Source organism: Devosia sp. P2_G7, from assembly GCF_056403495.1.
On sequence record NZ_JBFUFI010000002.1, the window covers coordinates 1 to 55,565 of the forward strand.

The 55,565-nt window shown below is 64.6% G+C and carries 54 protein-coding genes, 3 pseudogenes and 1 riboswitch (1 of these 58 running past the window's edge); of the genes and pseudogenes, 22 read left to right on the forward strand and 35 right to left on the reverse strand.

The window, feature by feature from the left end; genetic code table 11:
- The 4 genes and pseudogenes from AC1DWU_RS03135 to AC1DWU_RS03150 all read left to right on the forward strand — a co-directional run.
- Positions 1–165 (forward strand): annotated as a pseudogene (locus AC1DWU_RS03135) (sugar phosphate isomerase/epimerase); the annotation flags it as partial.
- A gap of 65 nt (positions 166–230) precedes the next feature.
- The gene (locus AC1DWU_RS03140; RefSeq protein ID WP_477148511.1) at positions 231–1,232 is read left to right on the forward strand and encodes a substrate-binding domain-containing protein; all 1,002 of its coding nucleotides are present in this window, start codon (positions 231–233) and stop codon (positions 1,230–1,232) included.
- Between the two features lie 64 nt (positions 1,233–1,296).
- Entirely contained in the window at positions 1,297–2,079 is a 783-nt protein-coding gene (locus AC1DWU_RS03145) for an ATP-binding cassette domain-containing protein (protein WP_477148512.1), read from the forward strand.
- Entirely contained in the window at positions 2,076–3,131 is a 1,056-nt protein-coding gene (locus AC1DWU_RS03150; RefSeq protein WP_477148513.1) for an ABC transporter permease, read from the forward strand. The genes AC1DWU_RS03145 and AC1DWU_RS03150 overlap by 4 nt, the downstream gene beginning before the upstream one ends.
- Before the next feature lie 74 nt (positions 3,132–3,205).
- Here the strand turns inward: AC1DWU_RS03150 and dgoD are convergent, their stop codons facing one another.
- The 3 genes from dgoD to AC1DWU_RS03165 form a co-directional block, all read right to left on the reverse strand.
- On the reverse strand, positions 3,206–4,381 hold the full coding sequence (gene dgoD, locus AC1DWU_RS03155) for a galactonate dehydratase (RefSeq protein ID WP_477148514.1): 1,176 nt from the start codon (positions 4,379–4,381) through the stop codon (positions 3,206–3,208).
- 95 nt (positions 4,382–4,476) lie between these two features.
- Positions 4,477–5,628 carry a mandelate racemase/muconate lactonizing enzyme family protein gene (locus tag AC1DWU_RS03160; RefSeq protein ID WP_477148515.1) on the reverse strand — a complete coding sequence of 384 codons (1,152 nt, stop codon included), beginning with the start codon at positions 5,626–5,628 and terminating at the stop codon, positions 4,477–4,479.
- Between the two features lie 51 nt (positions 5,629–5,679).
- On the reverse strand, positions 5,680–6,381 hold the full coding sequence (locus AC1DWU_RS03165; protein ID WP_477148516.1) for a GntR family transcriptional regulator: 702 nt from the start codon (positions 6,379–6,381) through the stop codon (positions 5,680–5,682).
- 196 nt (positions 6,382–6,577) lie between these two features.
- Here AC1DWU_RS03165 and AC1DWU_RS03170 point away from each other — a divergent pair, with 196 nt between their 5' ends.
- Positions 6,578–8,056 carry an ABC transporter substrate-binding protein gene (locus AC1DWU_RS03170; RefSeq protein WP_477148517.1) on the forward strand — a complete coding sequence of 493 codons (1,479 nt, stop codon included), beginning with the start codon at positions 6,578–6,580 and terminating at the stop codon, positions 8,054–8,056.
- A gap of 54 nt (positions 8,057–8,110) precedes the next feature.
- Here the strand turns inward: AC1DWU_RS03170 and AC1DWU_RS03175 are convergent, their stop codons facing one another.
- From AC1DWU_RS03175 to AC1DWU_RS03185, 3 genes are read right to left on the reverse strand one after another with little or no spacing between them, the layout of a single operon-like run.
- Complete coding sequence (locus AC1DWU_RS03175) at positions 8,111–9,199, reverse strand: ABC transporter ATP-binding protein (RefSeq protein WP_477148518.1); 1,089 nt, start codon at positions 9,197–9,199, stop codon at positions 8,111–8,113.
- Between the two features lie 31 nt (positions 9,200–9,230).
- A complete protein-coding gene (locus tag AC1DWU_RS03180) occupies positions 9,231–9,875 on the reverse strand; it encodes a ThuA domain-containing protein (RefSeq protein WP_477148519.1) in 645 nt (214 codons plus the stop codon).
- Positions 9,872–11,074 (reverse strand): ROK family transcriptional regulator, encoded by a 1,203-nt coding sequence (locus AC1DWU_RS03185; protein WP_477148520.1) that lies wholly within the window; start codon positions 11,072–11,074, stop codon positions 9,872–9,874. Before AC1DWU_RS03185 ends, AC1DWU_RS03180 begins: the two co-directional genes overlap by 4 nt.
- Positions 11,075–11,394: 320 nt before the next feature.
- Here AC1DWU_RS03185 and AC1DWU_RS03190 point away from each other — a divergent pair, with 320 nt between their 5' ends.
- The 3 genes from AC1DWU_RS03190 (at position 11,395) to AC1DWU_RS03200 (ending at position 14,535) form a co-directional block, all read left to right on the forward strand.
- Positions 11,395–12,651, forward strand: a complete 1,257-nt coding sequence (locus AC1DWU_RS03190; RefSeq protein ID WP_477148521.1) for an extracellular solute-binding protein — start codon at positions 11,395–11,397, stop codon at positions 12,649–12,651.
- Positions 12,652–12,823: 172 nt separating this feature from the next.
- The gene (locus AC1DWU_RS03195) at positions 12,824–13,693 is read left to right on the forward strand and encodes a carbohydrate ABC transporter permease (RefSeq protein ID WP_477149050.1); all 870 of its coding nucleotides are present in this window, start codon (positions 12,824–12,826) and stop codon (positions 13,691–13,693) included.
- Positions 13,693–14,535, forward strand: coding sequence for a carbohydrate ABC transporter permease (locus AC1DWU_RS03200; protein ID WP_477148522.1), 843 nt, complete (start codon positions 13,693–13,695; stop codon positions 14,533–14,535). Before AC1DWU_RS03195 ends, AC1DWU_RS03200 begins: the two co-directional genes overlap by 1 nt.
- 44 nt (positions 14,536–14,579) lie before the next feature.
- On the opposite strand, the gene AC1DWU_RS03205 is transcribed toward AC1DWU_RS03200, so the two are convergent.
- Positions 14,580–15,479 (reverse strand): GntR family transcriptional regulator, encoded by a 900-nt coding sequence (locus tag AC1DWU_RS03205; RefSeq protein WP_477148523.1) that lies wholly within the window; start codon positions 15,477–15,479, stop codon positions 14,580–14,582.
- Positions 15,480–15,524: 45 nt separating this feature from the next.
- Here AC1DWU_RS03205 and AC1DWU_RS03210 point away from each other — a divergent pair, with 45 nt between their 5' ends.
- The 4 genes from AC1DWU_RS03210 to AC1DWU_RS03225 all read left to right on the forward strand — a co-directional run bounded on the left by AC1DWU_RS03210 (position 15,525) and on the right by AC1DWU_RS03225 (position 19,491).
- A complete protein-coding gene (locus AC1DWU_RS03210) occupies positions 15,525–16,628 on the forward strand; it encodes an ABC transporter permease (RefSeq protein ID WP_477148524.1) in 1,104 nt (367 codons plus the stop codon).
- Positions 16,625–17,392 (forward strand): ATP-binding cassette domain-containing protein, encoded by a 768-nt coding sequence (locus AC1DWU_RS03215; protein ID WP_477148525.1) that lies wholly within the window; start codon positions 16,625–16,627, stop codon positions 17,390–17,392. The genes AC1DWU_RS03210 and AC1DWU_RS03215 overlap by 4 nt, the downstream gene beginning before the upstream one ends.
- Positions 17,393–17,460: 68 nt before the next feature.
- Positions 17,461–18,378 (forward strand): sugar ABC transporter substrate-binding protein, encoded by a 918-nt coding sequence (locus AC1DWU_RS03220; RefSeq protein ID WP_477148526.1) that lies wholly within the window; start codon positions 17,461–17,463, stop codon positions 18,376–18,378.
- Positions 18,379–18,462: 84 nt separating this feature from the next.
- The gene (locus tag AC1DWU_RS03225) at positions 18,463–19,491 is read left to right on the forward strand and encodes a zinc-binding alcohol dehydrogenase family protein (RefSeq protein ID WP_477148527.1); all 1,029 of its coding nucleotides are present in this window, start codon (positions 18,463–18,465) and stop codon (positions 19,489–19,491) included.
- A 36-nt stretch (positions 19,492–19,527) separates the two neighbouring features.
- Here AC1DWU_RS03225 and AC1DWU_RS03230 read toward each other — a convergent pair whose 3' ends face one another.
- From AC1DWU_RS03230 to AC1DWU_RS03255, 6 genes are read right to left on the reverse strand one after another with little or no spacing between them, the layout of a single operon-like run.
- Complete coding sequence (locus AC1DWU_RS03230; protein WP_477148528.1) at positions 19,528–20,727, reverse strand: ABC transporter permease; 1,200 nt, start codon at positions 20,725–20,727, stop codon at positions 19,528–19,530.
- Positions 20,714–21,409, reverse strand: a complete 696-nt coding sequence (locus tag AC1DWU_RS03235; RefSeq protein ID WP_477148529.1) for an ABC transporter ATP-binding protein — start codon at positions 21,407–21,409, stop codon at positions 20,714–20,716. The genes AC1DWU_RS03230 and AC1DWU_RS03235 overlap by 14 nt, the downstream gene beginning before the upstream one ends.
- Positions 21,406–22,881, reverse strand: coding sequence for a peptidoglycan-binding protein (locus tag AC1DWU_RS03240; protein WP_477148530.1), 1,476 nt, complete (start codon positions 22,879–22,881; stop codon positions 21,406–21,408). The genes AC1DWU_RS03235 and AC1DWU_RS03240 overlap by 4 nt, the downstream gene beginning before the upstream one ends.
- Complete coding sequence (locus AC1DWU_RS03245; protein WP_477148531.1) at positions 22,878–23,366, reverse strand: hypothetical protein; 489 nt, start codon at positions 23,364–23,366, stop codon at positions 22,878–22,880. The genes AC1DWU_RS03240 and AC1DWU_RS03245 overlap by 4 nt, the downstream gene beginning before the upstream one ends.
- A gap of 39 nt (positions 23,367–23,405) precedes the next feature.
- Complete coding sequence (locus AC1DWU_RS03250; protein WP_477148532.1) at positions 23,406–24,602, reverse strand: sensor histidine kinase; 1,197 nt, start codon at positions 24,600–24,602, stop codon at positions 23,406–23,408.
- A complete protein-coding gene (locus AC1DWU_RS03255; RefSeq protein WP_477148533.1) occupies positions 24,599–25,255 on the reverse strand; it encodes a response regulator transcription factor in 657 nt (218 codons plus the stop codon). Before AC1DWU_RS03255 ends, AC1DWU_RS03250 begins: the two co-directional genes overlap by 4 nt.
- A gap of 272 nt (positions 25,256–25,527) precedes the next feature.
- Between AC1DWU_RS03255 and ytfQ the strand changes: the two genes are divergently transcribed.
- The 5 genes from ytfQ (at position 25,528) to AC1DWU_RS03280 (ending at position 30,818) form a co-directional block, all read left to right on the forward strand.
- Positions 25,528–26,490 carry a galactofuranose ABC transporter, galactofuranose-binding protein YtfQ gene (gene ytfQ, locus AC1DWU_RS03260; RefSeq protein ID WP_477148534.1) on the forward strand — a complete coding sequence of 321 codons (963 nt, stop codon included), beginning with the start codon at positions 25,528–25,530 and terminating at the stop codon, positions 26,488–26,490.
- A gap of 105 nt (positions 26,491–26,595) precedes the next feature.
- Positions 26,596–28,092, forward strand: coding sequence for a sugar ABC transporter ATP-binding protein (locus AC1DWU_RS03265; protein ID WP_477149051.1), 1,497 nt, complete (start codon positions 26,596–26,598; stop codon positions 28,090–28,092).
- Complete coding sequence (locus tag AC1DWU_RS03270; RefSeq protein ID WP_477148535.1) at positions 28,089–29,093, forward strand: ABC transporter permease; 1,005 nt, start codon at positions 28,089–28,091, stop codon at positions 29,091–29,093. Before AC1DWU_RS03265 ends, AC1DWU_RS03270 begins: the two co-directional genes overlap by 4 nt.
- Positions 29,090–30,067, forward strand: a complete 978-nt coding sequence (yjfF, locus tag AC1DWU_RS03275; RefSeq protein ID WP_477148536.1) for a galactofuranose ABC transporter, permease protein YjfF — start codon at positions 29,090–29,092, stop codon at positions 30,065–30,067. The genes AC1DWU_RS03270 and yjfF overlap by 4 nt, the downstream gene beginning before the upstream one ends.
- A 1-nt stretch (position 30,068) precedes the next feature.
- Positions 30,069–30,818, forward strand: coding sequence for a FadR/GntR family transcriptional regulator (locus AC1DWU_RS03280; RefSeq protein ID WP_477148537.1), 750 nt, complete (start codon positions 30,069–30,071; stop codon positions 30,816–30,818).
- A 29-nt stretch (positions 30,819–30,847) separates the two neighbouring features.
- On the opposite strand, the gene AC1DWU_RS03285 is transcribed toward AC1DWU_RS03280, so the two are convergent.
- From AC1DWU_RS03285 to AC1DWU_RS03300, 4 genes are all read right to left on the reverse strand, one after another.
- The gene (locus AC1DWU_RS03285; protein ID WP_477148538.1) at positions 30,848–32,122 is read right to left on the reverse strand and encodes an L-fuconate dehydratase; all 1,275 of its coding nucleotides are present in this window, start codon (positions 32,120–32,122) and stop codon (positions 30,848–30,850) included.
- 66 nt (positions 32,123–32,188) lie between these two features.
- The gene (locus AC1DWU_RS03290; RefSeq protein ID WP_477148539.1) at positions 32,189–33,127 is read right to left on the reverse strand and encodes a substrate-binding domain-containing protein; all 939 of its coding nucleotides are present in this window, start codon (positions 33,125–33,127) and stop codon (positions 32,189–32,191) included.
- Positions 33,128–33,226: 99 nt separating this feature from the next.
- Positions 33,227–34,231, reverse strand: coding sequence for an ABC transporter permease (locus tag AC1DWU_RS03295; protein ID WP_477148540.1), 1,005 nt, complete (start codon positions 34,229–34,231; stop codon positions 33,227–33,229).
- Positions 34,231–35,736: a sugar ABC transporter ATP-binding protein gene (locus AC1DWU_RS03300; protein ID WP_477149052.1), complete on the reverse strand. Its 1,506-nt coding sequence runs from the start codon at positions 35,734–35,736 to the stop codon at positions 34,231–34,233. The genes AC1DWU_RS03295 and AC1DWU_RS03300 overlap by 1 nt, the downstream gene beginning before the upstream one ends.
- Before the next feature lie 227 nt (positions 35,737–35,963).
- Between AC1DWU_RS03300 and AC1DWU_RS03305 the strand changes: the two genes are divergently transcribed.
- Entirely contained in the window at positions 35,964–36,659 is a 696-nt protein-coding gene (locus AC1DWU_RS03305; RefSeq protein WP_477148541.1) for a FadR/GntR family transcriptional regulator, read from the forward strand.
- Between the two features lie 117 nt (positions 36,660–36,776).
- Here AC1DWU_RS03305 and AC1DWU_RS03310 read toward each other — a convergent pair whose 3' ends face one another.
- Positions 36,777–37,622 carry a LytTR family DNA-binding domain-containing protein gene (locus AC1DWU_RS03310; protein ID WP_477148542.1) on the reverse strand — a complete coding sequence of 282 codons (846 nt, stop codon included), beginning with the start codon at positions 37,620–37,622 and terminating at the stop codon, positions 36,777–36,779.
- A gap of 131 nt (positions 37,623–37,753) precedes the next feature.
- Between AC1DWU_RS03310 and AC1DWU_RS03315 the strand changes: the two genes are divergently transcribed.
- Positions 37,754–38,956, forward strand: a complete 1,203-nt coding sequence (locus AC1DWU_RS03315) for an acyltransferase family protein (protein WP_477148543.1) — start codon at positions 37,754–37,756, stop codon at positions 38,954–38,956.
- Between the two features lie 182 nt (positions 38,957–39,138).
- A complete protein-coding gene (locus AC1DWU_RS03320; RefSeq protein ID WP_477148544.1) occupies positions 39,139–39,621 on the forward strand; it encodes a nuclear transport factor 2 family protein in 483 nt (160 codons plus the stop codon).
- A 121-nt stretch (positions 39,622–39,742) separates the two neighbouring features.
- On the opposite strand, the gene AC1DWU_RS03325 is transcribed toward AC1DWU_RS03320, so the two are convergent.
- A complete protein-coding gene (locus AC1DWU_RS03325) occupies positions 39,743–40,318 on the reverse strand; it encodes a zinc-binding dehydrogenase (RefSeq protein ID WP_477148545.1) in 576 nt (191 codons plus the stop codon).
- 4 nt (positions 40,319–40,322) lie between these two features.
- Here AC1DWU_RS03325 and AC1DWU_RS03330 point away from each other — a divergent pair, with 4 nt between their 5' ends.
- A complete protein-coding gene (locus tag AC1DWU_RS03330; protein WP_477148546.1) occupies positions 40,323–40,574 on the forward strand; it encodes a hypothetical protein in 252 nt (83 codons plus the stop codon).
- 77 nt (positions 40,575–40,651) lie between these two features.
- On the opposite strand, the gene AC1DWU_RS03335 is transcribed toward AC1DWU_RS03330, so the two are convergent.
- From AC1DWU_RS03335 to AC1DWU_RS03355, 5 genes and pseudogenes are all read right to left on the reverse strand, one after another.
- Positions 40,652–41,164: a DUF2867 domain-containing protein gene (locus AC1DWU_RS03335; RefSeq protein ID WP_477148547.1), complete on the reverse strand. Its 513-nt coding sequence runs from the start codon at positions 41,162–41,164 to the stop codon at positions 40,652–40,654.
- A 132-nt stretch (positions 41,165–41,296) separates the two neighbouring features.
- Positions 41,297–41,887 carry a zinc-dependent alcohol dehydrogenase family protein gene (locus AC1DWU_RS03340; RefSeq protein ID WP_477148548.1) on the reverse strand — a complete coding sequence of 197 codons (591 nt, stop codon included), beginning with the start codon at positions 41,885–41,887 and terminating at the stop codon, positions 41,297–41,299.
- Between the two features lie 74 nt (positions 41,888–41,961).
- Positions 41,962–42,228 (reverse strand): annotated as a pseudogene (locus tag AC1DWU_RS03345) (alcohol dehydrogenase catalytic domain-containing protein); the annotation flags it as partial.
- Complete coding sequence (locus AC1DWU_RS03350) at positions 42,114–43,010, reverse strand: phosphotransferase (RefSeq protein WP_477148549.1); 897 nt, start codon at positions 43,008–43,010, stop codon at positions 42,114–42,116. The pseudogene AC1DWU_RS03345 and the gene AC1DWU_RS03350, both read right to left, overlap by 115 nt.
- Positions 43,011–43,067: 57 nt before the next feature.
- A complete protein-coding gene (locus AC1DWU_RS03355) occupies positions 43,068–43,661 on the reverse strand; it encodes a TetR/AcrR family transcriptional regulator (RefSeq protein WP_477148550.1) in 594 nt (197 codons plus the stop codon).
- An 87-nt stretch (positions 43,662–43,748) separates the two neighbouring features.
- On the opposite strand from AC1DWU_RS03355, the gene AC1DWU_RS03360 reads away from it, so the two are divergent.
- The gene (locus tag AC1DWU_RS03360; protein ID WP_477148551.1) at positions 43,749–44,033 is read left to right on the forward strand and encodes a SelT/SelW/SelH family protein; all 285 of its coding nucleotides are present in this window, start codon (positions 43,749–43,751) and stop codon (positions 44,031–44,033) included.
- 57 nt (positions 44,034–44,090) lie between these two features.
- Here the strand turns inward: AC1DWU_RS03360 and AC1DWU_RS03365 are convergent, their stop codons facing one another.
- The 11 genes and pseudogenes from AC1DWU_RS03365 to AC1DWU_RS03415 form a co-directional block, all read right to left on the reverse strand.
- Positions 44,091–44,492 (reverse strand): RidA family protein, encoded by a 402-nt coding sequence (locus tag AC1DWU_RS03365; protein ID WP_477148552.1) that lies wholly within the window; start codon positions 44,490–44,492, stop codon positions 44,091–44,093.
- A gap of 51 nt (positions 44,493–44,543) precedes the next feature.
- Positions 44,544–45,506 carry an alpha/beta fold hydrolase gene (locus AC1DWU_RS03370; RefSeq protein ID WP_477148553.1) on the reverse strand — a complete coding sequence of 321 codons (963 nt, stop codon included), beginning with the start codon at positions 45,504–45,506 and terminating at the stop codon, positions 44,544–44,546.
- A 147-nt stretch (positions 45,507–45,653) separates the two neighbouring features.
- Entirely contained in the window at positions 45,654–46,496 is an 843-nt protein-coding gene (locus tag AC1DWU_RS03375; RefSeq protein WP_477148554.1) for a helix-turn-helix domain-containing protein, read from the reverse strand.
- Between the two features lie 278 nt (positions 46,497–46,774).
- Positions 46,775–47,158: pseudogene (locus AC1DWU_RS03380) on the reverse strand (allophanate hydrolase-related protein); the annotation flags it as partial.
- 27 nt (positions 47,159–47,185) lie between these two features.
- Positions 47,186–50,722: an urea carboxylase gene (gene uca, locus AC1DWU_RS03385; protein ID WP_477148555.1), complete on the reverse strand. Its 3,537-nt coding sequence runs from the start codon at positions 50,720–50,722 to the stop codon at positions 47,186–47,188.
- A complete protein-coding gene (locus AC1DWU_RS03390) occupies positions 50,722–51,342 on the reverse strand; it encodes an urea amidolyase associated protein UAAP2 (RefSeq protein WP_477148556.1) in 621 nt (206 codons plus the stop codon). The genes uca and AC1DWU_RS03390 overlap by 1 nt, the downstream gene beginning before the upstream one ends.
- Before the next feature lie 3 nt (positions 51,343–51,345).
- On the reverse strand, positions 51,346–52,161 hold the full coding sequence (locus AC1DWU_RS03395; protein ID WP_477148557.1) for an urea amidolyase associated protein UAAP1: 816 nt from the start codon (positions 52,159–52,161) through the stop codon (positions 51,346–51,348).
- Complete coding sequence (locus AC1DWU_RS03400; RefSeq protein WP_477148558.1) at positions 52,158–52,982, reverse strand: ABC transporter ATP-binding protein; 825 nt, start codon at positions 52,980–52,982, stop codon at positions 52,158–52,160. Before AC1DWU_RS03400 ends, AC1DWU_RS03395 begins: the two co-directional genes overlap by 4 nt.
- The gene (locus AC1DWU_RS03405) at positions 52,979–53,797 is read right to left on the reverse strand and encodes an ABC transporter permease (protein ID WP_477148559.1); all 819 of its coding nucleotides are present in this window, start codon (positions 53,795–53,797) and stop codon (positions 52,979–52,981) included. Before AC1DWU_RS03405 ends, AC1DWU_RS03400 begins: the two co-directional genes overlap by 4 nt.
- A 30-nt stretch (positions 53,798–53,827) precedes the next feature.
- Positions 53,828–54,895: a putative urea ABC transporter substrate-binding protein gene (locus AC1DWU_RS03410; RefSeq protein ID WP_477148560.1), complete on the reverse strand. Its 1,068-nt coding sequence runs from the start codon at positions 54,893–54,895 to the stop codon at positions 53,828–53,830.
- A 76-nt stretch (positions 54,896–54,971) separates the two neighbouring features.
- Positions 54,972–55,094, reverse strand: a riboswitch (guanidine-I (ykkC/yxkD leader).
- Positions 55,095–55,351: 257 nt separating this feature from the next.
- Positions 55,352–55,565 carry the 3' end of a GyrI-like domain-containing protein gene (locus AC1DWU_RS03415; RefSeq protein ID WP_477148561.1) on the reverse strand. 290 nt of this gene lie beyond the right edge of the window, so the window shows 214 of its 504 coding nt (coding positions 291–504); the start codon falls outside the window, past its right edge; the stop codon is at positions 55,352–55,354.

Below are 55,565 nucleotides of genomic sequence, written 5' to 3' on the forward strand. Positions count from 1 at the left end.
TCGATCGACATCGAAGGCTGGCATGACCCGGTCTATCGCGACGCGCTCGAAATGACCGGACAGGTCAGGGCGCTCAACTATCTCAAGCATAGCCGCGGCGGCGATTTCGTCGACGTCACCGCCCAATACGAGGGCGGAGATCCCTCGCTTCGACGCGCCAGCTGATGAGTGGTGCCGGCGGGGGAGCCGGCACGCAAAACCGTGCACAGCACGAAAGGGAGGACGTGACTATGACTAGGATTGTTCTGAAGACACTGACCGCAGCAGCCTTTGCAACGGTCACCATCGCCAGCCTGACGAGCGTCGCCATGGCGGAAACGCTGCGCGACAACTGGTGCAGCGACGTCAAGATCCGGTTCTTTGCCGGTGGCGCCGAGGGCGATGCGTTTGCATCGATCGTCTACAACGGCGCCGTCCAGGCGGCTAAGGATACGGGCGCTCAGGTCGACTACGTGTTCTCGGGCTGGAGCTCGGAAAAGATGATCCAGCAGCTCCGCGAGGCCATCGGCGCTGCCCCGAACGGCATCGCCATGATGGGCCACCCGGGCAATGCCGCGATCATGCCGCTGGCCGAAGAAGCTTCCGCCGCGGGCATCAAGATGATGTACCAGAACGTGCCGGTCGACGCGGTCACCGCAAAGTTCGGCGGCGGCTATGTCGGGGCCCAGCAGAAGCCGCAGGGCAAGGCCCTGGGTGAGGAAGCCATCCGCCGCTTCGGCCTCAAGGCCGGCGATGTTGCCATCGTGATGAGCGACTGGTCGCAGATCGAACGCGCCGAACGCGAACTCGGAACACTCGAGGCATTCGAGGCGGCTGGGTTGAAGGTCGTGAAGCTGCAAAGTCCGGAAGGCCTGGGCACGGATCCAAACGTGGGCATTCCAGTCATCACGGCGGCTGTCACGGCCAACCCCGATGTGAAGATCATCGCCTATCCGGGTGGCCAGCCGCTCGGTAACGCCGCCACCTACATGCAGGCGGCAGGCAAGAATGCCGGCGACATCATCAACATCGGCTTCGACACCAGCCCGCAGATCGTCGAGGCGTTCAAGGACGGCTGGGTGCAGTTGACCTCGGACCAGCAGCCGTTCCTGCAGGGCTACATGCCGATCCTGTCGCTCTGCCAGCAGGTCGTCTACGGCCTCGGCTCAATCAATGTGGATACCGGTGCCGGCTTCGTGACCCCCGACAATTACGGAGCTGTTGCGGACCTGGCCAAGGAAGGTCTTCGCTAAGGGCTCCCGGCGGCGGGGTCCGGTTCCGGCCGGGCCCCGGCCCATCATTTGCAGCGAGGGCATCGTGCAAAATCGCATTATCGAGCTCAAGGACATCAAGAAGTCCTATGGGCAGGTCTACGCCCTTGGCGGAGTTGACCTTCACGTGGACCAGGGCGAGGTCGTCGGCCTCGTCGGCGACAATGGCGCCGGCAAGTCCACTCTCATCAAGATCCTTGCAGGCGCGGTTCGACCGACGACGGGCGAGATCCTCGTGCGCGGCGAGCCGGTTTCGAACTGGAACGCGGCACGCTCGCGCGAGGCGGGCATCGAGACGGTGTTCCAGGACCGCGCGCTGGCCGTGCAGCAGACCATCATCTGGAACGTCTTCATGGGCCGCGAACTGGTGGGCCCGCTCGGCTTTCTCAAGGTCCGGAAGCAGCGCGAAGAGGCCGAGCGCCTGATGCGCGAGATCGGCTTCACCTCGAAGGTCTTCGGCCCGAGTTCCATTGTCGGCCAGTTGTCCGGTGGCGAGCGCCAGGGCGTGGCCATCGCCCGGGCAATGTACAACCAAAGCGACCTGATCATCCTGGACGAGCCGACGACGGCGCTCTCGCTCACCGAGACGGCCAAGGTTTTCCATTTCGTCCGGCAGGCCCGGGCAGCGGGCCGCTCGATCCTGTTCATCGGCCACAACATCCACCACGTGTTCGATATTTCCGATCGCTTCGTCGTGCTCGATCGCGGGCGCGTGGCGCTGCAGGCCACCAAGGCCGAACTCGGCTCGGCGGAAGCCCTTGTCCGCTTCATGGAGGAGCTTGCCCATCCGGGTGGCGCCGGCGTTGAGTCCACAGGAGGGACAGTATGACTGATACAGCCAACCGTGACGGTCAGTCGCTGGCCAAAGCCCTCGATGCGGACAAGGTCCGTCGCGTTGCCGAGGGCAAGCACGCCGACCGGTCCAGAATTCGCCGCTTCCTGATCGACCACCGGCCGGCCATCGGTTCGTTCGTCGTGCTGGTGGTCATGCTTGCCTGCTTCTTCGTCGGCAACCCGGAAGTGTTCTCGCAGTGGAACATGTACCGCGCCGTCCTCATAGGCCTTCCCGTCGTCCTCTTCGTCGTCGTGCCACTGGTCTATGTGGTGACGGTGGGCGAAATCGACCTCTCCTTTCCGGCGACCATCGGCATGGCCGGGTGGGTTTTCGCGCTGGTGGTGCAGGCGGGGTACGATCCGTTTCTCGGCATCATCGCGGCCGTACTGACGGGCCTCGTGCTTGGGCTCTGCGTTGGCTGGCTCGTCGTCTATTGCAACCTCTCGTCGCTTATCGCCACACTGGGCATGAATTTCATGCTGCGGGGGCTGATCCAGATCAACACCGAGGGCAAGTCGATCGCCCTGGTGGGCCTGCCCAAGACCCTGACCTTCCAGATCTTCGGCGGCCAGTTCTTCGGCATTCCCGTGCAGGTACTCTGGGCCCTGCTGTTCGTGGTGATCTGCTCGCTCATCTACAACAGGCACCGCTTCGGCGTGCATGTGCACATGGTTGGCGACAACCCTGACGCGGCGCAGCAGATGGGCATCAACATCAAGCTGGTGCGGCTGAAGACCTTCGCGTTCGTCGGCCTTGGCGCGGCCTTGGCTGGCGTCGCCGCCGTGATGATCAACTACACCTGGTGGCCGACTTCCGGTGACGGGTATCTGCTCCCCGCGCTCGCCTCGGTGTTCGTCGGCGGCACGGCGCCATGGGGCGGCATCGGCACGATTATCGGCAGCGCCATCGGCAGCTTCACGGTGTCGTTCATCCAGTCAGGAGTCGTGGGTGCCGGACTGTCGGGCTTCTACGTGCAGTTCTTCTACGGGCTGATCATCATCCTCTCGCTGCTCGGTCATCGCTGGAACCAGGTGAGGTACCGCTAGCCCGGGGCGATGTGATGCGCCAGGTATGCAGGAGGGGCGGTGTCCCGCCTTGCATACCTGGCATCTGATCAAACTCACCAATTGGCGATGCGGCCATCCGCGAGGACGGATTCGGTAGCGGGTATGATCTCCTGCGCGAACGGGTGGCGCGCGGCAGCCTTCTCGTCGATTTCGATGCCGAGGCCCGGACCCTCCGGTATGGCCCATGCGCCATCGACGAGGTTCAGCGGGTAGGTCGAGCAGATTTCCTCGAACCACGGCACGATGCCGACCGCCTCTTCCTGGATGACGAAGTTGGTCGTGGCAGCGTCGAACTGCAGTGCAACGGCGCCGGCCACCGGGCCCATCGGGTTGTGGGGGCAGACGCCCATATGCGCTGCCTCGGCAATGGCCGCGATCTTGCGTCCGCCGGTGAAACCGATGCAGTGCGCAAGGTCCGGCTGAATGTATGCGACTGCCCGGGTGTGGGCGACCTCGGCGAACTCGCGTGGCGTGAATAGCCGTTCACCGGTCGCCAGCGGGCAGTCGACGCGGCGCGCGATGTCGGCCATCCCGGCGGTGTCGTCCGGCTGGATCACTTCCTCGCAGAACAGCGGCTTGATCGGCTCGATCGCCTTGATGTAGGCGATCGCCGCATCCAGCGAGTCCGGCCGGCCATGGAAGTCGGTCATGATTTCAACGCCGTCACCAACCCGTTCACGCACCGCCGAGGCGAGCTTTTCGACATGCCTGACAGCGGGGAGGGGGGCGTCATAGCCGGTGTAGGGGACGAAGCCGAGCTTGATGGCGTTGTAGCCCATCTCCACCGTCTCCTGCACCGCGTCGCAGAAGCGGCTGATATCGGTATTGCGCACTCGCGCTGTGGAGTCGCCGCGTCTGAGATGGGTATAGACGCGGACGCTGTCCCGCACCCTGCCGCCGAGCAACTGCCACACGGGCACACCCAGCGCCTTGCCCTTGATGTCCCACAGCGCGTGCTCGATGCCCGAGACGGCGGTGAGGCCGATCGAGCCCAGCGGCCAGAAGCTGAAGCGTGTCATGGTGTTGACCAGATGCTCTATCCGCATCGGATCCTGGCCGATGAGAAACGGTGACAGGTCTTCGATCGTGCCTTTCACCGCCCGGGTCTTCCACTCCAGGGTCGCTTCGCCCCAGCCCCAGAGGCCCGGCTGGTCGGTCAGCACTTTGACGAAGATCCAGTTGCGGTGCACGGCGTTGACGACGACGGTCTCGATGCCGGTGATCTTCATATCGGTCCCTCCCCAGGACGCTGCATCGATCCCGGTCGATGCTTGCTTGGCTCGCCTCGCGCCGAAGTGCCGTGCGAAGCTTGTTGGTCCGGCTGTCAGGCCAGCTCGATCTTGTTCGCTTCGAGATAGTCCCGGTCGAGTTCGATGCCGAGCCCGGGCACGCGAGGCAGCTTGAGGGCGCCGTTCGAGTTGTCGAGCCGGGTGTGCATGAGCTCGTTGTATCCGGACAGATCCCAGCGCGAGGTCTCGAGCCGGTAGAAGTTCGGCACCGTCATCATCACGTGCGCGCCGGCCAGCACATTGATCGGGCCACCGGCGTCGTGCGGCGAGATCGGGACGTAGAAGGCCTCGGCCAGCGTCGCGATCTTCTTCATCTCGGTGATGCCACCGGTCCAGGTGACGTCGGGCATGATGTAGTCGGCGAGCTTGTTTTCGAGGATCGCCACGAAGTCCCACTTGGTGTGGGCCCGCTCGCCCACCGAGATCGCGGCGTTCACCTTCTCGCGCACCTGCTGCAACGCCCCATAGCTTTCAGGTGGCACCGGCTCCTCGAACCAGTCGATCTGGCCGGCTTCCTCGAGCGAGCGGCAGAGCCGGATCGCGGTCGGCACGTCGAAGCGGCCATGCGCATCGATCAGGATCTCGATATCAGGCCCGGCGGTCTTGCGGATCAGCGCGGTGAGGTCGGCGGCCTTGCGCTCGTCCGCGCGGGTCATCATGCCGTCGAGATAGCCGTCGCGCTGCTCGTTGCCCCCACGCTGGTGAGGGTATGGGTCGAACTTCAACGCTTTGTGGCCCGATTTCACGATGTCAGTGATCTCGGCCACCACGGCTTCGTCGGAGGTGAACTTGCTCTGGTCGGGGTGGGTGTAGAGCGAGATCTCGTCGCGCACCGCACCGCCCAGCAGCTCGTAGACCGGCAGTCCGAGCACCTTGCCGCGGATGTCCCAGAGCGCGATGTCGATGGCGCTCACGCATTCGCAGGCGGCGCCGCGGCTGCCCATGTAGGTGAAGCTGCGGAACAGCTTGTGCCACAGTCGCTCGATCTTGCTGGGGTCCTCACCGGCGATCTGCCCGCCGATCTGCCGGAGGATGGCGCACAGTGCCCGGTTGGCGATCTTGGTGGTCGAGGTGATCTCGCCCCAGCCGGAAATGCCCTCGTCGGTCGTCACTTCGACGAACAGGTACTCGCCCCAATACGAGGTGCTGGCCTTGACCAGCCAGGGCTGGACGCCCGTGATCTTCATTATCGTTCCCTCAAAAACCTGTGCATGCCCCTCGCATGCGAAGAATTGGCCTCAGCCAGCGCGCGCCGAGGTGGCCGCCCGCATCTGCTCGAGAACATGTCGGCCCGCGCCATCCACATGCAGGGCGATCAAGTCCGCAGCCCTCGCGGCGTCACCTTCCTTGACCAGCCTGATGAGCTCGCGGTGATCGCGGATCACCTGGGCGCGGCGGGAAAGGGTGAAGCTGTAGCGCCGTCCCAAGGCGCGCAGTACCTCGCGGTGCTTCCACCAGAGCTCGGCAGCGAGGTGGTTGTAGTGGCGCTCATACATGACCGTATGAAACTGCGTATCGAGCTCGCTGTGCAGGATCGGGTCGGCGAAGTTGTTGGCCTCGATGAGGTGCTGGATGCGTTCCAGTTCCGCGATATCGGCCGGGGTGGCCATATCCACGAACCATCGAACCATCGAGGGCTCGATCAGCACGCCGATCTCGTAGACGTCCCGCACGAAGTCCTGGTCGATCGGGCGGACGCGCGCGCTCTTGTTGTGGACGATCAGCACGAAGCCTTGCGAGCGCAGCAGCTGCAGCGCCTCTCGCACCGCATTTGCCGGTGATTTGTGCCGTTCCGACAGCTCCGCCACCACCAGCCGCGAGTTGGCTTCCAGGCGGCCGGAGATGATGTCATCGCGGATCAGTCCGTAGACCAGAGCCCCTTCTTCCGACACGCCGGTCGGGTCGATGCCAACGGGGGGGCGGGCCTTGAACTCTCTCATCAATGTCGATCCGTGCGTTCGGTAGCGGCTCAGCTTTGCCGGTTTCTTGCCAAATTTCTAGAGAGATGGATGAAATTTTGCAAAATCCTTGTTGCCTGTCCCAAAAACGAGGCGTTAATTGCGTAGCCGGCAGGTTGCCGGACAGTCATTCTCGATCTGCGCGAGGGGCGCAGGCCGCGGGTGGAGGAGGAAATTCATGTCAGAACACGGAATTGGCCGCGCGCTTGCGCACGGCGTGGCAGCGGCTGGCCTGGCGGCAAGCCTTACCTCGACGGCCTTCGCCGGGGGAATCGACATCAGCAAATGGTCGCCGGAATACGTGCGATCGATCGCAGGCACCGAGACGTTCGATACCGTCGGTCACTGCAACTCGGTCACCCCGACCGACTACAAGGGCAAGCTGACCTTCTGGTACCAGGGCATCTTCGAAGCCGATCCGCAGATCATGCGCGACAACTACCGCGATTTCTTCGCGGCGTTCCGCGCGACATACCCCAACATCGAGCTTACCGAGCAGGGCATCACCTATAACGAGCTGCTCGACAAGTTCCGCACCGCGCTCCTCGGTAATTCCGCTCCAATGGCCATCCGCCTGCAGATCCTGGGCGGCACCGAGTTTGCGGCCAAGGGCTATCTCGAAGAGCTGAAGCCCGAAGACGTTGGCTACAAGCCCGAAGACTTCTGGCCCGGCGCGATGAAGGCGGTAACCTGGGACGGCAAGGTCTACGGCATTCCCACCAACAACGAGACGATGGCGTTCATCTGGAACGCCGACATCTTCAAGCGCGCGGGCCTGGATCCGGAGAACCCGCCCCCCACGTGGGACGACGTCGTCGCCTATTCCAAGCAGATCCACGACAAGCTCGGCATCGCCGGCTACGGTCTCGTCGCCAAGCAGAACGCCGGCAATACGCCCTATCGCTACATGCCGCAGCTCTGGGGCTATGGCGGCGGCGTCTTCGACGAAGCCGACCCCAACCCCACCTACGGCGAAGTCCGCCTCGACAGCCCGGCCTCCATCCGCTCGCTGCAGGCCTCCTATGACATGTACGTCAAGGACAAGTCGGTGCCCGTTTCGGCGCTCACCAACACCCAGGGTGAAAACCAGGCGCCGTTCATCTCCGGCCAGCTCGGGATGATGATCTCGCACCCGTCCGAGTACGCCAAGATGGTCGAACTCGCCGGCAAAGCGACCGGCAGCGACGTGGCGGTGGCCCAGACCGTGCTCGACAACATGCGCTACGGCCTGATCCCCACCGGCCCCGATGGCAAGCGCGCCGTGGTGTTCGGCGGCTCCAACATCCACATCGTCAAATCCCAATACGTCGAGGGCGGCAAGGTCGATGAGCCTGCGGCCAAGGCGTTGATCTGCATGTGGACCAGCCCCGAATGGTCGCTGAAGCTGGCCTGGGCGGGGTCAAACCCCGGCAACGTCAACGGCTTCAAGACGCAGTGGATGAAGGAACGCCTCGACACCATCAAGTTCCTCGACGTCACCACATCGATGCTGCCCAACGGCATCCCGTTCCCGGCCCTGCCGGAGGCGCCTGAGATCATGAACATCATTGTTCCGGACATGATGCAAAATGCTCTCACCGGCACCATGACCGTCGAGGCGGCCGCAAAGGACGCTGCGGAGAAGGTCCGAAAGCTGCACGGTGGTGGCGGTCTCTAAGCCATCAAGATGCAGGGCCGGGCGAGATGCTCGGCCCTGCGACTATTCAGGTGGCTACAGCCGCAACCCTGCCTTGTCGAAGGCCATTGCCGCGCCGGGTTCGATGCCCACCTCAATCAGCGCACCGCTGCTGATGCGGGAGTGGCCCTTTTGCTGGATCGTTACCTTGGTCTGGTCGTCCTTACCCGCGGCATAGACGTAGGAGACGCCGCCCAACTGCTCGACCACCTGAGCCTTGGCCGTCAGCGTCGGCCCGCCGAGACTAACGTCGGCGAAATGCTCAGGCCGAATGCCGACGCTGATCGCGTCGCCCACCGCACCACCGCCGCCGCGTCGCCTTACCTTGAGGGCAGGGGCATCGAACGCGGTTAGCGAGACGGTCAACTCCTGCCCGTCGATGGCCGCTATGGTCCCATCTAGGAAGTTCATCCGCGGCGACCCGATAAAACCGGCCACGAAGGTGTTGTCGGGGTTGTCATAGAGCTCGATCGGGCTTCCCTGCTGTTCCACCCGGCCGGCGCGCAGCACGACGATCCTGTCCGCCAAGGTCATGGCCTCGACCTGGTCGTGGGTCACATAGACCATGGTGGCGCCGAGCTGCTGGTGCAGCTTGGCGATTTCGATGCGCATCTGCACCCGGAGCTCTGCGTCGAGGTTGCTGAGCGGCTCGTCGAAGAGGAAGGCCTTTGGCTGCCGGACGATGGCGCGGCCGATGGCGACGCGCTGGCGCTGGCCGCCCGAGAGCTGGCGCGGTTTGCGCTCCAGAAGCTCGGTCAGTTCAAGGACGCGGGCGGCTTCATTCACCCGCGTCGAGACCTGATCCTTGGGCGTGCCCCCCATGCGCAACCCGAAGCCGAGATTCTCCTCGACAGTCATGTGCGGGTAGAGCGCGTAGGACTGAAAGACCATGGCGACGCCGCGCTCGGAAGGATCGTAGTCGGTGACGTCTTCGCCGCCGATCAGAACCTGTCCGGCAGTCGGTTCCTCGAGTCCGGAGATAGTGCGCAACAGCGTCGATTTCCCGCAGCCTGACGGGCCCACGAAGACGACGAACTCACCGTTGCCGATATCGAGACTGACATCGTGAATCACCTGTACTGCGCCGAAGCTCTTGTTGATGCTCCGCAGCTGAAGTTCAGCCATCGTCTCCTCCTTGCGATGGTTAGCGTGGTGTTCAGCGCGCGGCCCAGAGGGCCCCGCGCTCGAAGATCGTCCGCATCTGCGGGACCTGGAACTCGTCGGCGACATGGCCCAGCGACGAATAGAAGACGCGGCCCTTGCCGTAGCGGCGCTTCCAGACCACCGGCATCACCACTCCGTCGATCTCGTCGAAATGCTCGCCGGAGAACGTGGTGGTGGCGAGCACTTCGACGCTCGGGTCGAAGTGCATGTAGTACTGCTCCGAGCGGTAGGGGAAATCGCCGACGCCGGTCATGATCGGGTCGTCTGACTTCGCAACGTTCACGACGTAGTCGATGATGTTGCCCGGGTGCGCCACCCACTGTCCGCCGGTCATGAACTGATAGTCGGGCTCGTTGCGGAAGCTGTCGCACATGAGGCCATGGAAGCCAGCGAGGCCGGTGCCGCTGCGTACCGCAGCGAGGAGGTTGGTGAGTTCCTCGCGCTCGATCCGCGACATGGTGATGGCCGGAACGATCAGGTCGTACTGGCTGAGGGACTCGTCGGCAAAAGCCTCGGTGGTGGGTTCTATGTCGACGGCAAAGCCATGTGATTCAAGCATCGAGCCAACGAGGCGCGAACTCTGCTCAGGCGTGTGCCCATCCCATCCTCCCCACACGATCAGCGCAGACTTCGTCATTTTCTTTCCTCCTGATAGGCAGATGTCCATGGGGCGCTATAGATGTCCCGCAGCATGAGGGCGGCAGCGCCGCGCGCCCAAAGCTGGTCGTCGAGCGTGTGAAAGATGAGCTGCGTCGTTGCGAGATGCGCACGGAAGCTATTGGCCGCGACGGCTGTCTCGAGCGCCGGCGCAACGAGTTCGCCATAACGCGAGGACGCGAACGCGACGATGATCTTCTCGGGGTTAATGAGGTTGACGACGTAGGAAATTCCGAGGCCGAGCCGTGCACCCTGTGCGTCGATCACCGACTGTGCCGCCTCGACGCCGGCATCGCTCGCCTCGGCCAGCGCCCCCATGATGTCCGTCCGCGCCAGCGGTCTATCGAGGAAACCTTCGCCGAGTCGCGCAGCCGCCTCTCGCCGCATGGCGGCATCGCTCACATAGGCGTTCAGGCAGTCGACCTGACCGCATTCGCAGGGCTGGCCAGCGCCGCCCACCTTGATATGGCCAAACGTCGGGCCGAGCGTGCTGGCGCCGCGGTGCAGATCGGATTCGATCCACAGGCCCAGGCTCGCCGTCTGGTCGAGGGAGATGACTGCGAAGGTTCGTTCGGCTTGCGCATAGCCGAACCAGCTTTCGGCCAGCGCCAGCAGATTTGCGGGCTTTTCAAGCTTCACCGGCAATCCGGTGCGCTCGCTGAGCAGCGACCCAATGGGGATTTCACGCTCGCCGAAAACCGAACTCGAGTAGCTCTTGCCTGAGCGCGGATCGACCAGTCCCGGCACGCCGATGCCGATGCCCTTGATCCGGCTGCGATCGATGCCCGACTTGTTGACGCAGTCGGTGAGCGCATCCTCGATGATGTCAGTGATCACGTCTGCCGGCTGGCGGGCCATTCGGATCGGCAGCTGCGACGAGGCGACGAGCTCACCGCGGAAGTCGACCAGCGTTACGGTGGTGACGCTCTCCGAAATCTTGATACCGAGAACATAGGCAGCATCAGGCACGAGGCCGAGCAGCACGCGCGGCCGGCCTCGCTGCGCCTCGTTGTGCGGTTGGGTGTGGATGGCGTCGATCAAGCCTTCTTCGATCAGTGCGCCGGTGATCGCCGACACCGTGGTGCCGCTCAGCAGCGTGCGTTCGGAGATCTCGACGCGCGAAATCTGTCCATGGCACCGGATGGTCTCCAGCACATGGTACTTGTTGATCTCACGCATCAGCAGCGGGTCTGCGATTTTGACGACCAGGTGACTCTCCAACGGCGAAAGTGAATTAGTGCGCATACCATATCAAAATGTCTGGCGAAGTGCACGGTGTACTGGCGAAAAGACGTCCAGATGTGCCGTGTTTGCCAATCATTTCAATTAGTTAGCTGCCGCGTTCACCGCGCTCGCTCATTTCTGAGGTACGTTCCTCTTGCGCCTTTAATAAGGGATGCGTAGAAAGTATCAAGTGGTGATGGCGGGAACGCCTCACTGCCGCGGCTCGAAAAGACCGATGAGGGTAGGGGGCCGCCGCGAGGACAGGAGGAGAAACCATGAAGCGTATTGCGCTTGCCGCGATGCTGGCTATGGCCGCCATTTTGCCAGCTCAGGCCCAGACCGTCGTCAAACACTTGCACATCACATCCATCCCGGCCGAGGTGGAGCTGTTGAACCAGATCGCAGCCGACTTCATGGCTGCCAATCCGGACATCAAGGTCGAGCTCCCGTTCCTCGAGAACGAAGCGTTCAAGGCCAAGCTGACCACACTGTTGCAGTCGGCCGATGCGCCCGACGTGTTCCACTCGTGGGGCGGCGGCGTGTTCTACGAGCAGGCCAAGGCCGGCTTCCTGCGCCCGGTCGAGGACGTGCTGTCCCAGGAGGCCAAGGACAATCAGGGCCAGGCCGGTGTTTCCGCTTTCACCGCGCCCGATGGCCACATTTACGGCGTCGCGCGCGATGTGAGCGAGGTCGTACTCTGGTACAACAAGCCCCTGTTCGCGCAGGCCGGCGTCGATCCCGCCAGCATGCAGACCTGGGAGGGTTTCCTCGCAGGGGTGCAGAAGTTCAAGGATGCCGGCATCACTCCGATTGCCGTCGGCGCCAAGGACAAGTGGCCGGCCCACTTCTGGTGGTCCAAGCTCGTCGTGCGGCTGGCCGGCAAGGACGGCTTCGAGGCAGCTGCCCGTGGTGAGGGCGACGGCTTCGCCGGCGAGGATTTCGTCAAGGCGGGCGAGTACTTCCTGCAGTTGGCCCAGCTCGACCCCTGGCAGCAGGGGTTCCTGGCCGCCAGCTATGGCGACGCCTCGGGCTTGTTTGGTGACGGCAAGGCCGCGATGCACCTGATGGGTGACTGGGACTACGGCGCCATGAAGGACAACTCGGCGAACAAGCAGGGCATTCCGGACGACCAGCTCGGCATCCTGCCGTTCCCGACCATCGAAGGCGGCAAGGGTGATCCCACCGACACGCTTGGCGGCCTGGGCGGCATCCTCTTCTCGAAGAACGCCTCGGACGCCGCGGTGAAGTGGGTGGAGTACTTCAACTCTCCCGAAGTGCAGAAGAAATACGCCGAAGCCGCCTACTACATCCCGATCGCCAAGGGCGCGGCCGATGGCATGACCAACCCGTTCAAGGTGCAGATCGCCAAAGACATCGGCAGCGCCCATTGGCATGCCCTGTTCTTCGATCAGGCCCTGGGCCCGAATGTGGGCGGTGTGGTGAACGACGTCTCGGCCGAGCTCGCCGGCAACTCGATCAGCGCCCAGGAAGCGGCTGAGCTGATCAAGGAAGCCGTGGACGAGTCGCTCTAGGCGGCAGGCCTTTTCCGGCTCGCCCCGCGCGAGCTTCAGATCGAATGCGCCGCCGGCGTTTGTCTCCTCGCCTTGGACCACAAGGCGGACTTCGAGGGAGGATCATCCAGTGACCAGCATAGCCGACGCGGCGACCTCGACCCTGCCCGTAGTGCAACGTCGCCGTCGCTACATGGAACGCAAGAGCCTCGTGCCGCTGCTGTTGTTCCTGCCGCCGGCGCTCATCCTCTTCACGCTGTTCGTCGTGCTGCCGATGGTGGACGCGGCGACCTTCTCGTTCTTCGACTGGAACGGCTACGGCCCGATCACCGACTTCGTCGGTTTCGATAACTACGTCGACGTGCTCAAGCACCGGAACTTCGGCACCGCGGTCCGCAACAGCCTGATCGTCGTTGCCGTTTCCCTGCTGGTCCAACTGCCGCTCGCCATGTGGTGCGCCATCGCGCTGGCCGAGCGCGCCGTCAGCATCAACGTGATGCGCACGCTGTTCTTCCTGCCCTTCATGCTGGCCGAAGTCGCCGCGGGGCTCATCTGGAAGTTCGTTTACGACGGCAATTACGGCCTGCTGCCGGCCATCGGCAACGCCATTGGCATCGAGATGCCGTTCGTGCTCGGCGACAAGACCTGGGTCATCCCGGCCATCATGCTGGTGATCACCTGGAAGTATTTCGGCTTCCACATGATGATCTATATCGCCGGGCTGCAGTCCATTCCGTCCGAGGTCATCGAGGCGGCGCGGCTGGACGGCGTCAAGCGCTGGCAGATCGTGCGGCACATCAAGATCCCGATGATCCGCTCGGCCATCGTTATCTCGGTGTTCTTCGCCGTTACCGGTGCGCTGCAGCTGTTCGACCTGATCATTCCGCTGTCGAACGGCGGCCCATCCCATTCCAGCCACACCATCGTGACGTTCCTCTACCAGTTCGGCATCCTGCGCATGAAGCTCGGGTTCGGGGGCGCGGTGAGCGTGCTGCTCTTCATCGCCTGCGTGGTCGTGGCGCTCGCCTATCGTCGCATTCTCTTCAAGGTGGAGCAGAACTGATGGCCGCCGCAAACCGGAAACGCCGCCCCGTCATCTCCGCGGTCCAGTGGATCTCGCTGCTGGTCGTCGCGGCCTTCGTGATCGTGCCGTTCTACACCACCGCGTTGGGCGGCTTCAAAGAGATCGGGGAGCTCCGGGTAAACCCGTTCGGCCTGCCGGCGAGCTGGGATCCGGTGCGCTTCGTCGAGATTCTCGGCGGTCCGCGCTACTTCTCGTCGCTGTGGAACTCGTTCCTGATCGCAGCCGGCACGGTGGTGCTCTCAACGCTTGTGGCCTCGATGACGGCCTTCGCGCTGGCCCACATCAAGTTCTTCGGCCGCAAGTTCGTCATGGGCTATCTGATGCTGGGCCTGCTGTTTCCGTCGGCGACCGGCATCCTGCCGCTGTTCATCAAGATGCGCGACCTGGGGATGCTCGACAGCCACTGGGGCATCATCACCGTGCAGGTGGCTTTCAGCGTCTCCTTTGCCGTGCTGCTCTTTCATAACTTCTTCAAGGAACTGCCCAAGGAGCTGATCGACGCGGCTCGCATGGACAATTGCGGCTATATCCGCATCTACTGGTACGTCACGCTGCCGCTGTGCCTGCCGATCATCGCAACGGTGAGCGTCTTCAATTTCGTGAGCAGCTGGAACAGCTTCCTTCTGCCGCTGATCGTCCTCAACTCCGAGGACAAGTACACCTGGCCGCTCGGCATCATGCAGTTCCAGGGCCAATTCGGCTCGGATTGGCCGCGCATCCTCGCTTTCCTCACGCTGTCCATCATGCCGGCAATCGCCTTCTTCCTGCTGGCGCAGCGCTACGTCATCTCGGGCCTGACCGGTGGGGCCGTGAAGGGCTGACTTCTCCGTCTAGCGGGCGAATTCCAGCCCGCTGGCCGCCAGCACTAGGCCGTCGCCGCGTCGGAGGTCGAACGGATCAAGGTCTGTTTGGCTGAGGTCATGTGGGCGCGGCAGGCGGAGACAATGGTCGCGCGCGACCGGCTCAGCAGCGCGTCAATGTAGTTGAGGTGCTCGCGGATGGCGACCTCGTTGCGCTCGCGCTCGTCCTTCTTGTTCCACTGATAATGGTAGTGAAAGATCAGCGTGATGATGTCGTAGAACCCATCGATGAAGCGGTTGGGAAGGGCCGCGTTGACCAGGCGATGGAACCGACTGTCGAGACTGGAGAAGTCGTGGAAGCGGGTGTCGATTTCTCCAAGCAGCGCAACATGCTCCTCACGCAGCTGCCGCAGCTCGCGCCAAAGCGGCGAGGCCTCCGGTAGCCCGGCGAAGGCTTTTGCCGAACGCAGCTCGAACATTTCTCGTATCTCGAACAACTCCAGCGCAAAGCCGCCGGTGAACCCCTGCAGAACCCAACCGCCGCTCGGCCGCCGCTCGATCAGGCCGAAGCGCTGAAAGCTGTTCAGGAACTCACGGATGACCGTTGTGGCGACGCCGAATTGCCGCGCCAACTCGAGCTCGTTGATCAACGATCCGGGCCTCGCATCGCCGCGTACCATCCATTCCATGAACTGCTTTTCGACCTGGACGGAGGTGGGAACAGTTTCAGCCTCGGGAAACGGGGAGGCCTGGCGTCCCACCCTGCGGACGAAGCGTAGTCGTCCAGTGCCGCGCACCATCCCCTGATCGCCCAGCGCGGCGAGGACCTTGCGCACCGTTGTACGGCTGACCCCAAGCCTGGCGGCCAGCACCGGCTCCGAAGGGATCGGATCGCCTTCCCTCAGCTCAGCCATCAACACCAGGGCGTCGTTGAACGTACGCTTGAACAGAGTATCGGTCTTCACGTTCCCCAGCCCCCAGCAGTTGTTCTGCAACCTATAAAAAACAATTTGACGATCTCTGTAAATGGAAGTTTTTTGTACATAATGAACATATGGGAGGGGACTGTGCTCGTGGAAGAGGGACCGCGCGCAGATACCGCTGAGGTACGTACCCGGTCGGCGGCTGAAGGTTCAGCTCTCGCCGTCGCGCTGAAGCTGCTGGGTTTTGGCCCGGTGCTTATTCTTGCGGTTCTCGTGGTTGTCATCAGCTTGGCGACCCCCAACTTCCTGAAGCCGGTGAACATTGGGAACATCGTTGCCCAGACCGCCGTAATCGCGATCGTCGCCATCGGGCAGCATCTCGTCGTGCTCACACGCGGTATCGATCTTTCGGTGGGCGCCAACCTCGCGCTGGCAACGGTGATCGGCGGGCTCGCTTTCCGAGTTGCCGACTCTGCGCCCTTGGTCATGGCGGCGATGCTTCTGAGCGGGGCGCTCGTGGGGGCCGTGAATGGGCTCGTCTATGTCTTCGGCCGGCTGCCCCATCCCTTCATCATTACCCTGGCGACGCTGAGCATCGCGCGTGGCCTCGCGCTGGAACTGGCGATCGGCCACACCACCATGCGCGGCATGCCGGCGGCGATCGCGGCGATCGGCGGCGGCTCGACCCTGGGCATCCCCAATTCCTTCTTTGTGGTCCTCGGCGTCGCTGCTGCCGCACTCTTCATAGCCCGGGCCATGGTCTGGGGGCGCTGGATCTACGCGGTGGGCGGCAAGCCCGAAGCGGCCGTGCAGATGGGCATCCCGGTCAAATGGGTGCTCGTCTCTGTCTATGTCATCTCGGGTATATGCGCGGGTATCGGCGCCATAGTTCTTGCCGGCCGTACCGAGGCGGGCTCGCCGCTTTACGGCAACCTGCTCGAGCTCGACACCATCGCCGCAGTGATCATTGGAGGCGCAAGTTTTCTCGGAGGACGCGGCCATATTGGTCACGCCCTTGTCGGCGCGGTGATGATCGGCGTCATCCGCAACGCCCTCAACCTGCTCAATGTCGACGTGTTCTTCCAGATGATCGCAATCGGGGCGATCATCGTGGTGGCGGTCGAGGCGGACGTGCTGCGCAACCACCTGGAAGCGCGGGTGCGCGTCATGCAGTCGGGGAGGGCGTCATGAGCGCCGCCACGTCCGCCTCGCCGGTTCTTTCCGTGAACCATGCCGAGAAACGCTTCGGCGCCGTGCACGCACTCAAGAGCGTGAGCATCGAGGCCTACCGCGGCGAAGTGCTGGCGCTCCTCGGCGACAATGGGGCGGGCAAGTCCACCTTGGTGAAATGCATCAGCGGTGTGCACGCGCTGGATGGGGGCGCGATCCTGCTCGATGGCGAGCCGACCGCGATCCGCAACCCGGCGGCGGCCCGCCGGGCGGGCATCGAGACCGTCTACCAGGACCTCGCGCTGTTCGACAACCTGACCCCGGCGCAGAACTTCTACTGCGGACGGGAACTCTCGTTCCCGAGCTGGCTGCCGCGCGGCCTGAGGCTCCTGAGCACGCGGGAGATGGATCGCCAGGCGGCGTCGGTGATCGACCGGCTCAAGGTGCGGCTGCCGAGGTTCGACGCGCCGGTAGCGCTCATGTCCGGTGGCCAGCGCCAGGCGATCGCGGTGGCAAGGGCGACGGTGTTCGCCCGCAAGGTCGTGATCCTCGACGAGCCGACCGCCGCGCTCGGCCTCAGGGAAGCGCGCAAGGTTCTCGACCTGATCGCGCAACTCCGCGACGAGGGTAACGCCGTGATCCTCATCACCCACAACATGGAACATGTCATCGAGCTTGCCGACCGCGCCGTCGTGCTGCGGCAGGGGCGCAAGGTCGGGGAGCTCAAGCCCAGCAAAGCCAATCAGCACGAACTGGTCTCACTCATCGTCGGAGCCGAGGCCTAGGGGATCGATCCGAGGGGATCGAGTGGAGGGAGCGCTTCAACCGAGGCGGTCCGAAGGGAGGAAGACCAATGAAGCTCAAACTACTACTGGGAGGATTGGCGATCGCTGCCGCGACCTGCGGACCGGTCGCAGCGGCGGATAACGTGAAGATCGGGTTCATCACCAAGTTCCCGGTGCCGTTCTTCGCCACCATGGAGAATGCAGCCAAGGCCTACGCCGAGGCCAATCCAGGCGTCGAGATCATCTACGGCCAAGGAACATCGGCCACCGACATCGAGGGCCAGATCGCCCAGATCGAGTCGATGGTGACGCAGGGCGTGCAGGGCATCGCCCTGACCCCAGTCGATCCCACGGTGGCACCGGCGCTCGACAAGGCCATCGCCCAGGGCGTGAAGATTGTTCTGATGGACAACAACATCCCGGACTGGAAGGGCCGCACGTCGCTTGCCACCACCGACAACTACGCCGCGGGCGTGATCGCCGGCCAGTACCTGAAGACAGTGCTCAAGAACGGCGACACACTGGGCATCCTGGAGGGCGTTCCCGGGGTCCCGGCCCTGGACGATCGTGTCAACGGCATGCTCGAGGGCCTCAAGGGCGTCGAGGTCAATATCGTCGGGCGTGGCGGCACCAACTGCACGGAAGAGCTGGGGATCAACGTCGCCCAGGATCTGCTGACCGCCAATCCGGATCTGAAGGCGATTTATGCTGCCTGTGGCCCTCCAGCCGCAGGAGCCGCGCAGGCAATCAAGAACGCCGGCATCGCAAGCGACGCGATCGTGCTGGTGGGCTTCGACTTCTGCTGCGGAGAGGCGGAAGCCCTGACGGCGGATATCGAGGACGCGACGGTCGCGCAGTTCCCGACCAAGATGGCCGAACTCGGCGTCGATGCCCTCGTCAAGGCTATCCGCGGCGGTGAGGTCCCATCCCTCATCGACTCGGGTGCGGCACTGGTAACCAAGGACAACATGGCCCAGTTCCAGTGACCCGCGGCGAGGGTCGGAACCTGGTTCTCCCCAGTTCCGACCCTCGCTGTTCCAGCCGATCTTCTACAAACGGAAGCAGTTGATATGCAGGCGCTGGTCTGTCGCGAACCCGGAGTGCTGGAGCTCGAGAGCCGGCCGGCGCCGCCGCGCGGCGAGGGGGACGTGATGGTTCGACCGCTCAGGGTCGGCATTTGCGGCACGGACTATCACATCTACGAAGGCAAGCACCCGTTTCTGGAGTATCCGCGGGTCATGGGACACGAACTCGCGGTGGAGGTGCTGGAGGCGCCGCCGGGGTCGGGTTTTCGCGCCGGCCAAGTCTGCGTCGTCAATCCATACCTTTCGTGCGGCATCTGTGTCGCCTGCCGAGCCGGCAAGCCCAATTGCTGCGTGCGCATCTCGGTGCTTGGCGTCCACCGGGACGGCGGAATGGCGTCGCTGCTATCGCTGCCGGCGGCTAACCTGATTGCTACCGAAGGGTTGAGCATCGATGCCTGTGCGGCGGTCGAGTTCCTGGCCATCGGCGCACATGCCGTCCGTCGTTCGGGAGCGAAGGCCGGTCAGCGTGGATTGGTGATTGGGGCTGGTCCGATCGGCCTCGGTCTCAGCCTGTTCGCGGCAATCTCGGGTGTCGCTGTCACGGTCATGGACCTCGATCCTTCACGGCTGGCAGTAGCACGGGAGATCGCCGGCGCATCACCGCTCCAGGGAGGGGAGGGGGCACTCGAGGCAGCGGCATCGCTGACCGCCGGGGAAGGCTACGACCTTGTCTTCGACGCCACCGGAAACGCGGCCTCGATGCAAAAGGGCTTCGACTTCGTCGCCCAGGGCGGGACCTACGTGCTGGTCAGCGTAGTCCGGGAGACCATCACGTTTGCCGACCCCGACTTTCACCGCAAGGAAATGTCTCTCCTGGGCAGCCGCAACGCCACGTCGGAGGATTTCGAGCGGGTCATGCGTGCCATTCGGAACGGCCGGATACCGGTCGAGCGGTTGATCACCCATCGGACGACGCTCGCAGATGCGGCCCGCAACATCCCGACCTGGGCAACGCAGAAGCACGGGCTGATAAAGGGAGTAATCGAGATGGATGGGGTGAGTTCGGGAACGTGAGAGCTCGATGGCTTGGCCTCAACGTCCGCTCTGGTGCTAACCCGCGCTCAGCGCCTCGGTCGGGGCAAGGCGGGCGGCTCGGATGGCGGGGTAGAGGCCGGCGATGCCGCCGATGAGCAGCGTTGCGCCGATGCCGCCGGCGGCGACCCAGAGGGGGATGTCGACTGGCCAGCCTTGTAGCTGCGCATAGCCAACCGTCACCAGCCAGCCGATCACGATGCCGCTGCCGCCGCCGAGCAGCGCCAGCAGCAGCGCCTCACCGAAGAACTGGATGCGGATGTGACCCCGCGTTGCCCCCTGCGAGCGCCGGAGGCCAATCTCGGCGCGCCGCTCGAGCACGGAGATCACCATCGTATTGGCGACGCCAATGCCGCCGACGAGCAGCGCCACCGCGCCGAGGCCGAGGAGAAGGCCGGTGAAAGCGATGTCCGCCGCGGCCTCTGCTGCGAGGGCATCGGAGGGGCGAGACACGTCGACTTCGTTCGGCTGCTCGGGATTGGCGGTGCTCGCGAGGAGATCGCGTACCGCCTCGACTGCTGCAGGGTCGGTACGAACATACAGGGTGGTAATGTCGCCCTCGAAGTCGAGGTAACGCTCACCGGCCGGCCAGCCGATCAGCGCGCAAAGGTCAAGTGACGGCACGAGCGACACCGGCTCGAGGATCCCGACCACGGTGAACCAGCGGCCGCCGAGCCAGATCGGCTGGCCGATGAGATTGTTGCCGATGCCGAGGCGCGTGGCAGCGCGGGCCCCGAGGACAACGGTCGGGTACTCTGCAGTAGCCTCGTTGAGCCACGCACCACCGGCGATCCGTGCGCCAACCGTCTCGAGCAGGTCGAGGCGGGCGGCAAACACGGCCATCCCGCCTGACTGCGTCTCGGGGATGCGGTCGCTCCGATAGACCTTTGCATCCGCAAGTTGACCGATGGCGCTCACGGCCTCGACCTCAGCGATGCGTCCGATCATCGCAATCGACTCCGATGGCATCGTCGCGGCTTCGCCGAACATCGAGGTGCCCGGGCCGGCGTTCAGGAGATTGGTGCCAAGCTCCGAAAGCAGCTGGTTGAGCTGGGCGCGGCTCGAGGTGGAGATTCCGACCACCGCGATCATCGCTGCGATGCCGATGGCGATACCAAGCGCCGAGAGTACGACCCGGAGCGGTCGAGCCCGCAGCCCGTACACTGCGAGCCGTACGACATCGAGGGCCAGCAGCTTTGCCGGCTCAACAGTGGTCACGTCGCACCCGGTTTCGGTCGTCCGCCAACTGCCCATCATGCATCGATGCCTGCCGGTCGAAGCGCGCCGCGAGCTCACGGTCATGGGTGATCACGATCACTGCGGTGCCCTCCCGGTGCAGATCGAGCAGCAACTGCACCACACCGTCACCCGAGGCGCTGTCGAGCGCGCCCGTCGGCTCGTCGGCAAGCAGCAGCATCGGGCGGCGCACCAGCGCGCGTGCGATTGCCGTCCGCTGCTTTTCCCCTCCGGACAGCTGGTGGGGGCGATGGTCGAGCCGATGACCGAGGCCGACCTGGCGCAAGGCCGCCTCTGCCCGCTCGCGACGCTCGCTCAGCCCAACGCCGGTGTAGAGGAGGCCGTCCGCGACATTGTCGAGCGCCGAAACGCCGGGTGACAGGTGGAAGTGTTGGAACACGAAGCCGATGCGGCGCGCACGCAATGCAGACAGGTCGTCGTCTCCGTGCTCTGACACATCGAGCCCGTCGATCTCGACCTGGCCCACGCTAGCACGGTCGAGCGTGCCGATGATGTTGAGCATCGTCGACTTGCCCGAGCCTGAGGGACCGACAATGGCGACAAGCTCGCCGCGGCCGATCTCGAGGCTGACATCGCGCAGGGCGAAGACGCCGCCGGCGAATGCCCGCGAGACGTTGCGCAGCGAGACGATGGGGTCCTTCATCCGGGCACTCCAACCCGCATGCCTTCGGCGATGCCCTCTCCGGTCACCTCGACCCTCCCGGCCGCGAAGAGCCCGGTATCGACGGGGACGAGGGCGCTGGCTCTATCGGTCACCAGTTCGATGGCAAAGCCGCCTTCCGGACGCGCGAGGAGCGCTGCGATCGGCACCGAGAGCACATCGTTGCGGCTGTCGCTCACGAACTCGACGTCGACAGAGGCAACTTCGAGCCCGCCGAGCGCGGCCTGATCGGCGATCGCGATGGTCACCTCGATGGCACCGTCCGTCACCACCGACCCGACCTCCGAGATAATCCCGTCGACCTCGGTGTCGTCGGGCAACGTTACGGTGACGGCCCGGCCGACGGCAGCCAGCGCCTGGTCACCCACCGCGAGCGGGACGGCAACCAGCTTCTCGGTGCTGGAATAGGTGACGAGGGAGCCGCGGTCGGCTGAGGACTCGATCAGTGTCTCGCCGATGCCGGCGGTGTGCGCGGCGATGTGCACGGGACCTTCGGCGACCACCAGTTGGCCGGGGCCCACGATGCCGGTGACAGGAAGACCGGCCGACTTCTGCCACGCGCGAACCCGCTCGGGGAGCGCTCCCGTATAGCCCAGGGCTGCGAGATTTTCAGCAAGCTGCTCGACGTCGGCATTGTCAGATGCACGGGCGACGAGCGCCGCAAGTTCGCTTTGCAGATCGTCGCGCTTCACTTTGGCTTCGGCGATGGCCACGCGGGCTGTCACCGCATCGAGGCCGGCGGTGGCGAGGTCCCTGCGAAGCGTGCGAATGGCTGCGTCGAAGCTGGCGCGGGCGGTGGCGAATTCGGCTTCGGCGGTCGCGATTTCCGCGGTGGGTGCAAGCTCCGCGGCGGAAAGTTCGCGGATGCGACCGAGCTTGGCCTCCGCGGCGCTGACGGCCCCGGCGAGCTGGATGAACTCGGGCGTGGCGGGGGTGGACGAGAGGGCGTCTTGAAGCCGTGTGTCGACGTCCGCCGCACGAGCCTCGGCGTCGGCGAGCCGCGCTTCTTCGAGGCGGAGGGTCAGCTCGGCCGCCTCGACTGCCATCTTGCCCTCTTCAAGTTCGACCCAGACAGGAGAGGGGGTGTCCGGGTCGAAACGGAGCGTCCGATGCTGGGGCGCCGAGCCGTAAAAGAGGATCGCGGGCTGGCCGTCGAGCGCGTAGAGCGGCTTGCCCCGCTCGATGCTCGAGCCGACGGGCGCGATCCAGGTGACCATGGCGGAGGCACCGGCGAGACTGGGCCGCAGCGAGCTTAGATCGCCATAGCCCAGGGTGCCGGTCACGGTCTTGGTGTCGAGGAGCGTTCCGCGCATTACTTCAGCCGTCGCAGCCGGAACTGCCGAGGGTGCTGCAGATGGTGGCGGCTGCTGCGTCCACAAGAGGCCGGTGACCGCGACGGCACCGGCGGCGAGAACCACCACGCCGCCGGTGAGTATGGCACGGGCGCGCATCATCCCCCGATCATGATCCGGGCGCCGCCGGCAGCGTCGCGGCAAGCTTCCATCGCGGCCTTGAGCCGAGGATCGTCCGGACCGGCGCTGACGCCTTTGGGGTCGATCCGCCCTTCGGAGTCCGGATCGGGGAAGTCCGGCAGGCCGTTCTCCCGCACGCATTGGGACAGTTTCAGCAGAGCGTCGAGATCCGCCGGTGTGATGCCTTGATCGCGAAGACCTTCGGGAGCGAGATCGCGACAGGCGGCCGCCGCGGCCTTGAAGCGCGGTGCACTTTCCGGGTTGATCAGGAACCGCATGTTTCCGTCGGCGGTCGGGTCGGGAAATTCGGTATAGCCGTTGTCGCGCATGCATTGGGAATAGGCGAGCGCCACATCCTCGCGGTCAGCCGGCGGCTGCTGCGCCGCAATGGCCGCAGAGGTTGCGATGGCCGCGACCGTGAGGCCCGCGCGCAGGATGAGAAGGAGTCTTGGGGCAATCATCGTCACGTCTCCGTCTTGGGGAGTGACGAGATACAAAACGGCGCATTAGCTGGCCGTTAGGGCCGCCTCGCGAGCTGCCGGAATGCGCACGCGGACGATAAGCCCGCCGCCTTCGCGCGGCGTCGCCTGTACTTCGCCGCCATGCGTATGGGCGACCGAGCGCACAATGGAGAGACCGAGCCCGGCCCCGCGGACGATCGTGCCACGGGCAGCGCCCGCCAACCGCTCGGTCGCGGCTAGCCGGCGGAATGGCTCGAAGAGGTTTGGGACTTCGTAGGCCGGCACGATCGGGCCGGTGTTCTCGATGACGAGGTCGGCGCCGTCCCCGGCTGTCGCCGTCGCGACGCGGACCCAGCCGTTCGCGGGCAGGTTATACTGGATGCCGTTTTCGATGAGGTTCTGGATCAGCCGCTCGAGGAGGAAAGCGTCGCCCATGATGATCCCCGGCCGAAGGTCGGTTTGGAGAACGACGCTGGCCTTGTCAGCGATGGGGCGCAGCTCCGAGACGGTGTGTTCAGCGATCTCTCCGAGATCGACCGGATGGAAATCCGCGGCCCGGTGTTCGCTGCTCGCGAGGGTCAGGAGGCCGTCGGTCAGTTTCTCATGACGCTGGTTCACGGCGAGGAGGGTGGTGCCGAGCTGCTTGACCTTGGCGTCGGCGTCCGCATCGAGCAAGGCGACCTCGATCAGCGTGCGGGTGATGGTGAGCGGCGTGCGGAGTTCGTGCGAGGCATTGGCGACGAAGCGACGCTGACCATCGAAGGATCGATCGAGCCGCTCGAGCATCTCGTCGAGCGTGTCGGCGAGATCCTTGATTTCGTCCTTGGGGCCGGTGAGGGCGATGCGCTCATGGAGGCTCCGGTCGGCGACGCGGCGTGCGGTGGCGGTGATCTCGCGGAGGGGCCGAAGCGCCTGTCCCGCCACCAGCCAGCCGATAATATCGGCGACGATCGTCATGATGCCCACCAATCCGAGAGAGACCACCAGCATCGTATCGAGCGTATTGAACCGCCCCTGCTGGACCAGTACCCGCAGCCGATTGGTTTCTTCCATGATATCGGGCGGCGGCAGTTCTCCCGGCGCGCCCAGATCCCTGAGCCGCACGATGAACTGTCGGTCGAGCACCTGCCCCAGATAGAGGTAGATGACAACGATGAGCGCCACGCCCGCAACCAAGAACGCGCCGGCGTAGAGGAGGCTCAGCCGCGTGCGGATGGTCCAAGGGAAGCCGAGGATCTTCATTTGAGGCGGTATCCTACGCCCTGGACGGTTTCGATCACGGCGGGATCGCCGAGTTTGCGCCGGACGTTCATCATCGTGAAACGGACAACGTTGGTGAAGGCATCGATCTGTTCGTCCCAGGCCTTCTCCAAAAGCTGCTCGGCGGAGACGACACCGCCATCGGCCCGCATCAGTTCCTCGAGCACCGCGAATTCCTTGCGCGACAGGTCGACCGGCCGATCGCCGCGCTGCACTGTGCGGCGGTGCGTATCCAGGCGGATGCCAGCCCGTTCGAGGACCGGCGGAATGGCGGGGCGCGCCCGCCGCCCAAGCGCCTGGACGCGCGCGACAAGCTCGGCAAATGCAAACGGCTTGGTCAGGTAGTCGTCAGCCCCCAGCCCGAGACCTGCAACGCGCTCCGCGATGGCAGTCGCCGCCGTGAGCATCAGGATACGGGTCTGTGACTCGGATCGAACCAGCGCCGCGCAGACTTCGTCGCCTGAAATGAGCGGAATATCGCGGTCGAGGACGAGGACGTCATACGCGTTGACCTCAGCCCGCTCGAGGCCGGCCTCGCCATCATAGGCGACATCCACCGCCATGGCGTGGAGCCGCAGCCCCTCGGCAATCGTGTCCGCGAGCTGCCGTTCGTCCTCAACAACCAGTACGCGCACCCGGTCCACCACCTCAAGCCGATCGGCTTCCCTAGCCAATGCCGTGTTAGGGCCGCGTTAGGCCAGAAGAGGGAACGCGAAGAACCCGGCTGCGGGTAGCGTCCACGATTGTGGCTACGATAGCGGCCAAAATGGTGGGAGAGTCTAGGGCAGCCTGAGGTTGCCATACCTGCCAACGAGGGTTCGAACAGCATCTTTACATATAATAGTACTAATGGTACCGACTCTCCTGCCGCGAAGGTGAAAGCACCTCGCCGCAAAGGGAGGACATCGTGACATTCATTACCCGGCTCGCCGTCGCGGCGAGCATCGCTACCGCTTTGACCTCGGGCGTCCTGGCGGCCGACCTGACGGTCGGTTTCTCGCAGATCGGCTCGGAATCCGGCTGGCGCGCTGCCGAGACCTCGGTGACCAAGCTCGAGGCCGAAAAGCGCGGAATCGACCTGAAGTTTGCCGACGCCCAGCAGAAGCAGGAAAACCAGATCAAGGCGATCCGCGGCTTCATCGCACAGGGCGTGAACGCCATCCTCGTCGCTCCGGTGGTCGCCACCGGCTGGGACGAAGTGCTGGCCGAAGCCAAGGAAGCCAACATCCCGGTCGTGCTGCTCGATCGCGGCGTTGATGCGCCCGAAGACCTGTACCTGACCTCGGTTGCGTCCGATCAGGTGAAGGAAGGTCGCGTTGCCGGCCAGTGGCTGGTCGACAAGGTCGCCGACAAGGACTGCAAGGTCGTCGAGCTCCAGGGCACCGTCGGCTCGACCCCGGCCATCAACCGCAAGAAGGGCTTCGAGGAAGCCATTGCGGGCCATGCCAACATCTCGATCGTCCGCAGCCAGACCGGCGACTTCACCCGTTCCAAGGGCAAGGAAGTCATGGAAGGCTTCCTGAAGGCCGAGAACGGCGGCAAGGGCATCTGCGCGCTCTATGCCCACAATGACGACATGGCCGTCGGCGCCATCCAGGCGATCAAGGACGCAGGGCTGAAGCCGGGCACCGACATCCTCGTCGTCTCGATCGACGCGGTTCCGGATATCTTCGCGGCGATGGTCGCCGGTGAGGCCAACGCTACGGTCGAACTGACCCCGAACATGGCCGGCCCGGCCTTCGACGCCCTCACCGCCTATCTGGGCGAAGGCACGACGCCGGAGAAGTTCATCATCACCGAATCCAAGCTCTACACGCCCGCGGACAACCCGCAGGCCGAGTATGACAGCCGCAAGGGTTTGGGTTACTAAGCAAAGATCGCGCCTCGCCGGCTCCGGCCGGCGAGGCGTCGCCCATGTCGGGAGCACGGGTGGCACGCGACCTCGGGGGGTGAAGTGCAGCAGACGGCCTTCAGAATGGAGGCGCGCGCGGTTTCCAAGATTTTCGGGAACCACACGGCGCTCGACGCAGTCGATTTCGGCCTCCTGCCAGGCGAGGTGCATGCGCTGCTGGGCGAGAACGGCGCTGGCAAGTCGACGCTCATCAAGATCCTGACCGGCGCGCACAAGCCGGACGGTGGCGAAGTACTGGTCGACGGCGCCCCGGTGACGCTTCACAGCCCGCTGCATTCCCAATCCTTTGGCATCGGCACGGTGTACCAGGAAGTGAACCTGCTGCCGAACCGATCGGTGGCGGAGAACCTTTTCCTCGGCCATCAGCCGATCCGCTTCGGGCTTGTCGACCGCCGCAAGATGCTGCGCGACGCGCGCACCCTGCTCAAGCGCTACGACCTCAATATCGACCCGGCGACGGAGCTTGGCAGCCATTCGGTGGCGGTGCAGCAGATCGTCGCCATCGCCCGCGCCGTGCAGCTTTCGGGCAAGGTCCTCATTCTCGACGAACCCACCGCCAGCCTCGACCGCAACGAGGTCGAGCGGCTGTTCGAAGTCATCACGAGCCTCAAGAAAGACGGGCTCGCCATCGTCTTCATCACCCACTTCCTCGACCAGGTCTTTGCCGTCGCTGATCGCGTGACGATCCTGCGTAACGGCCGGCTGGTCGAGACGCGCCCGCTCAACGAGCTAACCCGTACCGACGTCGTTCGCAAGATGCTGGGCAAGGACGTGGCGTTCTCCGGTTCGACCAGCATCGAAGCCGAGCGCCCCGCGACCGAGGTCCTCATCCAGTATGAGGGCTACGGCAGGAAGCGCAGCGTGCAGCCGTTTTCGCTGACCATCCACAAGGGCGAAGTGATCGGCGTTGCTGGGCTGCTCGGATCGGGCCGCACCGAGATGGCGCGCGCCATGTTCGGCATCGACGCCGCCGACGAAGGCTCGGTCTCGATCAACGGCAAGCGGGTCGATATCCGCAACCCCGGCGACGCCATCGCCAAGGGGTTCGGCTTCTGCCCCGAGGATCGTAAGGCGCAGGGCATTTTCGGCGATTTGAGCGTGCGCGAGAATATCGCCATTGCGCTGCAGGGCAAGCTGGGCTGGTTCAGCGCCCTCAGCCGTGACGAGCAGTTCGAGCTCGCCGGCAAGTTCGGCGAAGCCATGGACATCCGTGCTGCCTCGCTCGAAATGCCGGTGAAGCTGCTTTCGGGTGGCAACCAGCAGAAGGTGATCCTCGCCCGCTGGCTCGCCACCGACCCGGCGTTCCTGATCCTTGACGAGCCTACTCGCGGCATCGACGTGGGCGCCCACGCCGAGATCGTCCGCACCATCAACCGGCTGCGCGACGACGGGCTGGCGCTGGTGGTGATCTCGTCCGAACTCGACGAAGTGGTGGCCTATTCGTCGCGCATCGTGGTGATGCGGGACCGGGAAATGGTGGCAGAACTTCGCGGCGCGAACATCAATCCCGGCGTCATCGTCCAGGCGATCGCGGCGCACAACGACGAGGCCGCAGCATGAAGAGCCTGGCGCTTGGCCGATTCATCAACGCCCAGACCCTCGCACTCGCGGGCGTGCTGATCCTCAACTGGCTGCTCTTCCCCGGTTTCTTCCGCATCGACTGGCAGGACGGGCGCCTGTTCGGCAGCCTGATCGACGTGCTCAACCGCGGCGCCCCGGTTGCCATTCTCGCCATCGGCATGACAGCGGTGATTGCGACCAAAGGCGTCGACCTGTCCGTGGGCGCAGTGATGGCGATGACCGGCGCCGTGGCCGCGACGCTCGTCGTCAATGGTTACCCGGCCCCCATTGCCATCGGCGCCGCACTTGGTGTTGGCCTGCTGTGCGGGCTCTGGAACGGCGTGCTCGTCGCCTTGCTCGACATCCAGCCGATCATCGCCACCCTCGTGCTGATGGTTGCCGGCCGCGGCCTCGCGCAGCTCATCACCGAAGGCTCGATCGTCACCTTTTCCGATCCGGCGCTGATCTTCGTCGGCACTGGTTCCTTTGTTGGGCTGCCGATGCCGGTCGTGATCGCCTTGGCGCTGCTGGTTATCGTCACCTTCGCGGTGCGCAAGACTGCCATCGGACTGTTCATCGAGGCGGTCGGCGTCAACCGTTCGGCGGCGACTCTCGCCGGTATCCGCAGCCGGTTGCTGCTGCTGATGGTCTATGGGCTCAGCGGCTTCTGCGCTGGCATCGCTGGCATCATCGTTGCGGCCGATATCCGTGGCGCCGACGCCAACAATGCCGGGCTCTGGCTCGAGCTCGACGCCATCCTTGCCGTGGTCATCGGCGGCACTTCGCTGCTCGGTGGGCGGTTCTCGCTCGTCATGTCGGTGATCGGAGCGCTGATCATCCAGGCGATGAACACCGGCATCCTCGTTTCGGGCTTCCCGCCAGAGTTCAACCTCGTGGTGAAGGCCGGGATGATCAGCCTGATCCTCGTCATCCAGTCGCCCTTGGCCGGGCGCGCCGTCGGCTGGTACCGGCAGCGCATTTCCAAGGGATCGGCCCGATGAACCGCAGCCTCCGACCGCTACTTGCGACGGTCATCATCTTCGCCATCGCCTACGCTCTCGCGGTCGCCCAGTTCCCGGGTATGTTGTCGACCCGCGTGCTCGGTAATTTCCTGACCGACAATGCCTTCCTCGGTATCACCGCGGTCGGCATGACCTTCGTCATCCTCTCGGGCGGCATCGACCTCTCGGTCGGCGCGGTGATCGGCTTCACCGGCGTGCTCGTTGCAGTGCTGATCAGCTGGTTCGGTGTGCATCCGTTGGTCGCCTTCGCCATCGCCATAGCGGTGGCCGCGGCTTTCGGGGCGCTGATGGGGCTTGCGGTGCATTACCTGCAGGTCCCGGCCTTCATCGTGACGCTCGCCGGCATGTTCCTCGCGCGCGGTGGCGCCTCGGTGATCACGCAGGACTCCGTGCCGATCAACCACGAGTTCTACGACCTGCTCTCGTCGCTCTATTTCAAGCTGCCGGGTGGCGGGCGGTTGAGTTTCATCGGGCTGCTGATGGTCGCTGTTTTTGCGATCGGCGCGATCCTCGCGCACCGGACTCGGTTCGGCTCCTACGTCTTCGCGCTGGGCGGCAACACCACCTCGGCCTCGCTGATGGGCGTGCCGGTCGCCCGCACGACGGTGCAGATCTACATGCTGTCGAGCGTGCTCGCGAGTTTGGCGGGAATCGTATTCTCGCTATATACCTCCGCGGGTTATCCGCTGGCTGCGGCGGGGGTCGAGCTCGATGCGATCGGGGCGGTGGTTATCGGCGGCACGCTGTTGACCGGCGGCTATGGCTTCGTGCTCGGCACGTTCGTAGGTGTGATGCTGCTGGGCCTGGTCCAGACCTACATCATCTTCGACGGCACCCTTTCGAGCTGGTGGACCAAGATCGTCATCGGCGCGCTGCTGTTCCTCTTCATCGTGCTGCAGCGCCTCGTATTCGCCGCCTCGGCACGGGGAGATAAGTCGCCCCAGAAAGCGTAGCATGAGCGAACCAGGCAGCCTCATTCGCTCGATCGGTGGGCGGCTGGCTGCGCGGAACTACCATACGTTCGTCATCAACGAGATCGGTCTGGGCATCGTTACGGGCCGGTTTCCGGTGGGTTCCATCCTACCGAGCGACGCTGCGATGATGGAGCGCTACGGTGTGTCCCGAACGGTGCTGCGTGAGGCGCTGCGAACGCTCGAGGCCAAGGGCCTCGTGGAAGCACGGCCCAAGGTGGGCACTCGCGTCACGCCTCAGACGCATTGGAATTTCTTCGATCAGCAAGTCCTCGCGTGGCACTTCGAGGCGGAGCCGGCCCCTGGGTTCCATAAGGGGCTGTTCGACATCAGGCTCGCCCTCGAGAGCAGGGCGGCTGAGCTTGCCTGTCAGAAGCGCACCGCCGAGCACGTCCGTCTCATGAAATACTGGGTGCATCAGATGGAGATCGCAGCCGACAGCGTCGAGTCTCACGCGCTGGCCAACCTCGAAATCCACCGGATCATCGCCGAAGCATCCGGCAACCAGTTGCTCCGTTCGGCGCTCGGGCTCGTGGAGCTGACAGTGGCCCTTGCCGCGGCGATCGGCGACGACGACACCCGCGCGGCGGTTACCGCCGTTCACGCCGAGCTGGTCTATGCAATTGAGGCCGGCGACGCTGCTCGGTCGGCTGACAGCATGCGGCAAGTGGTCGGCACCGAACTGACGCTGGTAGAGGGCAGGGGGCTCGCAGCATCCGCCACAAGCGCCTGACTTCGGAAGGCCGCCCAATGCGCGCGCGTTCACTTCGAGAATGAGTTTTCCGCGATCGAGGCGGGTTTCATCTCGATGGAGAAGCCCGGCAGCTTCGGCGGCATGTAGGCAGCTTTCTCGATCACGCAGGGATCGATGAAGTGCTCGTGCAGGTGGTCGACATACTCGATCACCCGGCCTGTCTTGGTGCCCGAGACGGCCAGGTAGTCGATCATCGACAGGTGCTGGACATATTCGCAGAGGCCGACACCGCCGGCGTGGGGCCAGACCGGGAGGCCGTATTTGGCGGCCATCAGCAGGACCGACAGTACCTCGTTGAGGCCGCCGATGCGGCAGGCGTCGATCTGGACGATGTCGATGGCGCCGCGGGTGATGAACTGCTTGAACAGGATGCGGTTCTGGCACATCTCGCCGGTCGCCACCTTCACCGGCGCCACGGCTTCGCGGATCTTGCGGTGACCCTCGACGTCGTCGGGGCTGGTCGGTTCCTCGATGAAATAGGGGCTGAAGCGCTTGAGCTGGGTCACCCAGTCGATCGCCTGATCGACCTCCCACACCTGGTTGGCGTCGATCATCAGGAAACGGTCAGGGCCCATTATACGGCGGACGATCTCGAGCCGGCGGATGTCGTCGGCGAGGTCGCGGCCGACCTTCATCTTGATGTGGGAGAAGCCGGCTTCCACAGCTTCGGTGGCAAGCCGCGTCAGCTTCTCGTTCGAATAGCCGAGCCAGCCCGCTGAGGTGGTGTAGCAGGGGTAGCCATTCGCCTCGAGCTCGGCGATCCGCTCGACCTTGCCGGCTTCGGCGTTCCTGAAGATGGCGAGGGCTTCGTCGGGGGTGATGGCGTCGGTCAGATAGCGGAAGTCGATGATCGAGACGAGCTGTTCGGGCGTCATGTCGGCGACGTAGCGCCAGACGGGTTTGTTGGCGCGCTTGGCGAGGAGGTCCCACACCGCGTTGACCACGGCGCCGGTCGCGAGGTGCATCGCGCCCTTGTCGGGGCCGATCCAGCGCAGCTGGCTGTCGCCGGTGACTTGGCGCCAGAAGCGGCCGGGGTTCTCTGCGATCCAGTCGAGTTCGAGGCCGATGACGCGGTCGCGTAGTGCCTCGATCGCTGCCACCACCACCTCGTTGCCGCGGCCGATAGTGAAGGTGAGGCCGTGACCTTCGAGCGGCCCGTCGGTACCCAGCACCACATAGGCCGCGGAGTAATCGGGATCGGGGTTCATCGCATCCGAGCCGTCGAGCGAGGCCGACGTCGGAAAGCGGAGGTCGTGGGTGCTGAGCGTGGTGATCTTGGTCATGGCAGCAAGCCGGAAAGTGATAAATGAAAGGGGTGCCGGGCAGGCGAGCCTGCCCGGCGGGAGAGATCAGTCGTAGAGAACTGCGGCGATTTCCGGCGCGTCCATGTTGGTCTTGTCGTACCAGAAGAAGCCGGTGTCGATGACCTTGGGCAGGGTCTCGCCCTTCAGGGCCGCGATGGCAGCCTTGACGGTCTCGTAACCGATGCCGACCGGGTTCTGGGTGATGGCGCCGGCCATCGAACCATCGAGGATGGCGGCTTTCTGGGCAGCGCCCGAGTCATAGCCGATCACGACGATGTTGGAGCTGAGCTCCTTCTTGCCGTTGAGCACACCGAGAGCCGAACCTTCATTGGCGCCGAAGATGCCCTTGAGGTCCGGGTTGGCCAGCAGGATCGACTTGGTGATTTCGGTCGACTGCAGCTGGTCGCCGGCACCGTACTGCACCGAGACGACTTCGATCTTGGGGTACTTTGCCTTGATCTGCTCGGTGAAGCCCTTGACGCGGTCGATACCAGTGCGGCTGGTCTGGTCGTGGGCAACCACGGCAACCTTGCCTTCGCCGCCGATCAGTTCAGCCATCTTGTCGGCAGCCAGCGCGGCCGCGGCGACGTTGTCAGTGGTGGCAGTGGTCAGCGGGATGTCGCTATCGACGCCGGAGTCGAAGGCGATGACCGGAATGCCGGCATCCTTGGCCTGCTGCAGCAGCGGGGTCGCTGCCTGGCTGTCGAGCGCGGCAAAGCCGATCGCCGAGGGCTTGCGGGCGATGGCCGCGGACAGCATGTCCATCTGCTTGTCGACCTGGGCTTCGGTATCGGGACCTTCGAAGGTCACCTTGGCGTTGAATTCAGCGCCGGCCTTGTCGGCACCGGCCTTCACGGCCTGCCAGAACTGATGCTGGAAGCCCTTGGAGATCAGGGCAATGTCATATTCCTGCGCCTGCGCCGGAACAGCGGTGGCGAGAAGTGCAAGAGCGCCGACGGCGCCGAGCAGAGTACGTCTAAGCATATGGGTGTCCTCCCGGTTTGACTTCGTTGTCGTGGCGGCGTTGTTCGCCGTCTTCGCTATTGGCACCGACCCTGGCGTCGGTGCAGGCAAAGCCGGCGCCTAAAGTTTGCGGCGCCGCAGAATGTCGGCATACACGGCCAGAATGATGATCGAGCCGGTAACCACGGTCTGCCATTCCTGCGCCACCGACAGGATGCGGAGGCCATTGGCGAGAACCGAGATGATGAGCGCGCCGATCAGCGTGCCGAGCACCGTGCCGCGGCCGCCCGAGAGCGACGTGCCGCCAATCACCACGGCGGCGATGGCATCGAGTTCGTAGCCTTGCCCCAGCGCCGGCTGCGCCGAGTTGAGGCGCGAGGCGATGAGGAGGCCGGCGATGCCGCAGACGGCGCCGGCGGAGGCGTAGACGGCGATCTTCCAGCGATCGACATTGACGCCTGAGAGGCGCACTGCCTCTTCGTTAGAACCGAGCGCGAAGGTGTAGCGGCCGAGCGCGGTGCGGGTGAGGACGAAGCTCGCGATGACCGCCACGACAAAGAGGATCAAGACGCCGTTCGGGATGGGAATCACCGGCACGACAGAACCAACGATCGACCCGAGCGAGATCTGGTTGAAGCCGGGCGTTGAGTTGAAATAGATCGGCTTGGTGCCCGAGATCACCAGCGACAGGCCCTTGAGGATGAGCATCATGCCGAGCGTGGTGATGAAGGGCGGCACCTTGAGCTTGGCGATCACCGTGCCCGAGACGAGGCCGCTGAAGGTGCCGGCGAGGATGGCTCCGAGGACGCCCAGTGGCAGCGGCAGGCTCCAATAGGTGAGGACGACGCCGGCGACGACCGCGCAGAAGGTCATCAGCGTGCCGACGCTCAGGTCGATACCGCCAGTGATGATCACCAGCGTCGCGGCAATGGCGAGCACGCCGTTGACCGAGGTCGCCTGCAGGATGGCAAGGATGTTGGCGGTCTGCAGGAAATTGGGCGAGGCCAGCGAGAAGACGACCAGCAGCGCCAGCAGGCCGGAGAAGGCCAGCAGCTTATGATAAGCGCCTGAGCCACGAATGCTGGCGAGAAGTCCGGGTTTGGCTGCCGTTTCGGTCATAGCCATTATGCCACCTTGCTGTTCGGTTCGGGCGCCATCGCGCTTTCGCGCTGCGTGGCGAGCCGCATGATCTCTTCCTGACTGGCGCCGCCGGGCAGGACGCCGGTGAGCCGGCCCTCGCACATCACCGCAATGCGGTGGCTGAGACGCAGGATTTCGGGCAGTTCGGACGAGATGACGATGATCGCACGGCCCTGCGCGGCAAGCGAGTTCAGGAGCTTGTAAATCTCGGATTTAGCGCCGACATCGATGCCGCGCGTCGGCTCGTCGAAGATCAGGATTTCGCAGTCGCGCAGCAGCCACTTGGCGATCACCACCTTCTGCTGGTTGCCGCCCGAGAGCAGGCGCGCCTCCTGCGTGTCCGAAGGGGTCTTGATGGACAGTTGCTTGATGAAGCGCTCGGCCACCTGCCGCATCTCGCCATCGCGCACGATGCCGCCGGGGCCGATGAAGCGCGACAGCGAGGCCAGTGCGATATTGTTGCGGACGTCGAGCCCGGTGGCGAGGCCGAACTGCTTGCGGTCCTCGGAGAGATAGCCGATGCCGGCTCGCACCGCGTCCTGCGGGCGCCGGATCTCGACCTTGTTGCCGTGCACGAGGACTTCGCCGGCCTCGATCGGGTCGGCGCCAAAGATGGCGCGGGCGACTTCGGTGCGGCCGGCGCCCATCAAGCCGGCGAGACCGAGGATTTCACCCTTCCGCACCGAAAAGCCGACGTCGCGGATTTCCTTGCCGCGGCGCAGGCCACGGACCTCGAGCGCGATCTCGGCCTTGCTGGTGTCGGGGATGACCAGCGCCTCGTCGGTCAGCTTGCGCCCCACCATCATCGAGATGATGGTTTCGATCGGCGTATCGGCGGCGGGAACTGTGCCCACGTGCTCGCCGTCGCGCATCACCGTCACCCGGTCCGAGATGCGTTTGATCTCGTCCATCTTGTGCGAGATGTAGATGATGCCGACGCCGTCGGCCTTCAGCCGGGCAATGATGGTGAAGAGCTCGGCGATTTCGCTGTCGGTCAGCGCCGCGGTCGGCTCGTCCATGATGAGGACGCGCGAGCGGTAGGAGAGCGCCTTGGCGATCTCGACCATCTGCTGCTTGGCGATGGTGAGGCTTTCGACCGGCACGCGCGGATCGAGCGCCAGGTTCATCGACTTGAAGATGGCTGCAGCATCGGCATTGAGCTTTTGCTCGTCGAGCAGCAGGCCCTTGCGCGGCTCTCGGCCGATGAAGATGTTCTGCGCCGCCGTCAGGTCGCGCATCAGCGCCAGTTCCTGATGGATGATGCCGATGCCGAGCTTTTGCGCCTCGCGCGGCCCGGCGATCTCCACCGGCTTGCCATCGACGCGGATCTCGCCGGCATCGCGCTGGTAAATGCCCGACAGGATCTTCATCAGCGTCGACTTGCCGGCGCCGTTCTCGCCCATCAGGGCGTGCACTTCGCCCGCAAAGACCGAAAACTGGGCATCCGACAACGCTCGCACGCCCGGGAACGACTTGTCGATCCCGCTCATCTCGACGAGCGGAACCGAGGGGTCGTCATTGGTGGGGAGGCGTCGAGACGCCTGCTCCTCAGTACGCAACTGTCCCCTCCCAGGCGGCGCGTTTCCGTGTTAGGCGTATCAGATGGCAAGGCAGACTAGCTGTCAAGTGGCTAGACCAGTGACCACCTTGGGATGAGTTGCTATGCATGACGAGTTCGCTAGCATCAGAGGCCAGGGGCGACGGCGGTAGGGGTGATATGATCAGGCTTGAGGCTGTCTCAAATCGCAAACTGTACATCCAGATCGCTGATCAGATTCGCGACCAGATTCTGGCTGGCGAGGTTAAACCGGGAGAGCAGCTCCCCTCAGAGCGCGACTTGGCCGCGAACCTCGGGGTCTCGCGGCCGACGGTGCGCGAAGCGCTGATCGCGTTGGAGGTGGCCGGCCTGGTCGAAATACGGGTGGGAGTTGGCGCCTTCGTCCGCAAGTTGAAAAAGAGCCAGAAAGGCTTGCCGGAACAGAGCCGCTCTCCGATAGAGATCATGACCGTTCGACGGCTGCTGGAGCCCGAGGCAACGACGCTCGCCTGCCAGAATATCGATGTGGCGGGAAAAGAGCGGTTGCAGGCAGTCATAGCTCGGATGAGGTCCGAAGCGAGCGACGGCGTGTGGTCGACGGAAACCGACCGCGCCTTGCATATGACCATCGCGGACTACGCCCAAAACTCCGTACTCCGAGAAGTGCTCGATCAGCTCTGGTCGATGAGAGCGGAAGCTGTCGACAGCCGTTTCCACCAGCATCTCGCCGATATCGAGGAGGTACGGGAGCACATCCTTACCGATCACGAACGCATCGTGGATTGCATCGTCAAAGCGGATTCAAAGGGCGCACGCGCGGCGATGAACGAGCACCTCGACTTCGTGTCCAAGACGATGCTCGATTCATGGGAATAGCCTGCCCCGGCGCGGCGCCGGCGCTCTACCGTCAGAGACAAGCCTCAGCTGCTGCCCACGCAGCAGGTAGACTCGTGTCCAGTCGCGCGAGCCGATGGTCGTGACCGGCGACGGCTGCTATTTCAGCGCGTCCCGATATCTGCGCGAGCCGCGCAACTCCGTTCCGTCCAGCATGCGGATGATGACATCGCCGTCCCCGGTAGGAACCACCTCGCGAACCTTCTCGCGGTTGATCAGGCGCGAGCGGTGCACACGTGCCACCGGCGCCCTCGCTTCGGCCAATTGCTGTTCCAGCGCGGCAAGGCTGGTACGTACGAGGTGGGTGACGCCCTTGGCACGAATCTCGACATAGTTGCCGGCCGCCTCGGCCCAATCCAGCGACGTCGCATGAAGGAAAACCGTACGCCCACCGGACTTCAGCGTCAGCTGGCCAGTGTCACGGGCATCGCGGCGCGCCATCGCAGTCTCCCGCCTCGCCAGTTCTAGCCCGCGGGTGAGCGACAGGAAGAGGATGATGACCGCGTAGGGCAACAGGTCTTTGCGATACTCGTAGAGCATGTCGGTCAGCGGCTCGCCCAGAAAGGTGTAGGGCTGGCCAAGAGCGCCGAAGACCAGCGTCCGGAGCAGCCACAGGCCTGCGATATGCGCCGCGGCAAACATGATGCTTCCGAGCAGGTGCCAACCCAGCACACGCTGCCAGCTGTCGGCCGCGAACGGGAAGCGCCGCTCGAACCAAGCCACTGCCGGCACGAGCAGAAACAGGACGATGATACTGCTGCCCTCGAGTATCCAAGGCTCATGCGCGTCATATGGGACGCCGGCCCGCTCGGCTTCGGTAATCAGCGTCAGCGCGTTGATCACGGCCACTGCCGTGAAGAAAAGTGACGCGATGGCCCAGACGCGCATCAATACCCGGCGGTCGATCGCTTGTTCGTCGGCGCGCTCTGCCGAAAGCTCCGTCATTGCTCCCCCATCGCCGCCGCGCGTCCCCGGTGCCCGCCACTCGTCCCGCCGGGCCGGCACTCGTCCCTCGGCGATTGGCGGGTCTGACTTACCCACCTAGCCCTACTGGTCTCGCTCACAAGGAGACCGGCATGACCCCCGCCCACTCGCCCGACATGCGCCGCTACGACATCGATTGGCTGCGCATCATCGCCTTCGGCTTTCTCATCTTCTACCACATCGGAATGTTCTACGTGACCTGGGACTGGCACGTGAAGAGCCCCTTCGTCTCGCACGCCCTGGAGCCGCTCATGCGGCTCGTCGCGCCCTGGCGCTTACCGCTGCTGTTCTTCATCTCGGGGGTGGCTTTGAAGTTCGTTATGGACAAGCTGCCGGCCCGCCGACTGCTGCCGCAGCGGCTCGCAAGGCTGGGGATCCCGATCCTCTTCGGCTTTTTTGTCTTCGTGACACCGCAGGCTTACTACGAACTCCTCGCCAAGGGGGAAGTCGGGCCGGACTACCTCGCATTCTGGTGGCAGTACCTTGATTTCGACTTCGAGTTCTCGATCATCACCCCGACATACAACCACCTTTGGTACGTCGTTTATATCCTGCTCTACACGCTGCTCCTCGCGCCGCTCAGGCCAGTACTGGAGTGGCTGCGCCGCCCATTCGACCGCCTCTATGCAGGCCGGACCGGCGTGCCCCTTCTGCTGCTGCCGGTCGTCCCTTTCGTCGCCTACGATGCGCTTCTGAGCGATGCCTTTCCGGTGACCGATGCGATCGTGGACGATTGGTTCAACCACGCCAACTCGCTGACCATGCTGGTATTCGGCTATCTCGCAGCCAAGAGCCCGCCCTTCTGGCAGGCCATCGATCGGGCACGGCACCAGGCCCTCGCACTCGCGCTGACACTCGGCGCGGTGCGACTGGCAGCGTCGCTATCAACTCCGGCGATCGGCCTTTGGGAGGGGGTTCAGAGCTTGGTGAGGATCGCCTATTGCTGGGCCACGATCGCGGCCCTGCTCGGGTACGCCCAGCGCCATCTCAATCGGACTAGCCCGGCTTTGCGCTACCTGAGCGAGGCGGTCTTTCCCTACTACATCCTGCACCAGACCCTGATTGTCTGTCTCGGCGTCTGGGCCGCGGGCCTGCCACTCTGGGGGGAGGCCTCAGTCATCGTGCTGGGCACGATCGCCGGATGTGCCATCGGGTACGAGGTCGTGCGCCGTGTCGCTGTATTGAGGCCGCTCTTCGGCCTGTCGCTGCGGCATCGACCTGCTGCTACCCCAACCTTGCCGCCGCCTGCCGCGGTGCCATTGGCGGGCGTCCAAGTGCTGCAGGAAGAGAGCTGACGAGGCGGGCTGCGATGGCTCAGGCACAATTCGCTTGCGGGGCGCGGTAGGGTGAGCCAACCTACTCTTGGTCGATGCCGCTTGCCGGCCCCGCTGATCTCAGATCGACCATTCCCCCAACATCGCAATCGAACCGCATCTGGCGCACGCCATGGCGGCAGTTCACCCTTGAGGAGAGCTTTATGGCCATTCGTTCCGATTCCGACGTCTCCATTCGCCTCCAACGGCTCGAGGATTTGCAGGCGATCAACCGCCTCTTCACCGACTACGGACATTACCTAGATGAACGGGACTGGCCGAAGCTTGCGGCACTCTTCGCCGAGGACGGCGAAGTGATCCTTGAGCCGTTAGGGCGCGCGACGGGACCGAGTGCTATTCGCAGCCTGCTTGAAGGGGGGCTCAGCAGCGAGCGGGGCCGAACGTTCCATATCATTTCCAACCCGCTGGTCACGCTCACTGGCGAGAGCGCCGAAACCAATGTCAGTTGGGCAATGATCGTTCGCCATGCGGACGACCGCCCGACGCTCGCTGCCTTCGGGCGGCATCGCGACAGGCTGGTCAAAGTCGGTGGCAGGTGGAAATTCCAGCGGCGCGAGGGTCTGACGGAGATACCCACGACCATGCCGACCTCGCTCGCGAACCACCGGGCTGCGGAACGGCAATAGCGCCGGCTTTTGCCGCGATGCAGATGGCGTGATCGGAGGGGCGCTCTACGGAATGGGCGGCGAGAGCCAGCCTGTGATCAAGGCGGCCAGGCTTTGCGCCGCGCGAACGAGCGACGCCAGTTCAGAGCTTCAACCCCAACTTGCCGACGCTGGAGCGGCCGGCCAACTCCGCGAGGGCTTTCGGCCCCTCAGCGAGTTCGTAGATGGTTGGCTGGACGGGCGATAACACGCCAGTTGCGATGAGCCTGAACAGCTCGCCCATGACCTCGCCGAACATCTGCGGAGCGGCCCGGATCAGCATACCCATGTTGAAGCCGACGACCTGGACCTGATGCTTGTAGACGAGGTCCCAATTGCTGAGCGATGCCTCGCCGGCGAGCAGGCCCGTGACGATGACGCGTCCGGTGACGCGCCGCGCCGACCTCAGGCTCGCTTCGAGGGTGTCACCGCCTACGGACTCGATGACCAGGTCGACGCCGGCATCTCCGGTGAGGCGGAGCACCTCGGCTGCGATATCGGCGCTGCGGGAGTCGAGCACGTGATCGGCGCCCAATGACCGAACGATGTCGTGCTTGCCCTGGGAGGCGGTGGCGATCACCGTAGCGCCGTAGTGTTTTGCGATCTTGACCGCCGCCTGGCCGGTGGCGCCGGCTGCTGCGTGAATGAGCACCGTCTGGCCGGAGGCGAGTTGTCCCAATGGCTTGAGCACCGCTACGGCGGTCGGCAGGTTCACCACCAGGCCCAAGGCCTGCTCATCGGTCCACCCAGACGGCGACCTTGCCGTCTCGACTGACAGCCTCGACGCCATCGCCCGCTACTACACCACTGTGATGCACGGCCTATCGATGCAGGCTCGCGACGGTGCCAGCCGGGCCGAACTCGAGCCCGTCATCACCCTCGCCATGGGCGCATGGACGACTCTGGCGTCAGCTGCTGCCCCCGTCGGGTCATGACCGACTGGGCTGCGTCCCTCGGTTGGCGACAAGAAGCAGGATGCCGGCGATCACGCCCAGGATTCCGGAAGAGTAGGTCAGGCCGCCGCGATGCCTGCTCGTGCCGCGTTGGCCAGGCAGCGCGCCACGATGATGCGGTGGAATGGATAGACCACCGCAAGGTAGGCGCGACCCAAACCATTGTGCGGTCGCACCCAGGTGCTGATGGCGACGAGGTCGTCATGCACCGACCGCAGGATCGAGACGCGAAAGTCGAGATGCTTGTCGTTGGCCCCCAGGACTACCTCATCTGGTGTCGCCGAGTGCACCGCAAAAATGCCGGCATAGTTGCAGCTGACGATTTCCTCGCGGGTAGGAGGACGCAAATCCTCGGGTCCGCCGGTCTTGAGACCCAACGGCGCAACCAGTGCGTTGCGGAGCCCCAGTAAGGCCACGACCCATCCGGGCATATGAAAGAACGTGGCGATGGTCAGATCGGCGGCGTCGGGGGCGGGATGCGGCAGCGGCACCGACTGCCCATCGAGGAAATCGCCCTCGGCAAAATAGCGGCGCAGCGCGCCGTCGCTGGGATAAGCAAAGTCCTGGGCCATGGCGTCGTCCTCGCTTGGAGAGCCTCAGGATAGGCGTTGGGCAAGCCGAAACCCTGCGCGACGGTGTCGCACGGGCGAGCGGATTGACGCAGTTGGTGCGGCCCGCCAGCGGAGGTTCGTCGATCGGGTCCTTCAGGCGACGCCGATCACAACCTTGCCAAATGGTCCGCGCCGCTGGTGCTCGAACGCCTCGTGTACTGCTTCGAACGGGTAGACGGCATCGATCACCGGCCTGATGCCCAGCGCCTCGATTACCGTGTTCATGCGCTCGAACTGCCGCCGCGAGCCTGTGGCGATCCCTTGGAGCGTGATGCGGTTGCGCGTGAGCGTCGGCGTTGGCAACGTCACCTCGGCGCCCGCAAGCTGGCCGATGAGGGACACTCGCCCGTCGGCCGCTGCCGTCTCGATCGACTGCCGCAGATTGGCGCCGCCAATCAGCTCCAGCACATGGTTGACGCCGCGCCCGCCGGTGAGCGATCGCACCTCGGCGGTCCAGTTGGGTGTCGCGCTGGTATCGACCCCGAGCTTTGCCCCGAGCGCCCGGGTGCGTTCGAGCTTGTCGGCGTGGCGGGACAGCACGATTGGCACCTGTCCGAAGGCCAGCGCGAATTGCAGCGCAAATAACGCCACGCCGCCGGTTCCTTCGATAAGCACAGTCGTGCCCGGCCGCGACTGGCCGGACTCGACCAATGCGGACCAGGCGGCGAGCGCCGCGATCGGCAAGGTCGCGGCTTCGCCGGTGCCATTACCGCGGCGTCCTCGCCGAACACCACATGGCGTGCCAGCACCCCGGGCAGCGACACCCCCAGCGTCTGCTTGTGCAACACCGGCGGCGCATCACCATCGGGCCAATCGGCAACTACCTGTCCCAAGACGCGATCGCCGACGCGGAAACGCGTCACTTCGGGCCCGAGTGCCACCACCTCGCCGACGGCGTCCGACGCTGGCATCAGATCTCCGGATCGTCGAGGATGCGAGAGAGCGTGCTGCGCCCAAGTGCGCTCATTGCTGGGTTGGTGCTGCGGTAGTACCAGACCAGGCCCATGGCCTGCTGAAAGGCCCATGCCGCTCCGCGCTTCCACTCGACTTCACTTGATCCAAGCTGAGCGCGCACGATTTTGCGCTGCTTGCGATCAAGCAGATGCCACGCGGCGACAAGATCCAACGCCGGATCGGCCGGTCCGAAGCTGCCGGTGTCGAGCACGCCCACAAGGCGGTCCCCACGCACGAGGAGGTTCGCCGGAATAAGATCCCGGTGGCTCATAACGTCGGGACCGGACGGCGGCAACTCACGCAGCCGAGCCCAGATGCGACGGAGCCGAGGCACGTCCATAAGACCCTCGCTGTTCTCGAAACAGGTCGACATCCAGTCGTCGTGGTCGGGAAGACTGCCACCCCTCCCTTGGCCATCAAAACGACGGCCATGTGGGTTCACGGCGCGCAGCGACGCGATCAGGTTGGCTATGTCGAGAGCTAAGGTCGCAGAAGCAGCAAGCCCATCCGGCGTGGCGACATCGCCCCCGATCCAAGTCTGCATCGCCCAAGGCAACGGATAGAGCGGGCCGGGCTGACCAAGCCCGATCGAGCGAGGGCAGGCAAACGGAGAATGCGCCGCAAATTCCATCATCGCGGCGGCTTCGCTGCGCAGCATGTCGGTGCATTCGACCGGATCCGTGGCGCGCAGAGGGAACCTTGCCGCTACACTCGATCCAATCCTGAAGATCGCATTGACCGTGCCAACGGCGCCAACCTGCTCGATCCGCTCGTCGCGGTACTCCGGGAACTGATCGAAGACCATCTGGCGAACGATATCGGCATCGATGTGGAGCTGGTCCGAGTGCATCATGGTGTTGGTGTCACCCTTTCAGTTCCTCGCCGAATACCCGAGACGACAAGATCGCGACTACGACGCGCGCGGACCGAAAACCGTAGCGAAAGCAATATCCTTGAACCGCCTCAGCGGCGCATCCGAACGCTCTACTTTCATGCGCATGATCGCCCCTTCCCAGGAGGCAAGCAGAAACTCCGCCAGATCCAGGGGAGTGAACTTGCTGTCAATTTCACCGGCTGCCTGAGCCTCTGCGATGCACTCGGCAAAGGGTTGCAGCCACTCCCGGTAGATCCCGATGAGATGCTGCCGCAGCGCTTCGCTCTCCTGGACGACTTCCAGGCTGAAGTCTCCAATCAAGCATCCCCTCGCATAGCCATCGGCAGCGAGCCGATCCGAGATGAGGTCCAGGTACCGTCGTAGTCGCTCGCGTGGTGCAAGATCGCCATTGAGGATGGACTCGGCGATCCGCTCCCGGATCGAGGCGAAGTAGAGGTTCAGAACCTCAGCCGCGAAATCCTCTTTCGATCGGAAGTGGTTCGTGAACGAGCCCTGGGGAACCCCGGCCTCGCCTACGACATCCCTCACACCGGCGCCGTGATAGCCTTGGCGGAACATCACGGTCAGGCCAGCGGCGATAATCTTGTTCTTGGCGGACGGTTTGGGCATGTCATCCAGAATACGTACGACCGTATTGAAGTCAAGGTTCTCTGATGTTAATACGGTCGTCCGTATTGAACTGGTATGGAGGAACGGATGACCGCAGATGTTGAGCATGCAGCCGGCAACGGAACAACGAGAGTCGAACGCCGCGAGCAGGTCACGATCACCTATTGTGTGCCGTGCGGCTATGAGAGCCGCGCCAAGAGGGCTGCGGAGAGTTTAGCCGATGAACTCGGCCTTCTCGCGGAGCTGAACCCTGGAAAAGGCGGCGTCTTCCAAGTCGCGGTAGCGGGTCAGGTGGTGACTGCGCGACGCAAGGGGTACCTTCCGGACGAAGCCGACATTGTGCAGGCGGTACGCGAAGCTTTGCACGGCTAGACTGCTTGCCGCGACCGGGTTGCGCCGGTCGCGGCATGGGTTCTCGTCGCGTCCTGATCAGGACAAGACGGCCGTCGCTTCGATCTCGATGAGGTAGTCGGGATTGGCCAGTTGCGAGACAATCGCCGTGGTCACGGTCGGTGGGTTCTTCAGCTTGCCGGCGCGTGCCATCCAGGCGCCGAAACCAGCCTTGAGGTCGGCGTCGTCGCGCAGGAGAAGGCCGACGCGGACAAGATTTTCAAGCTTGCCTCCCGCGGCTTCCAGCACCGTGATGAGGTTGTCGACCGCCTGGGTCGTCTGCGCCGCGGTGTCTCCCTTGCCGACGACTTCACCCTTCTCGTCGACTGCATTCTGCCCGCCGATGATCAGTGTCGCCGCGCCGGCGGGGATAATGATCCCCTGCGAGAAGGCAGGGTTCTTGTGCATGCCTTTGGGGTTGATGTGCTCGAGCTTTGCCATTTGCGTTTTCTCCGTTCTTGAGTATTTGGCGATGACGTGACGACGAGTGCCTTAGCTGCCGGCAGCCTCACCGAGGAAGAACCACTCGATTGCCGGGGCAAGAACGTCTGGCGCGGCGTTGTGTATCTGCCCCTCGAGCGTCTTGTGCACAGCATCCGGCAGGACATCCGCCAGCGCGCGAGCTGAGTTGCGGATCCACTGAGGGCTCGCTCCGCCCTCCATCACCAGCGTGGGCACGGTGGCGCTCGCCCATTCCTCAGCCCGCAGTGGCTTGCCGGCCATGCCGTCGCCCAGGACGGCCATGTCGTAGGGCAGGGTGTGCGCCACGACCTCGAGCGCCGGCCATGATGGGTCGCTCTTCATCTTGGCAACCACTTCGGCCGGCGCGAGCACCAGGTCTGCCATCCAGTACTCCACTGCCTCGCCGCGGCGATCGGCTGCGATCAACTCGTTGATGTGAGTGACATAGTCCTCAGGCGGCGGCGGACGGCTGTCGTCAGTGATGAATGGTGGCTCGTACAGCGATAGCTTCTGGACCTTGGTGGGAAGCCACGCTGTTGTCTTAAGGGCAAGGACGGCACCAGAAGACTGGCCATGGACAAAGGCCGTCCCACCGGCCTCGTCAATGATGGCCTCGAGATCTTCGATCTCGCGCTCAACCGAGTATGGCACCGTGTCTCCACTATCGCCCCGGCCTCGGCGATCGTAGCTGAAAACCGTGAAGCGTGGCGCGAGGAGCTTGGCCACCGGCGCCCACGCCGAGCGCTCGCTGAGGGCGCCGCCGACGAGGACAAGCGCCGACCCGTCACCGGATCGATCGAAGGCGATGCGAGTCCCGTCTTTCGACGTCACGGTGTTTGCGTCCACGCTCGCCTCCTCGGCCGATACCTGGCGCCCCATTGATGCAGTGCAAATGACGGCGCCCGCTAAACCGTTCCAGATGAACTGCCGCCTGCTCAACAAGCGTGCCGACGAGCGACCGATCGCGGTCCCAAGTGGGGTTGGCGTATCCATGTCTGGCTCCTAACAGCTGAGTTGCACCGAGCCCGCGGGGGGAGATCGCGGCGGGCGAACTGGCGCGTTTGCTTGGCCTCGGCGGCGAACCGCTGGCCATCCAAACCCCACGATAGGATTTCCGTGGGGAACACCGCTTGTACAAATTTAACCGGCGGGGAGCATCCACGGGACCATCGCGTGGTCAGGCCGCTCGGCGTAAACCGATCGCCGCTGCTGGAGGTAGGCCGTGGGATTGAGCTCGGCGAAGGCCGTGAAGTCTCGGCTGAAGTGGGACTGGTCGAAATAGTCGCTGTCGTGAGCGAGGGTCGTCCAGCGGACCGGCTCGGTCACGTCGATGCTCTCGAGTGCGTGCTGGAACCGGCAAAGCCGGGCAAGCTCTCTTGGTGTGCAGCCCACCATGCGATTGAACAGCGTGATGAGGTGCTTATGGCTGATGCCAACTTCGCCGCAGAGCTCGCTGATCCTCGCCCCGCCGTGCCGCCGCGCGATACGTCCTGCAACGTGGTCCACGATCCGCGCCGCGTCCGGCCGTTCACTGAGCCGCGCCAGCAGCACTTCTTCGAGCAGCGCAAATCGTCGTTCGGGGGTTACCGCCTCGTAGAGACGTTCGCGGATCTCGGAGGCGGCGCTACCCCATATGGCGTCGAGCGACACCACGCGATTGTGTAGCTCGGACAACGGTACGCCGAGGAAGGCGTGGGCCCCGCCGGGCCTGAAACTTACACCTAGAAATTCGGTCTGCGCAGGCCACTCCACCAGATGCCGCCGGTTCCAGATACCCAGACACCAGCTTTCGGTGCAGACGGAAACCACCGGACCCTCCGAGCGCTCACGGACGCGCCAAGGGTCGCCGAAGTTGAACTTGAGATCAGTCGACGCCGTTGGGAAAATCCCGTCGCGCCGGTAGGGCATCGACCCCCGCGCCACATAGAGGAAGTTGATATAGCCCCGCAGGGGTGGCGCGACGGCGTGCAAGATAAAGGTCATGCGACTACCTCTTTTGTCGAGGATCAGCGCTTCCTGACTACGCCGGCTGGAAAGCACTTGACACACTGCAACGCTCCGGCTGGCGTTCAGTGCCAACAATTCAGCGGCGATGGCGTGCTTGCATTGGTCTCGCGATGCCTCGCGGGCCTCTCAAGTACCTGGAGTCGGTCGTTTGCCTGTGCCCGCGGTGCCCCTTGACCACGCAACGCCCTTGCGGGCGGCCAATCCATCGCGCAGGCACTCCAGAAGCCAGGCAATGGCGGTGACGAGGGAGCTTCTCATCGCGACCTCTCCTGCAGGAAGCTGCGCCAGCCTCCGAAGCGAGTGATCTCTTCGGCGCCGGCGACGGCGTGGGCCTCGCAGAGGAAGCCGGAGATCGAAGTACCGTCGTCGAGCGATACCTTGCCGATGCCAAGCGGCGACGGGATTTTCGCAACGAAGCGGCCGAAGGCGTCGGCCGGGAGGGCCCAGACCTCGACCTCGAGCCCGGGACCGGCATAGCCGGGTTCGCGTACCAGGCCCGGCTTGGGTGGGGTGGTGTTGGGCAGCGCGTAGAGCCGATAGTCGCCGGCCGTGCGGCTGCGCTTGATCAGCTGTCCGCCGGGGCCGGTGAGTTCATGGTTGAGGGGCAGGCCGCTCAGGTGTGCGCCCACCACGACAATCGGCAAGAGTGCGTCGATTTCGGCCATCTAGATCTCCTCCAGTACGATGATGATGTCGCCGGTTTTTACGTTGCGCCCGGGCCCGGCTCGGACGTCCCGAACCGCGCCGGCTTCGTGGGCGGTGATGGTGATTTCCATCTTCATGGATTCGATGATGGCGACCGGCTGGCCGGCTTCGACATGGGCGCCGTCCTCGACCAGGATCTTCCAGATATTGCCGGGGACCGAAGTCGCGACGCCGAAGTGGCCCGACGGGATTTCGCTTGCGTCGGAAGCACTTGCGCCTTCATCGGCGATGAAGCTGTCGAGCCCCTCGTCCTTCCAGCGTTGCCGTTCGGCTTCGAAGGCGGATTGCTGCGTGTGCTTGAAGGCGGCGATGCTGCCGGCGTTGCGCGCAAGCTCGGCGGCATAGTCGGCGTAGGAGAGCTTGGTTTCCTCGATGCGGACCGGATAGCCGCCGTGCGGGAAGGCGGCGCGGGCCTCCATCAGCTCGTCGTGGCTGACCGGGAAGAACCGGATCTGGTCGAAAAAGTTGAGCAGCCACGGCTTGTTAGCGGCAAACTCCGGGGTCTGGCGCCAGGTGTTCCAGACCTGGATGGTGCGGCCGAACAGCTGGTACCCCCCCGGGCCTTCCATCCCATAGATGCACATATAGGCGCCGCCGATGCCCACTGCGTTCTCGGGGGTCCAGGTGCGGGCCGGGTTGTACTTGGTGGTGACGAGCCGGTGGCGCGGGTCCATCGGGGTTGCGACGGGGGCGCCGAGATAAACGTCGCCGAGGCCGAGGACGAGATAGCTGGCGTCGAAGATCGTCCTCTTGACCGCGTCGATATCCGGCAAGCCGTTGATACGACGAATGAATTCGATGTTGTCCGGACACCATGGGGCGTTCGGGCGGACCAATTCCTGGTACTTCCGCATGGCCAGTTGTGCGTCCGGATCGTTCCAGCTGAGCGGCAGGTGGACGATGCGGGAGGGTACGGTGACCTCTTCCGGCCGAGGCAGGGACTGCTCGATCTCGGCGAGGAGGCCGAGGAGGTGGTCGCGGCTCAGCCGGGTCGAATCGTAGTGGATCTGGAGCGAACGGATGCCGGGAGTGAGGTCGATGATGCCGTTTTTCGCCCCGAGTTTGCCTTCCCGATGAACGGATTCCATCAACAGATGAACGCGCAACCTGAGCGCGAGATTGAGCGCCATCGGGCCGTATTCGACCAGAAGATTGTCGTCGCCCTGCCGCCGGTAGACGACCGGGACGGGTCCGTTGTCGGAATGGCCCACGATGGCCGAGCCGGCTTCGCTTGGCCGGTGGATCGCGGGACCGGCAAGCTTATCATCGGGCCTGATGACGGGGATAAAGCGGATGATGTCGCCGGGCTTGAACTGGCCGAGCTTCCAGAGTTCCTCGCGCGCCATCACCGCCGGGCAGACGAAGCCGCCGAGGCTCGGACCGTCGGGGCCGAGGATGATGGGCATGTCGCCGGTGAAGTCGATGGCACCGACCGCGTAGGCGTTGTCGTGGAGGTTGGACGGATGGAGACCCGCCTCGCCGCCATCGGTACGTGCCCATTTCGGCGCCGGCCCGATGAGGCGGACGCCGGTACGGGCCGAGTTGAAGTGGACCTCGTAGGCCGTCGAGAACAGCGTCTCGATGTCTTCGGTGAGGAAGAAGTCGGGCGCGCCGTGCGGGCCGTAGAGGACGCCGACTTCCCACTCGCGAGTGAGTGGGGCAGGATCGTCGGCTGGCTTCGTGGCTTGGGGCGCGTTGGCGAGGTGCAGGACCTCGCCGGCGCGGAGCGTGCCGGTGGCATGGCCGCCGAACTTGCCAAGCGCGAAGGTGGCGCGGGAGCCGAGTACGACCGGGGCTGCGACCCCTCCCGAGATGGCGAGGTACGCGCGTTGGCCGGGACCTTCGATAGTCCCGATGCTGAGCACCTGCCCGGCACTAATCTCGATCGGCTCGTTGTGCGCCAATGGAGCACCATCGAGCTTCATCGGCATGTGTGCGCCGGCGAGCGCGACGATAGCGGGCGAATGGAAGCGTAGCGTCGGGCCGGAGACGGTGAGCTCGAGCGCCGCGGTTTCGTCGGCATTGCCCACGAGCCGGTTGGCGTGGCGGAAGCTGCGCTCATCCATCGGTCCCGAAGGCGGCACGCCGACGTGCCAGAGCCCGAGCCGGCCGGGCAGTTCCTGCAGTGAGGACTGCGCGCCCGGTGCGATTACCTCGATGACGTCGGGGGTGAAGGCGAAGGTTCGAAGGGCCGTGGTCGCGACCTTGCCGGAGGCGAGCAGGTCCGACGCTGCGATGGCGCGGAGATACTGGAGGTTGGTCTCGATGCCGGAGATGCTGGTCTCTGCCAGCGCCGCGCGCAGCTTTTCGATCGCCGCCGGGCGGTCGTCGGCGGCGACGATGATCTTGGCCAGCATCGGGTCGTAGAAGCTGGTGACCTGGGTGCCGGTCTCGACCCAGGTGTCGACGCGCGCCTCGCCAAACTTCACCTCGGTGAGGAGGCCAGCGCTGGGCTGGAAGTTGGCGTGCGGGATTTCCGCATAGAGCCGGACTTCCATCGCCGCGCCCCTGGGCGACAATGGCTTGGTCGGGATCACATCCTCGCCGGCCGCCTGCCGGATCATCCACTCGACGAGGTCGATGCCGAACACCGCCTCGGTGACGGGGTGCTCGACCTGCAGGCGCGTGTTGACCTCGAGGAAGTAGAACTCCTCGCGGACCGGATCGTAGATGAACTCCACCGTGCCGGCAGAGCGATAGCCGACGGCACGGCCGAGATTGGTGGCCGCCTCGTGCAGTCGGTATCGGGTCGTGGCGGAAAGACCGGGGGCGGGAGTTTCCTCCACTACCTTCTGGTTGCGGCGCTGCAGCGAGCAGTCGCGTTCGCCGAGCGCGATGACCTTGCCCTTGCCGTCGCCGAACAGTTGCACCTCGACGTGCCGCGCGTCGGAGACGAAGCGCTCGAGGAAGACGCGGGCGTCGCCAAAGCTGGCGCGAGCCGTGCGCTGCACGCCCTCGAAGGCGGCCGCGAGGGCAGCGGTGTCGGCACAGAGCGACATACCGATACCGCCACCACCGGCGGTGGATTTGAGCATCACGGGGTAGCCGATGGTCTCGGCCGCGATGAGCGCCTCGTCGAGCGTCGCGAGCAGACCGGTACCGGGAAGGAGCGGCACGCCATTGGTTTCGGCCAGTTCGCGGGCGGTGTGCTTGAGGCCGAAGGACTCGATGTTCTCGGGCGTCGGGCCAATGAAGGTGATGCCTTCGGCTTCGAGGCGGCGGGCGAATTTGGTGTTCTCGCTGAGAAAGCCATAGCCCGGGTGCACAGCCTCGGCGCCGGTTGCTTTGCACGCCGCGATGACGGCGTCGACGTTGAGGTAGCTTTCGGCGGCCGGGGCTGGGCCGAGGCGCACCGCCTCGTCGGCCATCCGCACCGCCTTGGTGAAGCGGTCGGCGTCGGAATAGACCGCCACCGAGGCGAGGCCCATGCGCTTGAGCGTACGGATGATCCGCATCGCGATCTCGCCGCGGTTGGCAATGAGGACTTTCTTGAACATCACTCGGCGTCCCAGACCAGTACCTGGATGGGCGTCGGGTTGAAGCCGTTGCAGGGATTGTTGATCTGCGGGCAGTTGGAGATGACGCAGAGCACGTCCATCTCGGCGACGAGCTCGACGTAGTCGCCGGGCTTCGAAAGCCCATCGACGATTGTCATCTCGCCTGAGGGCGCGATCGGCACGTTCATGAAGAAGTTGATGTTGGGAACGATGTCGCGCTTGGTCATGCCGTGCTTGGAGACTTCGAGCACGAAGTTGTCGCGGCAGGCGTGGAGGTAGCGGGTCTCGTGGCCGAAGCGCACGGTATTGCTCTCGCATGAGCAGGCGCCAGCCATGGTGTCGTGGCGGCCGCAGGTGTCCGCCACCACCGTGAGCATGGTGTTGCCCTCGTTGGAGACGACCTTGGTGCCGACGCCCACATAGGCCGAGCCCTGGATGCGCAGCGTGTCCTGCGCGGAGTAGCGTTCGGCGAAATCGCTGGCACGGTAAAAGATGGTGTCGATCGCCTGCTGGCCTTCGCTATCAATGATGCGAATGGTCTGGCCGGCCATGACGACGCCGGACCACGGGGCCTCGGCGGCGATGAAGTGCGACTGGATGGCAGTGGCTTCGCTGCGCATTTCTTAGGCCTCCGCGCGGGCGTTGTTTTCGAAGCCACGGACGGCTTCGGCGGTGGCCGCGCCGCACAGGTCGTCAGCGGCGACCGTGGCGCGATAACGCGTTATCTCGACCGGGTTCGGGGCGTAGGTAGGACTCGGGTCCAGCGGATGCGGGCAGTTGGAGAGGGCAACCAGCAGGTCCATTTCGGCACGGAGGTCGACATAGTCGCCGCCGTTAAGCACCCCCGGCTGCCACGCGAAATGACCGTCGTCGTCGGAAACGCGGACCGGCGCGAACAGGGTTAGCGCCATGGGAATATCGCGGCGGGCCAGGCCCAGCTTGCCCGCGGCGAGGACGAGGTTGTCGCGCGTGTTGCGGGTAGCGGCGCCGGGGTACTTCGCGGCATTGGCGGCCGCGTTCGAGCCGCCGACGAGCAGGTCATGTGCGCCGCTCGAGGAGTCCTCGGTGACCGAGAGCATGACGCGGCCCATGTCGGAGAACAGTACGCGGCCTTTCTGCACACGCGTGTCCCACTGCACTTTGACCGTATCGGGAAGGTTCAGCCGCTCGCTGGCATCCCTCGCACTCCAGCAGACAAGCGCGACGGAGGCGGGGCCATGCGCCTGCGCGACACGAAGCGCTTGGCCCTTGCTGAGCTTGGTGGACCAGTACCAGCCGCCGGCGATGGTTTCGGACGCGACGACGCTGTGGGCAGCGATGGGCTCGGCCGGCAGCGGGCTCGCTTCGGGCAGGGTCTTGGTGGCGAAGGCGAGGCCCGCCTTCTGGTGCGCTTCGTAGCGCGCGCGATCGGCGGCGATCTGTTCGGGCGTTCGGCTCATGCCGGGGCTCCTTGAGGTACGGGAACCAGGTCGTCCTGGGGGGCGCCCGCCTCGAGGATCGGGTCGTCCCGATCGGGGCTGTCTGGATCAAGCTGGCCGGCGCGGCGCGGCGGCCAGATGTCGATGTCTTGGCTGAGAGAGGCGCCGTAGCGCTCGCGCTCGTCGGGACGGTTGCGCGGCCGCTCGAAGGCGATGACGCGGGTGCCGAGGGTGAAGGCCTCGCGCATATCGTGGGTGACCATCACCACGGTGAGATTTGTCTCGTTCCAGAGCCGCTTCATCAGCACATGGATTTCGGCACGAATGCCGGGGTCCAACGCGCCGAACGGCTCGTCGAGGAGGAGGACGCGCGGCTTCATGATCAGGGCCTGCGCCAGGGCGAGGCGCTGCTGCATGCCACCCGATAGCTGGGCCGGGTATTTGTCCTCGCTGCCGGTGAGCCCGACTTCGGCGATCAGGCCGCGCGCTTCCTCGATGGCGTCACGGCGGGCGGGGCCCACAAGGCGGGCGCGGAAGCGGGAGGCTTCGAACTCCTTGCCAAGGAGGACGTTGCCGAGCACCGTCAGGTGCGGGAATACCGAGTAGCGCTGGAACACGACGCCGCGGTCCGGTCCGGGCTCGGGTGAGAGCGGCTTGCCGTCGAGTGTGATCGTGCCCCGCGTCGCCCGCTCTTCACCAAGCAGCAGTTTCAGGAACGTGGTCTTGCCGCAGCCGGAGGGGCCGACAAGCGCGACGAAGGCGCGGTCCTCGATGGTGAGCGACACCTTCTCGAGCACGATCTGGTCGCCATACTCTTTCCAGACATTGTCGACGACGATCATGACGCCTTCCCCAGTTCGGACCACGGGAAGACGCGGATGCGCAGCCAATCGAGGAGGACGTTGGTCAGGACCGCGAGCAGCGTGATCCAGATCACGTAGGGGAAGATCACGTCCATCGACAGGTAGCGGCGGACGAGGAAGATGCGGTAGCCGAGCCCCGAGTCTGCCGATATCGCTTCGGCGGCGATGAGGAACAGCCAGGCCGGCCCGAGCTGCAGGCGGAGGCAAGTGATGAGCCGGGGCAGGATCTGCGGGAGGACGACGCGGAGTGCGATCTGCCACGAATTGCCGCCCAGGGTTTCGGCTTTCACGGTCTGCTCGCGCGGCAATTCCATGACCTTGAGCGCCAGGTCGCGGATCATGATCGGGGCGACGCCGATGACGATCAGGGTGATCTTGGATGTCTCCCCGAGCCCCATGACGATGAAGAGAATGGGCAGCAGCGCCAGCGGCGGGACCATCGAGACGGCGGCGAAGAACGGGGCGAGCAGGGCCCGCGCGTAGGGCAGCATGCCGATGATCACGCCGAAGCAGAGCGCGATCACCGTCGAGATGCCGAGCGCGGTGAACAGGCGCCCGAGGCTTGCAAGCGTGTCGCCCCAGAGCAGGTATTCGCCGGTGCGCGGGTCGGCGATGAACGCCATGCGGTTGATGGCATCGGTCAACGAGCCAAGCGCCGGCAGCAGCTTGTCCGCGGGGTTTTCGGTGAGGCGGGCGGCCGAGCCCAGCGCGTAGGCGAGCACCAGCAGCACGAAGGGCGCCAGTGCGAGGAGCAGCTGGTTGGTGCGTGTGGGCTTGAGGTTGATCAGGCGCATGGGGGCGGTCCGCCGTTCGTCACCGTCTGGTCAAAGCGACCCCGCCGCGGCCTCCTTCATGTAGGCGTCGGAGAACCGCAGCTTGATGTTGTTGGCATCGCCGAGGACCTCGCCGGACGGCAGCTCGATGCCGATCACGTCGGCTGAGGGGGCGCCGGAGCCGAGCAGGCCCTTGTCGAAGAGGAAGGTGCGGACCTTGTCCATGGTGGCCTTGAGGTCCGGGCTGTCAGTGAAGGCCACGGCCTCGGCAGGCGTCGGGAACAGCTTGGTGGCGGCGAGCTGGGACTCGAAGCCGGCCTGGTCGGTGCCCGAGGCGGCGCCCATGGCGGCGCGAGCCGCGGCGCCTTCCGGGGTGTCGGCGGTCATCACGGCCATGGTGTCGTACCAGATGCCGGCCAGCGCCTTGCCGAAGTTCGGGTTGTCCTTCAGCGTGGCGGAGTTAGCGACCATCATGTCGATGATCTCGCCAGGAATCTGCGAGCTGTCGAATACCTTGTGGGCGTCGGGAAGCGCGGCAATTTCGGAGACCATCGGGTTCCAGGTCACCATGGCGGTGACATCAGGGGTCTGGAAGGCGCCGACCATATCGGGGTCGGAGGTGTTGACGACGTTGACGTCACGCTCGGTCATTCCGGCGCTCTCGAGGGCGCGGGCGAGCAGGTAGTGCGAAACCGAGAACTCGACGAGGTTGACTGGCTGGCCCTTGATGTCGGCGAGGGCGGTCTTGTCCTTCAAAATCACCGCATCGTTGCCGGCGGAGAAATCGCCGATGATGACGGCGGTGGTGTCGACGCCGCCGGCGGCGGGGATCGACAGGCCGTCCATGTTGGTGAGCGTCACCGCGTCATAGGCGCCAGCGGTGTATTGGTTCATCGACTCGACGTAGTCGTTGAACTGGGTGACCTCGATGGTGATGCCGTACTTGTCGGCCCACTTCTTGACGATGCCGTTGTCAGCGGCGTAGCCCCAGGGCATCCAGCCGACATAGATCGACCAGGCGACCTTGAAGTCAGTCTTTTCGGCCGCGAAGGCGAGTGTCGCCGTGCTGGCGGCAAGGGCCGCGAGGGCGAGGGCGGAAACCAGTTTGGTGAACTTCATGCGCAATCCCCTGTTTCGACTTGGGGATTGGCGAGGGCGCGTAAAGACCCGCGCTGCCAATCCCTTGGCTTACGAGGTCTCCCGGGCTTTTGTCCCGCCGTGTCCCGGGCGGATGTCTCCCGCGCCGGTGGGTGCTCTCGGACCAGACACGCCGGCTCTTTAGAAAGATGCCGACGCCGGAACCCTAGCTCCTAATCTCTGCATACAGTCCAGCAAGCGACGTGCCACTCTATGAAATACAGTGATTTCAATGAGTTGTTATGTGGATCGGCCTCGCCGCAGAACGCGACCTGCGGATTTTGCGAGCGCGATGGTCACGAAGTAGGCACTGCCTGCAGCTAAGGCAGAGGCGCTGCGTCTCGCCAGGCGCTGGCCAAAGCAAGCGCTGGGAACGGGAGCCGGGTTTGCCGGCCACGCGGCGCCCGCCTTTGCCCCTGTACGGATGGAATGATGCCGCTAGGTCACGATCTTGATCGATAACTCCACATCCCAGAGCAGCTTTCTTGGCTCGATCCGGTGATCGGTCAAATAGGCCTCGTAGCGGCACACGTACGACTCGGCTTGGGTGGGGTCGATCGGCTCAAACGCGGTTCCCGTATCGCGCGCCCACTTCATGAGCGCTTGATTGCCGCGCAGGCCGTTGCCCCTGTAGATAAGGGAGGCGAATTTG

Bases quoted from the DNA above. Each gene is read 5' to 3' on its own strand.
- AC1DWU_RS03140 (WP_477148511.1), top strand. From the start codon at position 231: ATGACTAGGATTGTTCTGAAGACACTGACCGCAGCAGCCTTTGCAACG.
- AC1DWU_RS03150 (WP_477148513.1), top strand. From the start codon at position 2,076: ATGACTGATACAGCCAACCGTGACGGTCAGTCGCTGGCCAAAGCCCTC.
- dgoD (WP_477148514.1), bottom strand. From the start codon at position 4,381: ATGAAGATCACCGGCATCGAGACCGTCGTCGTCAACGCCGTGCACCGC.
- AC1DWU_RS03160 (WP_477148515.1), bottom strand. From the start codon at position 5,628: ATGAAGATCACGGGCGTCCAGCCCTGGCTGGTCAAGGCCAGCACCTCG.
- AC1DWU_RS03165 (WP_477148516.1), bottom strand. From the start codon at position 6,381: ATGAGAGAGTTCAAGGCCCGCCCCCCCGTTGGCATCGACCCGACCGGC.
- AC1DWU_RS03170 (WP_477148517.1), top strand. From the start codon at position 6,578: ATGTCAGAACACGGAATTGGCCGCGCGCTTGCGCACGGCGTGGCAGCG.
- AC1DWU_RS03175 (WP_477148518.1), bottom strand. From the start codon at position 9,199: ATGGCTGAACTTCAGCTGCGGAGCATCAACAAGAGCTTCGGCGCAGTA.
- AC1DWU_RS03180 (WP_477148519.1), bottom strand. From the start codon at position 9,875: ATGACGAAGTCTGCGCTGATCGTGTGGGGAGGATGGGATGGGCACACG.
- AC1DWU_RS03185 (WP_477148520.1), bottom strand. From the start codon at position 11,074: ATGCGTGAGATCAACAAGTACCATGTGCTGGAGACCATCCGGTGCCAT.
- AC1DWU_RS03190 (WP_477148521.1), top strand. From the start codon at position 11,395: ATGAAGCGTATTGCGCTTGCCGCGATGCTGGCTATGGCCGCCATTTTG.
- AC1DWU_RS03195 (WP_477149050.1), top strand. From the start codon at position 12,824: ATGGAACGCAAGAGCCTCGTGCCGCTGCTGTTGTTCCTGCCGCCGGCG.
- AC1DWU_RS03200 (WP_477148522.1), top strand. From the start codon at position 13,693: ATGGCCGCCGCAAACCGGAAACGCCGCCCCGTCATCTCCGCGGTCCAG.
- AC1DWU_RS03215 (WP_477148525.1), top strand. From the start codon at position 16,625: ATGAGCGCCGCCACGTCCGCCTCGCCGGTTCTTTCCGTGAACCATGCC.
- AC1DWU_RS03220 (WP_477148526.1), top strand. From the start codon at position 17,461: ATGAAGCTCAAACTACTACTGGGAGGATTGGCGATCGCTGCCGCGACC.
- AC1DWU_RS03225 (WP_477148527.1), top strand. From the start codon at position 18,463: ATGCAGGCGCTGGTCTGTCGCGAACCCGGAGTGCTGGAGCTCGAGAGC.
- AC1DWU_RS03235 (WP_477148529.1), bottom strand. From the start codon at position 21,409: ATGAAGGACCCCATCGTCTCGCTGCGCAACGTCTCGCGGGCATTCGCC.
- AC1DWU_RS03240 (WP_477148530.1), bottom strand. From the start codon at position 22,881: ATGATGCGCGCCCGTGCCATACTCACCGGCGGCGTGGTGGTTCTCGCC.
- AC1DWU_RS03250 (WP_477148532.1), bottom strand. From the start codon at position 24,602: ATGAAGATCCTCGGCTTCCCTTGGACCATCCGCACGCGGCTGAGCCTC.
- AC1DWU_RS03265 (WP_477149051.1), top strand. From the start codon at position 26,596: ATGGAGGCGCGCGCGGTTTCCAAGATTTTCGGGAACCACACGGCGCTC.
- AC1DWU_RS03270 (WP_477148535.1), top strand. From the start codon at position 28,089: ATGAAGAGCCTGGCGCTTGGCCGATTCATCAACGCCCAGACCCTCGCA.
- yjfF (WP_477148536.1), top strand. From the start codon at position 29,090: ATGAACCGCAGCCTCCGACCGCTACTTGCGACGGTCATCATCTTCGCC.
- AC1DWU_RS03280 (WP_477148537.1), top strand. From the start codon at position 30,069: ATGAGCGAACCAGGCAGCCTCATTCGCTCGATCGGTGGGCGGCTGGCT.
- AC1DWU_RS03285 (WP_477148538.1), bottom strand. From the start codon at position 32,122: ATGACCAAGATCACCACGCTCAGCACCCACGACCTCCGCTTTCCGACG.
- AC1DWU_RS03290 (WP_477148539.1), bottom strand. From the start codon at position 33,127: ATGCTTAGACGTACTCTGCTCGGCGCCGTCGGCGCTCTTGCACTTCTC.
- AC1DWU_RS03295 (WP_477148540.1), bottom strand. From the start codon at position 34,231: ATGGCTATGACCGAAACGGCAGCCAAACCCGGACTTCTCGCCAGCATT.
- AC1DWU_RS03300 (WP_477149052.1), bottom strand. From the start codon at position 35,736: ATGAGCGGGATCGACAAGTCGTTCCCGGGCGTGCGAGCGTTGTCGGAT.
- AC1DWU_RS03305 (WP_477148541.1), top strand. From the start codon at position 35,964: ATGATCAGGCTTGAGGCTGTCTCAAATCGCAAACTGTACATCCAGATC.
- AC1DWU_RS03310 (WP_477148542.1), bottom strand. From the start codon at position 37,622: ATGACGGAGCTTTCGGCAGAGCGCGCCGACGAACAAGCGATCGACCGC.
- AC1DWU_RS03315 (WP_477148543.1), top strand. From the start codon at position 37,754: ATGACCCCCGCCCACTCGCCCGACATGCGCCGCTACGACATCGATTGG.
- AC1DWU_RS03320 (WP_477148544.1), top strand. From the start codon at position 39,139: ATGGCCATTCGTTCCGATTCCGACGTCTCCATTCGCCTCCAACGGCTC.
- AC1DWU_RS03335 (WP_477148547.1), bottom strand. From the start codon at position 41,164: ATGGCCCAGGACTTTGCTTATCCCAGCGACGGCGCGCTGCGCCGCTAT.
- AC1DWU_RS03350 (WP_477148549.1), bottom strand. From the start codon at position 43,010: ATGATGCACTCGGACCAGCTCCACATCGATGCCGATATCGTTCGCCAG.
- AC1DWU_RS03355 (WP_477148550.1), bottom strand. From the start codon at position 43,661: ATGCCCAAACCGTCCGCCAAGAACAAGATTATCGCCGCTGGCCTGACC.
- AC1DWU_RS03360 (WP_477148551.1), top strand. From the start codon at position 43,749: ATGACCGCAGATGTTGAGCATGCAGCCGGCAACGGAACAACGAGAGTC.
- AC1DWU_RS03365 (WP_477148552.1), bottom strand. From the start codon at position 44,492: ATGGCAAAGCTCGAGCACATCAACCCCAAAGGCATGCACAAGAACCCT.
- AC1DWU_RS03370 (WP_477148553.1), bottom strand. From the start codon at position 45,506: ATGGATACGCCAACCCCACTTGGGACCGCGATCGGTCGCTCGTCGGCA.
- AC1DWU_RS03375 (WP_477148554.1), bottom strand. From the start codon at position 46,496: ATGACCTTTATCTTGCACGCCGTCGCGCCACCCCTGCGGGGCTATATC.
- uca (WP_477148555.1), bottom strand. From the start codon at position 50,722: ATGTTCAAGAAAGTCCTCATTGCCAACCGCGGCGAGATCGCGATGCGG.
- AC1DWU_RS03390 (WP_477148556.1), bottom strand. From the start codon at position 51,342: ATGCGCAGCGAAGCCACTGCCATCCAGTCGCACTTCATCGCCGCCGAG.
- AC1DWU_RS03395 (WP_477148557.1), bottom strand. From the start codon at position 52,161: ATGAGCCGAACGCCCGAACAGATCGCCGCCGATCGCGCGCGCTACGAA.
- AC1DWU_RS03400 (WP_477148558.1), bottom strand. From the start codon at position 52,982: ATGATCGTCGTCGACAATGTCTGGAAAGAGTATGGCGACCAGATCGTG.
- AC1DWU_RS03405 (WP_477148559.1), bottom strand. From the start codon at position 53,797: ATGCGCCTGATCAACCTCAAGCCCACACGCACCAACCAGCTGCTCCTC.
- AC1DWU_RS03410 (WP_477148560.1), bottom strand. From the start codon at position 54,895: ATGAAGTTCACCAAACTGGTTTCCGCCCTCGCCCTCGCGGCCCTTGCC.